Origin of the sequence: Streptomyces sp. NPDC051172 (assembly GCF_040682555.1) — a bacterium.
Lineage (GTDB): Bacteria > Actinomycetota > Actinomycetes > Streptomycetales > Streptomycetaceae > Streptomyces.
Genome location: NZ_JBFBBE010000057.1, coordinates 1 through 57,671, shown reverse-complemented (window position 1 = coordinate 57,671; position 57,671 = coordinate 1). Strand labels below are relative to the sequence as shown.

Annotated in this window: 48 protein-coding genes and 3 tRNA genes; 46 read left to right on the top strand and 5 right to left on the bottom strand. The window is 69.5% G+C overall.

The features are described 5' to 3' along the window. Positions 1-119 precede the first annotated feature (119 nt). The gene (locus AB0N07_RS29800; protein ID WP_016435177.1) at positions 120-314 is read left to right on the top strand and encodes a hypothetical protein; all 195 of its coding nucleotides are present in this window, start codon (positions 120-122) and stop codon (positions 312-314) included. Between the two features lie 148 nt (positions 315-462). Here the strand turns inward: AB0N07_RS29800 and AB0N07_RS29795 are convergent. After that, positions 463-533 (bottom strand) — tRNA-Gly (locus AB0N07_RS29795). 130 nt (positions 534-663) lie between these two features. On the opposite strand from AB0N07_RS29795, the gene AB0N07_RS29790 reads away from it, so the two are divergent. The 5 genes from AB0N07_RS29790 to clpX all read left to right on the top strand — a co-directional run bounded on the left by AB0N07_RS29790 (position 664) and on the right by clpX (position 5,525). Next, positions 664-740 (top strand) — tRNA-Pro (locus AB0N07_RS29790). 224 nt (positions 741-964) lie between these two features. Then, positions 965-2,362 carry a trigger factor gene (gene tig, locus AB0N07_RS29785; protein ID WP_365840261.1) on the top strand — a complete coding sequence of 466 codons (1,398 nt, stop codon included), beginning with the start codon at positions 965-967 and terminating at the stop codon, positions 2,360-2,362. A gap of 341 nt (positions 2,363-2,703) precedes the next feature. Further along, positions 2,704-3,309: an ATP-dependent Clp protease proteolytic subunit gene (locus tag AB0N07_RS29780; RefSeq protein WP_181922768.1), complete on the top strand. Its 606-nt coding sequence runs from the start codon at positions 2,704-2,706 to the stop codon at positions 3,307-3,309. A gap of 70 nt (positions 3,310-3,379) precedes the next feature. Continuing rightward, the gene (locus AB0N07_RS29775; RefSeq protein WP_099928871.1) at positions 3,380-4,060 is read left to right on the top strand and encodes an ATP-dependent Clp protease proteolytic subunit; all 681 of its coding nucleotides are present in this window, start codon (positions 3,380-3,382) and stop codon (positions 4,058-4,060) included. Between the two features lie 178 nt (positions 4,061-4,238). After that, positions 4,239-5,525 (top strand): ATP-dependent Clp protease ATP-binding subunit ClpX, encoded by a 1,287-nt coding sequence (gene clpX / locus AB0N07_RS29770; protein ID WP_351471003.1) that lies wholly within the window; start codon positions 4,239-4,241, stop codon positions 5,523-5,525. An 80-nt stretch (positions 5,526-5,605) separates the two neighbouring features. Here clpX and AB0N07_RS29765 read toward each other — a convergent pair whose 3' ends face one another. Continuing rightward, positions 5,606-6,577 (bottom strand): hypothetical protein, encoded by a 972-nt coding sequence (locus AB0N07_RS29765; protein WP_365840267.1) that lies wholly within the window; start codon positions 6,575-6,577, stop codon positions 5,606-5,608. A gap of 136 nt (positions 6,578-6,713) precedes the next feature. Between AB0N07_RS29765 and AB0N07_RS29760 the strand changes: the two genes are divergently transcribed. The 12 genes from AB0N07_RS29760 (at position 6,714) to AB0N07_RS29705 (ending at position 23,901) form a co-directional block, all read left to right on the top strand. After that, positions 6,714-9,338 (top strand): valine--tRNA ligase, encoded by a 2,625-nt coding sequence (locus AB0N07_RS29760; RefSeq protein WP_365840257.1) that lies wholly within the window; start codon positions 6,714-6,716, stop codon positions 9,336-9,338. Between the two features lie 195 nt (positions 9,339-9,533). Further along, the gene (locus AB0N07_RS29755; protein WP_365840255.1) at positions 9,534-11,018 is read left to right on the top strand and encodes a folylpolyglutamate synthase/dihydrofolate synthase family protein; all 1,485 of its coding nucleotides are present in this window, start codon (positions 9,534-9,536) and stop codon (positions 11,016-11,018) included. A 6-nt stretch (positions 11,019-11,024) separates the two neighbouring features. Further along, positions 11,025-11,393 carry a DUF4233 domain-containing protein gene (locus tag AB0N07_RS29750; RefSeq protein WP_365840253.1) on the top strand — a complete coding sequence of 123 codons (369 nt, stop codon included), beginning with the start codon at positions 11,025-11,027 and terminating at the stop codon, positions 11,391-11,393. A gap of 71 nt (positions 11,394-11,464) precedes the next feature. Next, entirely contained in the window at positions 11,465-11,878 is a 414-nt protein-coding gene (gene ndk, locus AB0N07_RS29745) for a nucleoside-diphosphate kinase (protein ID WP_030934323.1), read from the top strand. A 300-nt stretch (positions 11,879-12,178) separates the two neighbouring features. Further along, positions 12,179-13,198 carry a rod shape-determining protein gene (locus tag AB0N07_RS29740; protein WP_365840250.1) on the top strand — a complete coding sequence of 340 codons (1,020 nt, stop codon included), beginning with the start codon at positions 12,179-12,181 and terminating at the stop codon, positions 13,196-13,198. Positions 13,199-13,379: 181 nt separating this feature from the next. Further along, on the top strand, positions 13,380-14,333 hold the full coding sequence (gene mreC, locus AB0N07_RS29735) for a rod shape-determining protein MreC (RefSeq protein ID WP_365840248.1): 954 nt from the start codon (positions 13,380-13,382) through the stop codon (positions 14,331-14,333). Between the two features lie 19 nt (positions 14,334-14,352). Next, positions 14,353-15,033: a rod shape-determining protein MreD gene (gene mreD / locus AB0N07_RS29730; RefSeq protein ID WP_365840246.1), complete on the top strand. Its 681-nt coding sequence runs from the start codon at positions 14,353-14,355 to the stop codon at positions 15,031-15,033. A gap of 83 nt (positions 15,034-15,116) precedes the next feature. After that, positions 15,117-17,366: a penicillin-binding protein 2 gene (gene mrdA / locus AB0N07_RS29725; protein ID WP_365840244.1), complete on the top strand. Its 2,250-nt coding sequence runs from the start codon at positions 15,117-15,119 to the stop codon at positions 17,364-17,366. Then, on the top strand, positions 17,363-18,562 hold the full coding sequence (gene rodA, locus AB0N07_RS29720; RefSeq protein WP_365840242.1) for a rod shape-determining protein RodA: 1,200 nt from the start codon (positions 17,363-17,365) through the stop codon (positions 18,560-18,562). The genes mrdA and rodA overlap by 4 nt, the downstream gene beginning before the upstream one ends. A 63-nt stretch (positions 18,563-18,625) precedes the next feature. Beyond that, a complete protein-coding gene (locus AB0N07_RS29715) occupies positions 18,626-20,149 on the top strand; it encodes a CYTH and CHAD domain-containing protein (RefSeq protein ID WP_365840240.1) in 1,524 nt (507 codons plus the stop codon). Positions 20,150-20,242: 93 nt separating this feature from the next. Further along, entirely contained in the window at positions 20,243-22,222 is a 1,980-nt protein-coding gene (locus AB0N07_RS29710) for a TIGR03960 family B12-binding radical SAM protein (RefSeq protein ID WP_365840238.1), read from the top strand. A 311-nt stretch (positions 22,223-22,533) separates the two neighbouring features. Beyond that, entirely contained in the window at positions 22,534-23,901 is a 1,368-nt protein-coding gene (locus tag AB0N07_RS29705; RefSeq protein WP_365840236.1) for a GAF domain-containing SpoIIE family protein phosphatase, read from the top strand. 220 nt (positions 23,902-24,121) lie between these two features. On the opposite strand, the gene AB0N07_RS29700 is transcribed toward AB0N07_RS29705, so the two are convergent. Beyond that, complete coding sequence (locus tag AB0N07_RS29700; protein WP_365840234.1) at positions 24,122-25,363, bottom strand: hypothetical protein; 1,242 nt, start codon at positions 25,361-25,363, stop codon at positions 24,122-24,124. Between the two features lie 511 nt (positions 25,364-25,874). Here AB0N07_RS29700 and AB0N07_RS29695 point away from each other — a divergent pair. The 4 genes from AB0N07_RS29695 to AB0N07_RS29680 all read left to right on the top strand — a co-directional run bounded on the left by AB0N07_RS29695 (position 25,875) and on the right by AB0N07_RS29680 (position 28,466). Further along, complete coding sequence (locus AB0N07_RS29695; protein ID WP_365840232.1) at positions 25,875-26,558, top strand: TNT domain-containing protein; 684 nt, start codon at positions 25,875-25,877, stop codon at positions 26,556-26,558. 74 nt (positions 26,559-26,632) lie between these two features. Beyond that, positions 26,633-26,986, top strand: coding sequence for a hypothetical protein (locus AB0N07_RS29690; RefSeq protein WP_365840230.1), 354 nt, complete (start codon positions 26,633-26,635; stop codon positions 26,984-26,986). Between the two features lie 313 nt (positions 26,987-27,299). Continuing rightward, on the top strand, positions 27,300-27,656 hold the full coding sequence (locus tag AB0N07_RS29685) for a carboxymuconolactone decarboxylase (protein ID WP_365840228.1): 357 nt from the start codon (positions 27,300-27,302) through the stop codon (positions 27,654-27,656). Between the two features lie 36 nt (positions 27,657-27,692). Next, positions 27,693-28,466: a glycosyltransferase gene (locus AB0N07_RS29680; RefSeq protein WP_365840226.1), complete on the top strand. Its 774-nt coding sequence runs from the start codon at positions 27,693-27,695 to the stop codon at positions 28,464-28,466. Here AB0N07_RS29680 and AB0N07_RS29675 read toward each other — a convergent pair. Continuing rightward, positions 28,439-29,134: a DUF899 family protein gene (locus tag AB0N07_RS29675; protein ID WP_365840224.1), complete on the bottom strand. Its 696-nt coding sequence runs from the start codon at positions 29,132-29,134 to the stop codon at positions 28,439-28,441. The two genes, AB0N07_RS29680 and AB0N07_RS29675, sit on opposite strands and share 28 nt — an antisense overlap. Before the next feature lie 122 nt (positions 29,135-29,256). On the opposite strand from AB0N07_RS29675, the gene AB0N07_RS29670 reads away from it, so the two are divergent. From AB0N07_RS29670 to AB0N07_RS29600, 15 genes are all read left to right on the top strand, one after another. Continuing rightward, a complete protein-coding gene (locus AB0N07_RS29670) occupies positions 29,257-30,336 on the top strand; it encodes a hypothetical protein (RefSeq protein ID WP_365840222.1) in 1,080 nt (359 codons plus the stop codon). Between the two features lie 48 nt (positions 30,337-30,384). Continuing rightward, positions 30,385-31,146 carry a TIGR03936 family radical SAM-associated protein gene (locus AB0N07_RS29665; RefSeq protein WP_365840220.1) on the top strand — a complete coding sequence of 254 codons (762 nt, stop codon included), beginning with the start codon at positions 30,385-30,387 and terminating at the stop codon, positions 31,144-31,146. A 263-nt stretch (positions 31,147-31,409) separates the two neighbouring features. Continuing rightward, positions 31,410-35,258 carry an Rne/Rng family ribonuclease gene (locus AB0N07_RS29660; protein ID WP_365840218.1) on the top strand — a complete coding sequence of 1,283 codons (3,849 nt, stop codon included), beginning with the start codon at positions 31,410-31,412 and terminating at the stop codon, positions 35,256-35,258. Positions 35,259-35,493: 235 nt separating this feature from the next. Beyond that, complete coding sequence (gene rplU / locus AB0N07_RS29655) at positions 35,494-35,814, top strand: 50S ribosomal protein L21 (RefSeq protein WP_020269559.1); 321 nt, start codon at positions 35,494-35,496, stop codon at positions 35,812-35,814. A 14-nt stretch (positions 35,815-35,828) separates the two neighbouring features. Continuing rightward, positions 35,829-36,083 (top strand): 50S ribosomal protein L27, encoded by a 255-nt coding sequence (rpmA, locus tag AB0N07_RS29650; protein WP_037854440.1) that lies wholly within the window; start codon positions 35,829-35,831, stop codon positions 36,081-36,083. A gap of 130 nt (positions 36,084-36,213) precedes the next feature. Then, positions 36,214-37,656, top strand: a complete 1,443-nt coding sequence (obgE, locus tag AB0N07_RS29645; protein WP_365840215.1) for a GTPase ObgE — start codon at positions 36,214-36,216, stop codon at positions 37,654-37,656. A gap of 551 nt (positions 37,657-38,207) precedes the next feature. Then, positions 38,208-39,758 carry an alkaline phosphatase D family protein gene (locus tag AB0N07_RS29640; protein WP_365840213.1) on the top strand — a complete coding sequence of 517 codons (1,551 nt, stop codon included), beginning with the start codon at positions 38,208-38,210 and terminating at the stop codon, positions 39,756-39,758. A 441-nt stretch (positions 39,759-40,199) separates the two neighbouring features. After that, a complete protein-coding gene (locus AB0N07_RS29635; protein WP_365840211.1) occupies positions 40,200-41,696 on the top strand; it encodes a bifunctional cytidylyltransferase/SDR family oxidoreductase in 1,497 nt (498 codons plus the stop codon). 180 nt (positions 41,697-41,876) lie between these two features. Next, positions 41,877-43,985, top strand: coding sequence for a hypothetical protein (locus AB0N07_RS29630; protein WP_365840209.1), 2,109 nt, complete (start codon positions 41,877-41,879; stop codon positions 43,983-43,985). 231 nt (positions 43,986-44,216) lie between these two features. Beyond that, a complete protein-coding gene (locus tag AB0N07_RS29625; RefSeq protein WP_365840207.1) occupies positions 44,217-45,455 on the top strand; it encodes a glycosyltransferase family 2 protein in 1,239 nt (412 codons plus the stop codon). A gap of 361 nt (positions 45,456-45,816) precedes the next feature. After that, entirely contained in the window at positions 45,817-46,923 is a 1,107-nt protein-coding gene (proB, locus tag AB0N07_RS29620) for a glutamate 5-kinase (RefSeq protein ID WP_365840265.1), read from the top strand. 635 nt (positions 46,924-47,558) lie between these two features. Further along, entirely contained in the window at positions 47,559-48,011 is a 453-nt protein-coding gene (locus tag AB0N07_RS29615) for a hypothetical protein (protein WP_365840263.1), read from the top strand. Between the two features lie 148 nt (positions 48,012-48,159). Further along, positions 48,160-49,446, top strand: coding sequence for a glutamate-5-semialdehyde dehydrogenase (locus AB0N07_RS29610; RefSeq protein WP_365840205.1), 1,287 nt, complete (start codon positions 48,160-48,162; stop codon positions 49,444-49,446). 106 nt (positions 49,447-49,552) lie between these two features. Next, entirely contained in the window at positions 49,553-50,122 is a 570-nt protein-coding gene (locus AB0N07_RS29605) for a hypothetical protein (protein ID WP_365840203.1), read from the top strand. A 111-nt stretch (positions 50,123-50,233) separates the two neighbouring features. Continuing rightward, positions 50,234-51,307, top strand: a complete 1,074-nt coding sequence (locus AB0N07_RS29600) for a hypothetical protein (protein WP_365840201.1) — start codon at positions 50,234-50,236, stop codon at positions 51,305-51,307. 46 nt (positions 51,308-51,353) lie between these two features. Here the strand turns inward: AB0N07_RS29600 and AB0N07_RS29595 are convergent, their stop codons facing one another. Then, positions 51,354-52,451 carry a M48 family metallopeptidase gene (locus AB0N07_RS29595; protein WP_365840199.1) on the bottom strand — a complete coding sequence of 366 codons (1,098 nt, stop codon included), beginning with the start codon at positions 52,449-52,451 and terminating at the stop codon, positions 51,354-51,356. Positions 52,452-52,577: 126 nt separating this feature from the next. On the opposite strand from AB0N07_RS29595, the gene AB0N07_RS29590 reads away from it, so the two are divergent. The 9 genes from AB0N07_RS29590 to AB0N07_RS29550 all read left to right on the top strand — a co-directional run bounded on the left by AB0N07_RS29590 (position 52,578) and on the right by AB0N07_RS29550 (position 57,506). Further along, the gene (locus AB0N07_RS29590; RefSeq protein WP_344402465.1) at positions 52,578-52,739 is read left to right on the top strand and encodes a hypothetical protein; all 162 of its coding nucleotides are present in this window, start codon (positions 52,578-52,580) and stop codon (positions 52,737-52,739) included. Positions 52,740-52,847: 108 nt separating this feature from the next. Beyond that, positions 52,848-53,009 (top strand): hypothetical protein, encoded by a 162-nt coding sequence (locus AB0N07_RS29585; protein ID WP_232646258.1) that lies wholly within the window; start codon positions 52,848-52,850, stop codon positions 53,007-53,009. Positions 53,010-53,088: 79 nt separating this feature from the next. Beyond that, positions 53,089-53,775, top strand: a complete 687-nt coding sequence (gene nadD / locus AB0N07_RS29580; RefSeq protein ID WP_365840196.1) for a nicotinate-nucleotide adenylyltransferase — start codon at positions 53,089-53,091, stop codon at positions 53,773-53,775. Positions 53,776-53,791: 16 nt separating this feature from the next. Beyond that, on the top strand, positions 53,792-55,498 hold the full coding sequence (locus AB0N07_RS29575; protein ID WP_365840194.1) for a LytR C-terminal domain-containing protein: 1,707 nt from the start codon (positions 53,792-53,794) through the stop codon (positions 55,496-55,498). A 111-nt stretch (positions 55,499-55,609) separates the two neighbouring features. Further along, on the top strand, positions 55,610-56,053 hold the full coding sequence (gene rsfS / locus AB0N07_RS29570; RefSeq protein WP_365840192.1) for a ribosome silencing factor: 444 nt from the start codon (positions 55,610-55,612) through the stop codon (positions 56,051-56,053). Next, positions 56,053-56,724, top strand: a complete 672-nt coding sequence (locus tag AB0N07_RS29565; protein WP_365840190.1) for a histidine phosphatase family protein — start codon at positions 56,053-56,055, stop codon at positions 56,722-56,724. The genes rsfS and AB0N07_RS29565 overlap by 1 nt, the downstream gene beginning before the upstream one ends. A 91-nt stretch (positions 56,725-56,815) precedes the next feature. Continuing rightward, positions 56,816-56,888 (top strand) — tRNA-Ala (locus tag AB0N07_RS29560). Between the two features lie 207 nt (positions 56,889-57,095). Next, the gene (locus AB0N07_RS29555; RefSeq protein ID WP_107057459.1) at positions 57,096-57,269 is read left to right on the top strand and encodes a hypothetical protein; all 174 of its coding nucleotides are present in this window, start codon (positions 57,096-57,098) and stop codon (positions 57,267-57,269) included. Between the two features lie 3 nt (positions 57,270-57,272). Further along, a complete protein-coding gene (locus AB0N07_RS29550) occupies positions 57,273-57,506 on the top strand; it encodes a hypothetical protein (RefSeq protein ID WP_003976229.1) in 234 nt (77 codons plus the stop codon). Positions 57,507-57,671: the final 165 nt, after the last annotated feature.

Below are 57,671 nucleotides of genomic sequence, written 5' to 3'. Positions count from 1 at the left end.
GACGATGTCTCACCAGCCGCATACGGGGGCCCCGTTGGTGGCACGATGGTTCTGGCGGGGGTGCGCGGGGCTGGCATCCCCGGGCCGGGAGAGCGGACCGACCGAGGGTGTGATCAGTTGTGGCCATTTCACTGTCAGTGGTGCTGCTGTTGGCGATCATCCTGGTGGTGTTGATCAGGGGAGGCTCCATCAAGGCCGGCCCGGCGATCGTCGCGGTGCTCTTCGGCTTCTTCCTCGCATCGACCGGCATGGCCCCGTCGATCAACCGGTTCCTGAACTCGATAGCGGAGACCATCAACTCGATCAGCTTCTGATCCAGGCAGATGCTCCGCCCGCCGAGGACGCGGAGGCCGCTGCGCCGCGCCCGTGGACGATCACGCCCCACGCGCCGGACGTAGCGGCGCCCGAAACGATCAGGGCCGGGCCGGAGGAAGTCCTCCGGCCCGGCCCTGATGCGTGGAGAGCGGGCGACGGGAATCGAACCCGCGTAGCTAGTTTGGAAGACTAGGGCTCTACCATTGAGCTACGCCCGCACAGCGCGCGCCGCAGGTCAGGTGACCGCGGCACAGAAGGCATCGTAGCGGGTCCGGCCCCCTCGGCGCACACTCCGTAAATGCGGCGGCCGCGTTGCCAGCGGGCATGTACCCTACGTGTCGCACCTGACGGGGTGTGGCGCAGCTTGGTAGCGCGTCCGCTTTGGGAGCGGAAGGCCGTGGGTTCAAATCCCGCCACCCCGACCACCGACCGGTCAACACCGGTCACCCCGGGCGATCACCTCTCATGATCGCCTTTGGGGCGTTCAGCCGCTGCGGTTACTATGCAAGCTGCGTGCCCGTGTGTCTCATCCACAGGAATCCACTGGACCACCACTGGAGATCCTTCGGACGTCCTCCGGGCGGCGAAATCCGCCGGACCAGTCTGGCTCCGGCAGAAACCAAGAAGTCAGCCACAAGGAGACCGAACCGTGAAGAGCGCCGTGGAGACCCTGAACCCGACCCGGGTTCGGCTCACTGTCGAGGTGCCCTTCGAGGAGCTCAAGGACAGCCTCGACGCGGCGTACAAGAAGATCAACCAGCAGGTCACGGTGAAGGGCTTCCGGAAGGGCAAGATCCCGGCGCGCGTCATCGACCAGCGGTTCGGCCGCGGTGCGGTCCTGGAGGAGGCGGTCAACGACGCGCTTCCGAAGTTCTACACCGAGGCGGTCAACGAGGCCGAGCTGAACGTCCTCGGCCAGCCCGAGGTCGACATCACGGAGCTGAAGGACGGCGAGACGCTGAACTTCACCGCCGAGGTCGACGTCCGTCCCGCCCTCGAGATCCCGGACTACTCCGGCATCGAGGTCGAGGTCGACGCCGTCGAGGTCACCGACGAGGACGTCGACAAGTCGGTCGAGCAGCTCCGCGAGCGCTTCGCCTCGACCTCCCCGGTCGAGCGCGCCGCCGAGGACGGCGACGTCGTCACCATCGACCTGGAGGCCAAGGTCGAGGGCGAGGTCCTGGAGGACGGCGTCGCGAACGGCGTCTCCTACACCATCGGCTCCGGCGAGCTGCTCGACGGCATCGACGACGCCGTGAAGGGCCTGGAGGCCGGTGGCGAGGCCACCTTCACCTCCGAGCTCAAGGGCGGCTCCGCGGCCGGCAAGGAGGCCGAGGTCACCGTCAAGGTCACCCAGGTCGCCGCCCGCGAACTGCCCGAGCTGGACGACGAGTTCGCGCAGCTCGCCTCCGAGTTCGACACCCTGGAGGAGCTGAAGGCGGACAGCCGCAAGCGCCTCGAGAACATGAAGCAGTACGACCAGGCCACGCAGGCCCAGGAGCGCGTCCTGGAGAAGCTGCTCGAGCTGGTCGAGGTCCCGGTCCCCGAGAAGCTGCTCGAGGACGAGATCAACACCCGCAAGCACAACCTCGAGCACCACCAGCTCGGCCAGATGGGCCTCGACCTCGAGAAGTACCTCGAGATCCAGGGCAAGACGGTCGAGGAGTTCGAGGCCGAGACCGAGGAAGCCGCGGTCAAGGGCATCAAGACCCAGTTCGTCCTCGACGAGCTGGTCAAGCAGGAGAAGCTCAACGTCAACCAGGAGGAGCTCACCGAGCACCTCATGCGGCGTGCGGCCTCCTCCGGCATGTCCCCCGACCAGTTCGCCCAGGCCGTCGTCGAGGGCGGCCAGGTTCCGCTCCTGGTCGGCGAGGTCGCCCGCGGCAAGGCCCTCGCGGTGGTCGTCGAGGCCGCCACGGTCAAGGACACCAACGGCGAGGTCATCGACCTGGACGACGAGGACGAGGTCGAGGCGGCCGCCGAGGTCGCCGCGGAGGCCACGGAGGCCGACGCCACCGAGACCGCCGAGGAGAAGACCGAGGGCTGAACGCCCACGGCGCCTTGCAGTGCGTAGGACGGGCCCCGGGTCGCTTGACGACCCGGGGCCCGTTTGCCTCCCCAGGAGCGCGGGGCTGTGCCGGTGTGCGGCTCCGCCGCGTGGGCGCGACCAGCCGCAGACAACCGCACCCGCCCACGTACCAAAAGTGACCATGACGCTACGCCCCCGGCGAACACCCCCCTCCGCGGGATTCCCCGAAGGGACCCGCGCGTTAGGGTCCATGAATATGGGGGCAGGGAACTCGGCGATACCGCCGGAGGCCCCCGCAGGGAAACGTGAGACGGCCCGGCGCCGTCGTAAGACGAGCAGGTGGATACGTGACGAATCTGATGCCCTCAGCCGCCGGCGAGCCTTCCATCGGTGGTGGCCTCGGCGACCAGGTCTACAACCGGCTGCTCAACGAGCGGATCATCTTCCTCGGCCAGCCGGTCGACGACGACATTGCGAACAAGATCACTGCACAGCTGCTGCTCCTTGCCGCCGACCCGGACAAGGACATCTACCTGTACATCAACAGCCCGGGCGGCTCGATCACGGCCGGCATGGCGATCTACGACACCATGCAGTACATCAAGAACGACGTGGTGACGATCGCGATGGGCCTCGCCGCCTCGATGGGCCAGTTCCTGCTCAGCGCGGGCACCCCGGGCAAGCGCTTCGCGCTCCCGAACGCCGAGATCCTGATCCACCAGCCCTCCGCCGGCCTGGCGGGCTCGGCCTCCGACATCAAGATCCACGCCGAGCGGCTGCTGCACACCAAGAAGCGCATGGCCGAGCTCACGGCTCAGCACACCGGTCAGTCGTTCGAGGAGATCACCCGCGCCTCCGACCGCGACCGCTGGTTCGACGCCGATGAGGCCAAGGAGTACGGCCTCATCGACGACGTCATCACGACGGCCGCCAACATGCCGGGCGGCGGCGGTACCGGGGCCTGAGCCCCACCGCGGAGCCCCTGAGGCCCCGCACAGCCCCCAGCCGACCGCCTCAGCTCCTAGGAGACAGACAGTGAACGACTTCCCCGGCAGCGGCCTGTACGACCGCTCACGCGCCGAGTACACGGGCCCCACGGCGGAGTCCCGTTACGTCATCCCGCGCTTCGTCGAGCGCACCTCGCAGGGCATCCGCGAGTACGACCCGTACGCGAAGCTCTTCGAGGAGCGCGTGATCTTCCTGGGCGTCCAGATCGACGACGCCTCGGCCAACGACGTCATGGCGCAGCTGCTGTGCCTGGAGTCGATGGACCCCGACCGGGACATCTCGGTCTACATCAACAGCCCCGGCGGCTCCTTCACGGCGCTGACCGCGATCTACGACACGATGCAGTTCGTGAAGCCGGACATCCAGACGGTCTGCATGGGCCAGGCGGCCTCCGCCGCCGCCATCCTGCTGGCCGCCGGTACGCCCGGCAAGCGCATGGCGCTGCCGAACGCCCGCGTGCTGATCCACCAGCCCTACAGCGAGACGGGCCGCGGCCAGGTGTCCGACCTGGAGATCGCCGCGAACGAGATCCTGCGGATGCGTTCGCAGCTGGAGGAGATGCTCGCCAAGCACTCCACTACGCCGATCGAGAAGATCCGCGAGGACATCGAGCGCGACAAGATCCTCACGGCCGAGGAGGCGCTCTCGTACGGCCTGATCGACCAGATCATCTCCACCCGGAAGATGAACAACGCGGCCGTCCGCTAGTCGGAGGCTGTATCGTCTGCCGCCCCTTGGCACGGTAAGTGGGCTTTGACACGCTGCACGTCAAAGTGAACCGCGCCAAGGGGGGCCCGAACGGGGGGCCCGGCAAGGTACCGTCGGATTAAGGCAGCACCAGGAGCCGCTGGATTCAGGCGTCTCCCAGGCGAAGGGGAAGCACACCGTGGCACGCATCGGTGACGGCGGCGATCTGCTCAAGTGCTCGTTCTGCGGCAAGAGCCAGAAGCAGGTCAAGAAGCTCATCGCAGGGCCTGGTGTGTACATCTGCGACGAGTGCATCGACCTCTGCAACGAGATCATCGAGGAAGAGCTCGCCGAGACGAGCGAGGTGCGCTGGGAGGAACTTCCCAAGCCGCGCGAGATCTACGAGTTCCTCGAGGGCTATGTCGTCGGCCAGGAGCCGGCGAAGAAGGCCCTCTCGGTGGCGGTCTACAACCACTACAAGCGCGTCCAGGCCGGCGAGAACGGCGGCGCCAACGGCCGTGACGACGCGATCGAGCTGGCGAAGTCCAACATCCTGCTGCTCGGCCCCACGGGCTCCGGCAAGACCCTCCTGGCCCAGACCCTGGCCCGCATGCTGAACGTGCCGTTCGCCATCGCAGACGCCACGGCGCTGACGGAGGCCGGCTACGTCGGCGAGGACGTCGAGAACATCCTGCTCAAGCTGATCCAGGCGGCCGACTACGACGTCAAGAAGGCCGAGACCGGGATCATCTACATCGACGAGATCGACAAGGTCGCGAGGAAGAGTGAAAACCCTTCCATCACCCGCGACGTGTCGGGGGAGGGCGTCCAGCAGGCCCTGCTGAAGATCCTGGAGGGCACGACCGCCTCTGTGCCCCCGCAGGGCGGCCGCAAGCACCCCCACCAGGAGTTCATCCAGATCGACACGACGAACGTCCTGTTCATCGTGGGCGGCGCCTTCGCGGGCCTGGAGAAGATCATCGAGTCCCGGGCGGGCGCGAAGGGCATCGGCTTCGGCGCGACGATCCGCTCCAAGCGCGAGCTGGAGGCGAAGGACCAGTTCGAGGACGTCATGCCGGAGGACCTGGTCAAGTTCGGCATGATCCCCGAGTTCATCGGCCGCCTCCCGGTCATCACCTCGGTCCACAACCTGGACCGCGAGGCCCTGCTCCAGATCCTGGTCGAGCCGCGTAACGCCCTGGTGAAGCAGTACCAGCGACTGTTCGAACTCGACGGTGTGGAACTGGACTTCGAGCGCGAGGCCCTTGAGGCCATCGCCGACCAGGCCATCCTCCGCCAGACGGGCGCCCGCGGCCTGCGCGCCATCATGGAGGAAGTCCTCATGTCGGTCATGTACGAGGTCCCGTCCCGCAAGGACGTCGCCCGCGTGGTCGTCACGGCGGACGTCGTCCACTCGAACGTCAATCCGACCCTGATCCCGCGGGATGCGCGGGGCCGCGGGCCGGGCGAGCAGAAGACGGCGTAACCGCCGTAGCGCACACGGCGAAGGGGCCCCGGTCGACCGACCGGGGCCCCTTCGTGGCTTTCTGCCGGAGCTGTACGGCGTCAGGCCTTGACGCGTACGTCGTTGCGGAGCTTTGCCGCGAGGGAGGCCGCGTCGTCGATCGAGGCCCCGCCGCTGGAGAGGTCGGCCAGCGCGAAGGACGACACGACGGCCACGGTGCTGTGGTCACCCCAGATGCACATCGGCATCTTGATGGTCTTGGCGCTGCCGGCGCCCGTGCTCGACGCCCCGCCGTCGATCTCGATGAACTGGCATTTCATGACGCCGTTCGAGAAGCCGGAAGGCGTCACCGCCTGCGGGCTGCCGATCAGTTTGCCGTTGGTGCCGCTGCTGCTCTGGCCCTTGTCGGACTCCGACTTGACCTTGGCGAACATGGCATCGACGACGGCCTCGGGGTCGTTGATGGTGCCGTACACACCGCTGAAGGACAGGTTCTTCGCGCTGAGACCGGTGCCGCTCTTGTACCCGGCGCTGACGTCCTTGGGGTTCTGCACTCCCCACTTCTGGAAGTCGGCCTTGTCCTGGCTGGTCATCTGACCGGCGGAGTCGGCACTCTGGGACTTCGTGTACTCGCCGTTGATCACGGTCGCCGGCGCCGTGAGCGTGTGGGCCCCGTCATCCGCGACGCTGCCGGAACCGCCGCCGATCACGAAGTACACCCCGACCCCGATGGCCGCCACGACCGCCACCGCGCCGATGATCAGGGCCGCCTTCTTGCCGCCGCCGCCCGGCGCCGGCGGCTGCGGGACGGTGTAGGGCTGCTGGCCGTAAGGGTCCTGGCCGTAGGGGGGTTGCTGCGGGTAGCCGTAGCCGGGCTGCGGCGGGGGAGCCTGCTGGGGGTAGCCGTAACCCGGCTGGGGCTGGGGCTGGGGCGGAGGGGCCTGCTGGGGGTAGCCGTAGCCGGGCTGGGCCGGAGGGGCCTGCGGCGGCTGCTGGCCGTAGGGCCCCGGCTGGCCGTACGGTCCGGGCTGCTGAGGCTGCCCGCCGTACGGGCCCGGCTGGTTGTAGCTCATTACTGGGTTCCCCTCCAGATGCTTATATGTCTCCGACATCCTGGCGTAGACCGGGAGCGCGCGTCCCATCGGGGGGCGCACCATCACAGAACAAACGCGTTTCGGGACACGCCCGTGACACCCCTAAACTGACCCCGTGACCGAGAACGCTCAGCAGCAGCCACCAGCGCCCGACACCGAACTGCCGACCCAGTACGCGCCGGCCGACGTAGAGGGGCCGCTGTACGAGCGCTGGGTGGAGCGCGGTTACTTCGAGGCCGACGAGAAGAGCGACAAGCCGCCGTACACCATCGTCATCCCGCCGCCGAACGTCACCGGCAGCCTGCACCTCGGGCACGCCTTCGAGCACACCCTCATCGATGCGCTGACACGTCGTAAGCGCATGCAGGGCTTCGAGACGCTCTGGCAGCCCGGCATGGACCACGCCGGCATCGCCACCCAGAACGTCGTCGAGAGGGAGTTGGGCAAGGAGGGCAAGTCCCGCCACGACCTCGGCCGTGAGGCCTTCGTCGACCGCGTCTGGCAGTGGAAGGGCGAGTCCGGCGGGCAGATCTCCGGGCAGATGCGGCGCCTGGGCGACGGTGTCGCCTGGTCGCGCGAGCGGTTCACGATGGACGAGGGCCTGTCCCAGGCCGTCCAGACCATTTTCAAGCGCCTCTACGACGACGAGCTGATCTACCGCGCCGAGCGCATCATCAACTGGTGTCCCCGGTGTCTGACCGCGATCTCCGACATCGAGGTCGAGTACCAGGACGACGACGGCGAGCTGGTCTCCCTCAAGTACGGCGAGGGGGAGGAGACGCTGGTCGTCGCCACCACCCGCGCCGAGACCATGCTCGGTGACACGGCCGTCGCGGTGCATCCGGAGGACGAGCGGTACAAGCACCTCGTCGGCAAGCAGATCAAGCTGCCGCTGACCGACCGCACCATCCCGGTCGTCGCGGACGAGCACGTCGACCCGGAGTTCGGCACCGGCGCCGTCAAGGTCACCCCGGCCCACGACCCGAACGACTTCGAGATCGGGCAGCGCCACAACCTCCCGGCCATCACGGTCATGGACGAGCACGCCGTGATCACCGTCCACGGCCCCTTCCAGGGCCTGGACCGCTTCGAGGCCCGCTCGGCGATCGTCGCCGCGCTGCGCGCCGAGGGCCGGATCGTCGCCGAGAAGCGGCCCTACGTCCACTCCGTCGGCCACTGCTCGCGCTGCAAGACCACCATCGAGCCGCGGCTGTCCATGCAGTGGTGGGTCAAGGTCGGCCCGCTCGCCAAGGCCGCCGGTGACGCGGTCCGCGAGGGCAAGGTCAAGATCCACCCGCAGGAGATGGAGAAGCGGTACTTCGACTGGGTCGACAACCTCCACGACTGGTGCATCTCGCGGCAGTTGTGGTGGGGTCACCGCATTCCGGTCTGGTACGGCCCTCAGGGCGAAGTCGTCTGCGTCGGACCGGACGAGCAGCCGCCGAGCGGCGAAGGGTGGCGCCAGGACACCGACGTCCTCGACACCTGGTTCTCCTCCGGCCTGTGGCCCTTCTCCACCCTCGGCTGGCCCGAACAGACCGAGTCGCTCGCGAAGTTCTACCCGAACTCCGTCCTGGTCACCGGCTACGACATCCTCTTCTTCTGGGTCGCCCGGATGATGATGTTCGGCCTGTACGCGATGGACGGCACCCCGCCGTTCCACACCATCGCCCTGCACGGCATGGTCCGCGACCAGTTCGGCAAGAAGATGTCGAAGTCCTTCGGGAATGCCGTCAATCCCCTGGACTGGATGGACAAGTACGGCAGCGACGCCCTCCGGTTCACCCTCGCCCGCGGCGCCAACCCGGGCGTCGACGTCCCGATCGGCGAGGACTGGGTCCAGGGCTCCCGCAACTTCGCCAACAAGATCTGGAACGCCACCCGGTTCGCACTGATGAACGGCGCGACGGTTCAGGGCCCGCTGCCGGACGCCTCGAAGATGGCCGCGACCGACCGCTGGATCCTCTCCCGCCTCAACTCCGTCGTCGCCGAAGTCGACGCGCTCTACGAGGACTTCCAGTTCGCGAAGCTCTCCGACGCGCTGTTCCACTTCGCGTGGGACGAGGTCTTCGACTGGTACGTCGAGCTGTCCAAGACGACGTTCCAGGCGGGCGGCGAGGCGGCCGAGGTCAGCAAGCGGGTCCTCGGCGAAGTCCTCGACGTCACCCTCAAGCTCCTCCACCCGGTCGTCCCCTTCGTCACGGAGACGCTCTGGACCACCCTCACGGGCGGTGAGTCGGTCGTCGTCGCCGAGTGGCCGAAGGACAGTGGCTTCCGTGACGCGGGCGCCGAGAAGGAGATCGAGACTCTCCAGTCGGTCATCACCGAGGTCCGCCGCTTCCGTGCCGACCAGGGTCTGCAGCCGGGCCAGCGGGTTCCGGCCCGTCTGACCCTGGACGGCACGGCGCTGGCTCCGCACGAGGCGGCCATCCGCCAGCTGCTGCGTCTGCAGCCGGAGGGGGACTCCTTCACGGCCACGGCGACCCTGCCGGTCGGCGGCGCCGAGGTCGCCCTCGACCTGTCCGGCACGATCGACGTGGCGGCGGAGCGCAAGCGCCTCGCGAAGGACCTCGCGGCCGCCGAGAAGGAGAAGGCCCAGGCCACCGCCAAGCTCGGCAACGAGGCGTTCCTGGCCAAGGCACCGGACAACGTGGTGGACAAGATCCGCGGGCGCCTGGCGAAGGCGGAGGAGGACATCACGCGGATCCAGGCCCAGCTGGACCGGCTGCCGGAAGCGTGAGTCGTCTTGCCCAGCCGCAGGCCCCGGTGCTGATGAGCGCCGGGGCCTTCGCATGCCTATAGGGGCGCGGTGCTGTATCGATATGCGGCTCCGCCGCGTGGGCGCGACCAGCCACAACGCACCCGCACTCGCCGGACAAGACCTTGCCTCCAACTCCCTGGGCGCACTGTCAGTCGACCTCCGTAGACTGACCCCGTGAGTGAAAGCGACCCCTTCGACGACATCGTCGCCGCCGAGACAGACCGCGACCCCGACCTCGCGATCATTGAGGCCGGCAGCCGCACCCTGCGCACGCAGGGCGGCCCGCCGCAGGCCGATGTGCCCGCGCGGCCGGAAGACCCCGAGGTCGACAAGGCCCTGCGCGAGGTCGAGGCGGAGCTCGCCACCCGCTGGGGCGAGACCAAGCTCGAGCCCTCGGTCAGCCGTATCGCCGCGCTGATGGACGTCCTGGGCGAGCCGCAGCGCTCGTACCCCTCGATCCACATCACCGGCACCAACGGCAAGACCTCCACCGCCCGCATGATCGAGGCCCTCCTCGGCGCCTTCGAACTGCGCACCGGCCGCTACACCTCCCCGCACGTCCAGTCGATCACCGAGCGCATCAGCCTGGACGGTGCCCCGATCTCCGCCGAGCGCTTCGTCGAGACGTACGAGGACATCAAGCCGTACATCGAGATGGTCGACGCGCAGCAGGAGTACCGGCTGTCCTTCTTCGAGGTGCTGACGGGCATGGCGTACGCGGCCTTCGCGGACGCGCCCGTCGATGTCGCCGTGGTGGAAGTGGGGATGGGCGGCTCCTGGGACGCGACCAACGTCATCGACGGGGACGTCGCCGTCATCACCCCCATCGACCTCGACCACACCGACCGCCTCGGTGAGACGCCCGGAGCGATCGCCACCGAGAAGGCCGGCATCGTCAAGCAGGACGCGACGGTCATCCTGGCCCAACAGCCGGTGGACGCGGCCCAGGTGCTGCTGAAGAAGGCCGTCGAGGTCGACGCCACCGTGGCCCGCGAGGGCCTGGAGTTCGGGGTCGTGGCACGTCAGGTCGCGGTCGGCGGACAGTTGCTCACCCTGCGCGGCCTCGGCGGCGAGTACGGCGAGGTGTACCTCCCGCTCCACGGCCCCTACCAGGCGCACAACGCGGCCGTCGCGCTCGCCGCAGTGGAGGCGTTCTTCGGGGTCGGTTCGCAGCGGCCCGAGCCGCTCGACATCGACACCGTCCGTAAGGCTTTCGCGGCCGTCTCCTCGCCCGGGCGGCTCGAAGTCGTACGGCGCTCGCCCACCGTCGTCCTGGACGCCGCCCACAATCCGGCCGGCGCCCGCGCCACCGCCGAGGCGATCGGTGAGGCCTTCGACTTCAGCCGGCTGATCGGTGTGGTCGGTGCGAGCGGCGACAAGAACGTACGAGGAGTGCTGGAGGCCTTCGAGCCGATCTTCGCCGAGGTCGTCGTCACGCAGAACTCCAGCCACCGCGCGATGGACGCCGACGAGCTCGCCGCGATCGCCGTGGAGGTGTTCGGCGACGAGCGCGTCCAGGTCGAACCAAGACTGCCGGACGCCCTGGAGGCCGCGATCACGCTGGCCGAGGAGGAGGGCGAGTTCGCGGGCGGTGGCGTGCTCGTGACCGGATCCGTCATCACCGTCGGCGAGGCCCGGCTGCTGCTGGGAAGGGGCTGACCGCTCGTGCGTACGCTCTGTGCCTCGACCCTGATCGGCGAGTTCTTCGTGATCGGCTTCGCCGGACTCGTCGCCATGAAGGACCCCGGCCTCGCCACGTCGACGGTGTGGACGGTCAGCGGCATCGCGATGTTCCTGTGCGTCGCGCTGTGCGGTGTCGTGACGCGTCCGGGCGGCATCACCCTCGGCTGGGTCCTGCAGGCCGCCCTCGTCGCCTCCGGCTTCGTCGTCCCGACGATGTTCTTCCTGGGCGTGGTCTTCGCGGCCCTGTGGTGGGCCTCGGTGCACTACGGAAGAAAGATCGACGAGGCGAAGGCGCGGTTCGCCGCCGCGGAGACGGGCTCGACGGGCTCCTCCACACCTGACGCTGTGTAACAGGGGCCCGGACACGCCCTGTAATCTTCGAACACCCCCGCACCATCCTTGATCTTCCATAGGAGCCCGCAGTGACCCAGCGCACCCTCGTCCTGCTCAAGCCCGACGCGGTCCGCCGTGGCCTGACCGGCGAGATCATCAGCCGTATCGAGCGCAAGGCCGGCTGGCAGATCACCGCGCTGGAGCTGCGCACCCTGGACCAGGAGACCCTGGAGCAGCACTACGGCGAGCACAAGGGCAAGCCCTTCTACGAGCCGCTGGTGGAGTTCATGGCCTCCGGTCCGGTCGTCGCGCTGATCGTCGAGGGCGAGCGGGTCATCGAGGGGCTGCGCGCGCTGGCCGGCCCGACCGACCCGATCGCCGCCGCACCCGGCTCCATCCGCGGGGACTACGGCGTGATCGTCCGCGAGAACCTGATCCACGCCTCCGACTCCGAGGAGTCCGCCGAGCGCGAGGTGAAGATCTTTTTCCCCGGCCGCGGTTGAGCGACAAACCTATGAATTCTTGAGTGACCGTCAGGTCGCTCGCCCGTCTGACCTGGGGCGGCCGAGGGTTTCCGGCCGTCCTCCGGCATATGCGTGCCGATCGGGGGAACGAGTGCCCCCGATGGGCCGTCTCCAGAAGCGAGGCGACACTTCATCTGCTGACAATGGCGAAGACCCTCGCGCAGTGTTCGTGCAGGCGCGTCTACGATGGAAGCCTTCACGTCACAGCACCCACTTCGCCGACCTGAAAAGCCCTCAAAAGCTCCCAGGAAGGCCAGACGAATCCTGATGGGGAACTCAATGTCGTTCATCGGCCGTGACATGGCTGTCGACCTCGGGACCGCCAACACGCTGGTGTACGTCAGGGGACGCGGGATCGTACTCAACGAACCGTCCGTCGTCGCGATCAACACCAACACCGGTGGCATCCTCGCAGTCGGCGCCGAGGCGAAGAAGATGATCGGTCGGACCCCTGGCAACATCGTTGCCGTACGACCGCTGAAGGACGGCGTCATCGCCGACTTCGAGATCACCGAGCGGATGCTCCGCTACTTCATCCTGAAGATCCACAAGCGGCGGTATCTCGCGCGGCCGCGCGTCGTCGTGTGCGTGCCCTCCGGCATCACGGGCGTCGAGCGCCGCGCCGTGATCGAGGCGTCCTCGCAGGCCGGTGCTCGTCAGGTGCACATCATCGAGGAGCCCATGGCGGCGGCCATCGGCTCCGGCCTCCCGGTCCACGAGGCCACGGGCAACATGGTGGTGGACATCGGCGGCGGCACCACGGAGGTCGCGGTCATCTCGCTCGGCGGCATCGTCACCGCCCAGTCCATCCGTGTCGCGGGCGACGAACTGGACAACGCGATCATCCAGCACATCAAGAAGGAGTACTCCCTCCTTCTCGGTGAGCGCACGGCCGAGCAGATCAAGATCACCATCGGTTCGGCGTACGACCTCGACGACGACCAGCACACCGAGATCCGCGGCCGCGACCTCGTCTCCGGACTGCCCAAGACCGTCGTCATCTCCGCCGCCGAAGTGCGCAAGGCGATCGAGGAGCCGGTCAACGCCATCGTCGACGCCGTCAAGACGACCCTCGACAAGTGCCCGCCGGAGCTGTCCGGCGACATCATGGACCGGGGGATCGTGCTGACCGGCGGTGGGGCGATGCTGCGCGGCCTTGACGAAAGGCTTCGCCGCGAGACCGGCATGCCGATCCACATCGCCGAGGACCCGCTGGACAGCGTCGCGCTCGGCTCGGGCAAGTGCGTCGAGGAGTTCGAGGCGCTCCAGCAGGTGCTGGACGCCCAGCCGCGCAGATGACGGTAACTCTTCGATTCCGCCGTACGGGACGATCTCCTCTCGTACGGCGGATCGTTGATATAGAGGCAGTTGATATAGAGGCATAAGCTCGCCCATAAGCCTCTGCCCGACTGGAACTGCCCAGCTGAACTGAACACCTGAACCTCTGCACATTCCTATGAGGAAGGCACGGCCGCCGCACGTGAGGGACACACGAGAGAGCCGGCTGCTCCTGGTGCTGCTGATCGCCATCGCGTTCGCGCTGATCACGGTGGACATCCGCGGCGGGCAGGACTCACCGGTCGACGGTGCCCGCCAGCTCGCGGCCACCGTGTTCGGCCCGATCGAGGACGGCGTGTCCTCGGCGGTCGACCCGGTCGGCAACGCCGTCTCAGCGGTCCGTGACTCGGGCACCCGGCACGACCGGCTCGCCCGTCTGGAGACGGAGAACGCCACCCTCAAGGCGAAACTCGGCAGCGACGACCGCAACCGCAGCCGTCTCAAACAGCTCGACAAGATGCTGAAGGTCTCCGCCGAGGGCCAGTACGGCATCAAGGGCGCCCAGGTCATCGCCATAGGAGCGGCCCAGGGCTTCTCCTGGACGATCACCATCGACGTCGGCGCCAACGACGGCATCAAACGCGACATGACCGTGCTGAACGGTGACGGCCTGGTCGGCCGCGTCACCAACGTCGGCCCCGACGCCTCCACCGTCCTGCTCGCCAACGACCCGGACTTCACCGTCGGCACCCGCATGGAGGGCAGCGACGAGCTCGGCTTCGCCACCGGGCAGGGCGACCGCCCGCTGCGGGTGGAACTGCTCAACTCCAAGGCGGACGTGAAGAAGGGCGACCGCCTGGTCACCTTCGGCTCCGAGGCCGACAAGCCCTTCGTGCCGGGCGTCCCGGTCGGTGTGATCTCCCGCGTCGACCCGTCCGGCGGCAACCTGACCCGCACCCTCTACGTCACGCCGTTCGTCAGCTTCTCCAAGCTCGACATCGTCGGCGTCGTCGTGGAGACCCCGAAGAAGGACCCGCGCGACACGGTGCTCCCCGCCAAGCCCCAGCCGACGCCCACGCCGACGGTCACCGTCACGGTCACCCCGTCCGCGGATGCGTCTGCGAACGCGACCGCATCGCCCGGCCAGACCCCGTAGCAGTAGGAGCTGAATCCCCATGCGCGTCAACCGGATCCTGCTCTCCTCGGCCCTGGTCGTCGTAGCCCTGGTGGTCCAGGTGAGCGTCCTCGCCCGGCTCCATCTGCCGGGCGCGGTCCCCGACTTGCTGCTGCTCACCGTGCTGGGCCTGGCCCTGGTCTACGGCCATCTCGGCGGCGCCCTCGTCGGCTTCGGCGCGGGCCTGCTCGCCGACCTGGCCCCGCCCGCCGACCACGCCGCCGGCCGCTACGCCCTGGTGCTGTGCGTCATCGGCTACCTCGCCGGGCTGGCCAGACCGGAGAACGGGCGGCTGAAGTCGGCCACCGGCCCCATGCTCGTCGTGGTCGCCGCCGCCATCGGCTCGACCCTGCTGTACGCCGGTGTCGGCGCCCTCGTCGGCGACACCGCCGCCCGCCATGTCGGCCTCGTCGGCCTGATGTTCTCGGCGGCCCTGTACGACCTGCTGCTCGCCCCCTTCGTGGTGCCCGGGATCATGGCCCTGGCCCGGCGCGCGGACAACGACCCGCTCGCCGAGGCGAGCTCCCCTTCGAAGAAGGCCACCGACATCACCTCCGGCTGGATCTCCAACGGCACGGGCCTCAAGCTCGGCGGCCAGCGCGGCGGCCTCGGTGCCCTGAAGACCAGGGCCCGCATGCGCACCGCCCGCGTGGGCCGCATCAAGGGGGTCAAGCGGCTGTGAGCAGGCGGGAGTTGGCGGCGGGCGCCATTCACAGCTCCGTCGTATATGACACGTACACACACTGAGAGGGGGAGGCAGCCGCAGTGACCAATATTCCCGAGACCGGACGGACCCCAAGGGTCCAGATCCGGTTGGTCGTCATCCAGGTCCTCGTCCTCTCCCTGCTCGGTACCCTCGGCGGCCGGCTGTGGTACCTGCAGATCCGCGAGGGCGCCCAGTACCAGAAGGAGGCGTCCGGCAACCACGTCCAGCAGGTCGTCGACCCCGCCGTACGCGGCTCGATCCTGGACGCCCGCGGTGTGGCGCTCGCCGACAACGAGACCCGCCTCGTGGTCTCCGCCTCCCGCACCGACCTGCTGAAGATGAAGGACGACGGCAAGGCGGTCCTCACCAAGCTGGCCGGGGTCCTGGGCATGAAGCCCAAGGAGGTCATGCAGCGGGTGAGGCTGTGCGACGCCAAGACTCCCCAGCCCTGCTGGAACGGCTCGCCCTTCCAGCCGATCCCCATCACCGACGAGGCCACGCCCCGCCAGGCCATGCAGATCCGCGAGCGCTCCGAGGACTTCCCCGGCATCACCGCCGAGCCCGAGGCACTGCGCCGCTACCCCGGCCCCGGCAAGTCCAACACCGCGCAGGTTCTCGGCTATCTCTCGCCCGTCACCGACGAGGAGATCCAGAAGGCCAAGGACACCAACTCGCCGTATCTGCGCTCCGACCAGGTCGGCCGCTCCGGACTGGAACGCCAGTACGACAAGGAACTGCGCGGCAAGGCCGGCGTCACCCGCTACGAGGTCGACAACCTCGGCCGGGTCATCGGCAAGGCCAAGTCCGATGCCGCGCAGGCCGGTTCGAGCCTCGTCACCAGCATCGACTCCCGCGTCCAGCGGGTCGCCGAGTACGAGCTGGACAACGCCATGAAGATCGCCCGCACCCAGTACGACAAGGTCACGGGCGAGAAGTACAAGGCCGACTCGGGTGCCGTCGTCGTGATGGAGGCCAAGACCGGCCGTATCGTCGCCATGGCCTCCGCACCGACGTACGACCCGAACGTCTGGGTCGGCGGCATCTCCGCCAAGGACTACAAGCAGCTCACCGGCAAGGACTCCGACTACCCGCTGCTCAATCGGGCGATACAGGGTCAGTCCGCGCCGGGTTCGACCTTCAAGGTGGTCTCCACGGCCGCCGCGGTCCAGGCCGGCTACGCCTGGGACGGCGGCTACCCCTGCACCAGTTCGTACTCGGTGGGCGGCCAGGTCTTCAAGAACTTCGAGGGCGAGAGCTTCGGCCCCATCTCGCTGGGCCGGGCCCTGGAGGTCTCCTGCGACACCGTCTTCTACGGCCTCGCCGACCGCGAGTGGAAGAAGGACGGCGGGATCAACCCGAAGAAGGGCGAGCCCAAGGACTACTTCTACAAGACCGCCCACCAGTTCGGCCTTGGCCAGCAGACCGGCATCGACCTCCCGAACGAGGTCACCGGCCGGGTCCCCGACCGCCAGTGGAAGCAGGACTACTGGAAGGCCAACAAGGACGCCTGGTGCAAGAGCGGCAAGAAGGGCGGCACCTACGTCCAGCGGATCGAGTACGAGGGCTGCCTCGAGGGCTACAAGATGCGCGAGGGCGACTCGATCAACTACTCGATCGGCCAGGGTGACACCCTCCTCACCCCGATCCAGGAGGCCATGATCTACGGGGCCCTGGCCAACGGCGGCACCGAGCACGTCCCGACCATCGGCAAGGCGATCATCAGCGCCGACGGCAGGACGGTCAAGGAGATCAAGCCCAAGGTCCTGCGCAAGCTCCCGATCAGCGAGGCCACGCACGAGGGCATCGACAAGGCGCTCGCGGGCGTCATCACCGCCGGTACCGCCGCCTGGAAGTTCAAGGGCTGGCCGCAGGACAAGATCACGCTGCACGCCAAGACCGGTACCGCGGAGGTCTACGGCAAGCAGACCACCTCGTGGCTCGCCACGTACTCCAAGGACTACTCGGTCGTCATGACGATCGCCCAGGCCGGTACGGGTTCCGGCGCCTCCGGTGAGGCCGTCCGCAGCATCTACAGCGCCCTCTACGGCGTCCAGCCCGACGGCTCGATCGACAACAAGAAGGCACTGCTGCCCAGCCCGCAGAAGGGCCTGCCCAAGGTCAAGACGGACGGCACCATCGCCTCGCCGAAGGTCCCCAAGGACCCGGCCGAGGAACTCCACGCCAACGACAACGCCAGCCCCTCCCCGGGTGCCAGTCAGCCCGCGGCGACCACGCCCTCGCCCACGTCCACCAGCCGGACCACCCGCAGGCGGCCGCGCAGGCGGGGAAGCCGGAGGACGCTCACATGACCGGTGCAGGCAGCTTCTCCGTTCCCGGATACGGCCCGCGGCGCGCGGGCTGGACCCGGCTCTTCGCCCGTGACTCCGTGACCCGTCGGCTGGACTGGCCGATGCTGCTGGCGGCCCTCGCGCTCTCGGGGATCGGCTCGATGCTCGTCTACTCGGCCACCCGCAACCGCACCGAGATCAACCAGGGCGACCAGTACTACTTCCTCATCCGTCACATCATGAACACCGGCATCGGGTTCGCCCTGATGGCCGGCGTGCTCTGGCTCGGCCACCGCACCCTGCGCACCGTCGTCCCGATCCTGTACGGCGCCTCGGTGTTCCTGATCCTGCTGGTGCTCACCCCGCTCGGCGCCACCATCAACGGCAGCCGCAACTGGATCGTCTTCGGCGGCGGCTTCTCCCTGCAGCCCGCCGAGTTCGTGAAGATCACGATCATCCTCGGGATGGCGATGATGCTGGCGGCGCGGGTCGACGCGGGCGACAAGAAGTACCCCGACCACCGCACGGTCCTGCAGGCGCTGGGCCTGGCCGCCGTACCGATCCTGATCGTGCTGCTCATGCCCGACCTCGGCACGGTCCTGGTCCTGGTGACGATCATCCTGGGCGTGCTGCTCGCCTCCGGCGCCTCCAACCGCTGGGTCTTCGGCCTGATCACGGCCGGCGTCATCGGCTGCATCGCCATCTGGCAGCTGCACATCCTGGACGAGTACCAGATCAACCGCTTCGCGGCCTTCGCCAACCCCAGCCTCGACCCCGCGGGCGTCGGCTACAACACCAACCAGGCGCGCATCGCGATCGGTTCGGGCGGTCTGACCGGCGCGGGCCTCTTCCACGGCTCGCAGACCACCGGCCAGTTCGTGCCCGAGCAGCAGACCGACTTCGTCTTCACGGTCGCGGGGGAGGAGCTGGGCTTCGTCGGCGCGGGACTGATCATCTTCCTCCTCGGCGTGGTGCTGTGGCGCGCCTGCCGGATCGCCCGTGACTCGACGGAGTTGTACGGCACGATCGTCGCCGCCGGGATCGTCGCCTGGTTCGCCTTCCAGACCTTCGAGAACATCGGCATGACCCTCGGCATCATGCCGGTCACGGGCCTGCCGCTGCCCTTTGTGTCGTACGGCGGCTCGTCGATGTTCGCGGTGTGGATGGCGGTGGGGCTGCTGCAGTCGATCAGGGTGCAGAGGCCCATGTCCGCGTAGCCCTCCGGCTGCTGAAGGATGCGGCCCCTGTCGTCACGGCCCGGCAGCAACTAGATTCGGTTCATGGCGGACACAAAGCGGGAGATCGAGCGGAAGTACGAGTCCGACGACAGTGGCCTGCCCGACCTGCCCGACCTGACCGGCGTCGCCGGTGTCGACGCGGTCGTCGACAAGGGGGTCGCGCACCTGGACGCCACCTACTACGACACCTCCGACGAACGCCTCGCCGCGTCCGCGATCACCCTGCGCCGCCGCACCGGCGGCTCCGACGCGGGCTGGCACCTGAAGTTCCCGGTCGCCCCCGGTGTCCGCGACGAGATCCAGGCCCCGCTCTCCGACACCGTCCCGCGCAGCCTCGCCGGCCTGGTCCGCTCCCGGGTGCGTGACGCCGAGCTGCTGCCCGTGGTCCGGTTGCGCTCCGACCGTGACCTCCGCGACCTGGTCGACGCAGGGGGCCGGGTGCTCGCCGAGGTCAGTGTGGACGCCGTACGCGCCGAACGGCTCACCGGGGACGGCGGCTCGGCGCAGTGGACCGAGCTGGAGGTGGAGCTCGCCGACGGCGGTGACCCCGCCTTCCTCGACAAGGTCGACAAGAGGCTGCGCAAGGCGGGCGTACGACCCTCCGCATCGGCCTCCAAGCTGGCCCGGGCCCTCGCGGAGACCGCTCCGAAGAAGAGGCGCGGGAAGAACGGGAAGAAGCAGCAGGCCGAGCAGCCGGTGACGGCCGGCGACCACGTCCTCGCCTACGTCCGCGAGCAGCGCGACGCCATCGTCGAACTCGACCCTGCCGTACGGCAGGACGTGTTCGACTCCGTGCACCGCATGCGTGTCGCGACCCGCCGGATGCGCAGCGCCTTCCGCTCGTACGGCAAGGTCCTGGACCGCGGCGTCACCGATCCCATCGGCGGGGAACTGAAGTGGCTGGCCGGCGAGCTCGGCGTGGACCGGGACCGGGAGGTGCTGACCGAGCGCCTGGCGGCGGCCCTGGACGAGCTGCCCAGGACGCTGCTCACCGGCCCCGTCCGCACCCGGCTGCGCACCTGGATGAACGCCCGCCGCGGCGGATCGCGCCGCCGCCTCACCGGCGTCCTCGACTCCCAGCGCTATCTGGAACTGCTCGACGGCCTGGACGCGCTGGTCGCGGACCCGCCGCTGCTGAAGGCGGCCGCCGGAAAGCCGGAGAAGGTGATCGCCAAGGCCGTACGGAAGGACTTCGGAAAGCTGTCCGACCTGGTCGAGCAGGCCATCGCCCTGGAACCCGGCCACGAACGCGACCTCGCCCTGCACGAGGCCCGTAAGAAGGCCAAGCGGACGCGGTACGCGGCGGAGGCCGCCGCACCGGCCCTCGGCGGCCCGGCAACCGAGCTCTCCAGGTCGATGAAGTCCCTCCAGACCCTGTTGGGCGATCACCAGGACAGCTTCATGACCCGCCAGACCCTGCGCGAGCTGTCCGCCGTGGCCCATGCGGCCGGGGAGAGCTCGTTCACGTACGGAGTGCTCTACGGGCGCGAGGAGGCGCGGGCCACGGCCGTGGAGGTACAGCTGCCGGGGGTGTGGCAGGAGATCGAGGACGGGATGCAGGTCTGAGCGGTCGGGGCGGGCGCACGGTCGCGTTAGGCTAGATGGTCACCCCTGTCAGTTCAGGTCGTCCCATCAGCCCATCCCACGAAGGTTCGCGAGATGTCTGCCGAAGTCGCTGCGGCCGCCGAGTCTGTGTTCCCGCAGCTCGAAGCTCTGCTCCCGCATGTGCAGAAGCCGATCCAGTACGTCGGCGGAGAGCTCAACTCCACGGTCAAGCCGTGGGAGTCCTGTGACGTCCGCTGGGCGCTCATGTACCCGGACGCCTACGAGGTCGGCCTGCCCAACCAGGGCGTCATGATCCTCTACGAGGTCCTGAACGAGCAGGAGGGCGTCCTCGCCGAGCGCACCTACAGCGTGTGGCCGGACCTGGAGGCGCTGATGCGGGAGCACGCCGTCCCGCAGTTCACGGTGGACAGCCACCGACCGGTGAAGGCCTTCGACGTGTTCGGGCTGAGCTTCTCCACGGAGCTGGGCTACACCAACATGCTGACGGCCCTCGACCTGGCCGGGATCCCCCTGGAGTCCAAGGACAGGGGCCTGGACGACCCGATCGTCCTGGCCGGCGGCCATGCCGCCTTCAACCCCGAGCCGATCGCGGACTTCATCGACGCGGCGATCATCGGCGACGGCGAGCAGGCCGTGCTGGACATGACCAGGATCATCCGCGACTGGAAGGCGGAGGGCCGCCCCGGCGGCCGCGAGGAGGTCCTGTTCCGCCTCGCGAGGACGGGCTCGGTCTACATCCCCGCCTTCTACGACGTCGAGTACCTTCCCGACGGCCGTATCGCCCGTGTCGTACCGAACAAGTCGGGCGTCCCGTGGCGGGTCTCCAAGCACACGGTCATGGACCTCGACGAGTGGCCCTACCCCAAGCAGCCCCTGGTCCCGCTCGCCGAGACGGTCCACGAGCGCATGTCGGTGGAGATCTTCCGCGGCTGCACGCGCGGCTGCCGCTTCTGCCAGGCCGGCATGATCACGCGCCCGGTCCGCGAGCGCTCCATCACGGGCATCGGCGACATGGTGGAGAAGGGCCTGAAGGCGACGGGCTTCGAAGAGGTCGGCCTGCTCTCCCTGTCCTCCGCGGACCACAGCGAGATCGGCGACATCGCCAAGGGCCTCGCGGACCGGTACGAGGAGGACAAGATCGGTCTGTCGCTCCCGTCGACCCGGGTGGACGCCTTCAACGTCGACCTGGCGAACGAGCTGACGCGCAACGGCCGCCGCTCCGGCCTCACCTTCGCCCCCGAGGGCGGCTCGGAGCGCATGCGCAAGGTCATCAACAAGATGGTCTCGGAAGAGGACCTGATCAGGACGGTCTCCACCGCCTACGGCAACGGCTGGCGCCAGGTGAAGCTGTACTTCATGTGCGGCCTGCCGACGGAGACCGACGAGGACGTCCTGCAGATCGCCGACATGGCGATGAACGTGATCGCCGAGGGCCGCAAGGTCTCCGGCCAGAACGACATCCGTTGCACGGTCTCGATCGGCGGCTTCGTTCCCAAGCCCCACACCCCCTTCCAGTGGGCCCCGCAGCTCTCGGCGGAGGAGACGGACGCCCGCCTTGAAAAGCTCCGGGACAAGATCCGCGGCGACAAGAAGTACGGCCGCTCGATCGGCTTCCGCTACCACGACGGCAAGCCCGGCATCGTGGAGGGCCTCCTCTCCCGCGGCGACCGCCGCATCGGCCCCGTCATCCGCGCCGTCTACGAGGACGGCGGCCGCTTCGACGGCTGGCGCGAGCACTTCTCCTACGACCGCTGGATGAGCTGCGCCGACAAGGTGCTGCCCGCCTTCGGCGTGGACGTCGACTGGTACACGACGCGCGAGCGCACGTACGAGGAGGTCCTCCCCTGGGACCACCTCGACTCGGGCCTCGACAAGGACTGGCTCTGGGAGGACTGGCAGGACGCCCTCGACGAGACGGAGGTCGAGGACTGCCGGTGGACGCCGTGCTTCGACTGCGGGGTGTGCCCGCAGATGGACACGCACATCCAGATCGGCCCGACGGGCAAGAAGCTGCTGCCGCTGACGGTCAAAAACGCTGGTCAGACGCCCGCGTCGAGTGGGCACGAGCACTGACGTGGGCGAGGCACTCGATCGGGTGCCTGAGGCCTTGGCGGGGGTGAGCGAGGAGGAGGCGGCGGCTGCGCCGGCTGCTGCAGGTGTTCCGCATCCTCGCCCGTCCTTGCCGATGCCCATGTCCCGGACGCCGCTGCCGAGCCCGAGCGCTGGAACCGATTCGTGGATCTTCTCCGAGGCGGAGTGGGTCTGAGGCTGCTCCGGGCTCCAGGTCGGTAGGGGTCTACTGCTGGCGCCGGCGCTCGGGTGCGGTGTTCCGCTTTGGGTGAGAATGGTCGGTGAGGTGCATTGCGCACTGCCGGGCGGCCATCATGAGCGAGTCCAATCAACTACCCGATTTGCCGTCTGCGCCCAGACTGCGCTTGGGCGCAGAGCTGGAGCGGATCGCTGAGCAGCTCAGGGCACTGGCTCGGGCTCAGGACGAATTGCACGACCTGTACGAGGCCGTCCTGAGCCGGGAGGTGAAGCTGTCGGTTGTGCTGGAGTTGATTGTTTCCACCGCCATGCAATTGGTGGGTGCACGCTACGGAGCGCTCGGCGTTCTGGACGAGCAAGGCGACAGCCTGGCGCTGTTCCTCCCGGTGGGGCTGTCGGAGCAGGAGAGGGCCGGTCTGGCCGGTGTGGAGCTTCCTCGTGGACGTGGCCTGCTGGGGCATCTGATCGCTCACCCCGCGCCGCTGCGCGTCGACGGCATCTCCGGTCACCCGGATTCGGCGGGGTTTCCGCCCGGTCATCCGCCCATGCGTACCTTGCTGGGGGCCCCGATCACCATCCGCGGGAAGATCTACGGGGATCTGTATCTGTCCGAGCGGCGCGACGGACGCCCATTCGACGGCCGTGACGAAGGCCTGATCGTCGCCCTGGCCGGCGCTGCGGCCCTGGCCATCGATGATGCCCGCCTGTATGAGCAGACCCGGCGCGATGCCGAACGGTTCCAGCGCCTCCTGCTGCCATGCCTCCCCGACCACCTGGAGCCCTTCGATGCTGCTGCGGCCTACCGCACGGCCAGCACTCCCGACCACGTGGGTGGGGACTGGTACGACGCCCTGCTGGTGCCCGACGGAGCTTGCGCTGCCGTCATCGGCGACGTCGTCGGACACGATCTCCAGGCGGCCGCCGCCATGGCTCAGATCCGCAACATGCTGCGTGCCCTGCTCTATGAGCGCCGTACCTCGCCCGGCGTTGTCCTCGCACAGCTCGACCGCACTCTCCAGGCCATCACGGACAGTCCTGTGACCACCGCGTGCCTTGCCCGGATCGAACCCGCGCCGTCAGCCGGCTGGACGCTGCGCTGGAGTACGGCGGGGCACCCTCCGCCTTTGGTGATCAACCCCGATCGCCGGGCCTGTCACTTGCTCGCGGATCCTGACCTGCCCCTCGGCGTCGACAGCACTCCACGACGGCACAACCACGCCCATCCCCTTCCCGCCGATGCCACGGTCGTCTTCTTCACCGATGGGCTCGTCGAACACCGTGACCACTCGCTTGAGGCGGGCCTGCAACGGCTCGCCGCCATCGCCGCCGCTCATGCTGAACTGCCCGTGGCGGATCTCGTCCGCGTCCTGATCGAGGAACACCCCAGCGACGGACACGACGACATGGCAGTGCTCGCCCTCCGAGCTCCGAGCAGCCGGCCCTCGAGGCCCGGCAAGCAGATGCATCGCACGAAACAGAGCTAGCTCCTCAGCGTGGCTCGAAGGGCTCGACTCCCTTTGGACCGGAGCAGGTCGAGGTTTGCGGCTGAGCCTGGCCCCAGATGGACACTCGGATACAAATCGGCCCGACCGGCAAGAAGTTGCTGCCGCTGACGGTCAAGAAGCAACAAGGTTCCCCCCTTCGGCTGGAGAATCAACGGCGCAATCGTGCCGGGCCGAGGTTCCCGGCGGCGGTCCGAGGGGGTTAGGGGCATTTTGGTCTGCTGACCCCGTAGAGAACCCGCTTGCCATCGCCCGGGTACTCGGTGAGGGTCCACAGCTGCTCGGCCGAGCGGAGCCAGTAGAGGTCCTGCAGTCCCTGGCCGCCGGGCTGTGACACCGGCTTCGTGTTGCCGGTGGCGTTGGCGGCAACCAGGTAGCCGGTGCTGGGGCTGTGCCCTGTGTTGAAGTAGTAGCAGCTGCGTGAGAAGGCGCCCTGTACGTAGCGGACGGGCTGGAACCACGCCCTGAAGGGGTGGATGGTGCCCTGGAAGCTGGTCAGGGCGGTGTCGGTCCAGCGGACCACCTGACCGACGCTGTTCGTCCGGTACTCGCTGGTCATGAACTCCGGGGCGCGGCCAGGGGCGCGCTCCAGCGACATGGAGTCGTAACGGGTGGTGGTGGAGTTCGAATTGTCCCAGCGGCCGATCTCGGGCAGCAGGTAGTCGTACCCGCGCCCGCAGTACCTGCCGCTGCGCTCGTCGAGCCCGGTCTTACAGGTCTTGCTGGTGCTTCCCTTCGGGTTGTGTGCGAGCTGCAGCAGGTTCGTGGTGTCGAAGACGCGGAGCCCACCCGTGTTGGCGGTGACGAAGATGTAGTTCCGGTACCAGGCGATGCCGCCCGCGTGGAGGGCCACCTCGCTGTAGTCGGTGCCCGCCTCGTTCGGCACCACGAGCAACACGTGGATGTACTTGTTGTTGGCTGTTTTGAGGAAGCTCAGCCGGGTGCCCATTCCCGAACCTCCCGGAGGACCCTCGTGCCAGGAGAAGACGATGGCCCGCTGGTCCACAGGGACGTCTTCCGGCTCGGCGTCCTCGGTGCCGCTGATGCCCTGCGGGGTCCAGTCGGCATCCACGGCGTCGTCGTGGCGCAGGCAGTAGAACGCTTCCACGTCCACGCCCTGCAGGGCACCGCCGCTGCCGGTGGCCTGATTGCGGCAGCCTGTGTTGTCCTGCGTCTGGGCTGGGATGTTGGCCGCGTTCAGCATGGATGCCACCGTGACCTGGGCACCGTTCGGATTAACGGCCGCCCTCAGCTTCCGGGCCGAAACGCGCAGGTCTTCATCCCCCCACCGGAGCGCGAAGGCGCCCGGGGTGCCGGGCTGCATGGGCACAGGGGGCGGATTGGGGGCGGCGGCCAAGGCAGCCGGCACGGCCGCGGCGAGCATGCCGAGCACAGCCAGGAACAGCATTGTGCCGGTTACACGCCCGCGCCTGGGAATCTTCATGGTCTTCTCCGATGCGGGGAAACGAAGCGCGGAAGCCACCTCTGTCACGCTGACAGCCAGCGGCAGCGGCCAACCGGCAAACCCGTTGATTCCCTACTCCCCCCAGTGATGCCTCTTCGTGATCGGAAAATCACCCCGACAGATGCCGCGTCTGCCCGTGGCACTGCGTGAGGCCGGACTCGGACGAGAAGAGGACACGAGGCCGTCCGGTCCTCGACAGCAGCAGCGAACGAATCGAAATCGGCACTGGAGCAGCCTGACGGGGCAGCGGACCAGGAAATGCGGCCAACTGGGAGTCCCTGGCGGGCCGGGCCACCGGCTCCGGACTTCGGCCGTCCGAGGAATTGCGCTCATCGGATTGGGTGACTATCTGCGACGCCTCCGTCCCCCGCGCATATGCCGCGCGTGAACTGAGGCCTGTCAAACGACGAGGCGGGCAGCCCGTTCACCGAAACCGGCCACCTGCCCCCACGCGGCGCCTGGTTGGCGTCGGAAGAGAAGGGAACACCGAATGCGCGTACCGCGCGCCTTCGTGGGGAGCGCCCTCGCATCGCTCCTCCTGCTGATCGGCACCTCCCCGGCCACGGCCCACGCCGGCCACACCCGTGCCGGGACCGGAGCTACCTGCCCGTCCACGCACCGCGACCGCGGGCCCACCTCCGCACCGACGACGCAGTACATGCCCTACTACCGCAACGACTGGCGGCTGGGACCCAAGTACCTGCCCCAGAGCGGGGCTCTTGGCAAGATGCTGAAGGGCTATCAGCGCACGGACCACACCTCCGCCGCCCGGTTCCTCGCGTGCTATTGGGAGACGGACCCCGCAACGGGAAAGTCGGGCTGGTGGTACCCCGACAACCACGGCTTCGTGCTGAAGAACGGCCAGCCGGTAGAGCACCCCGTGACGCTCCGAAAGGGCCAGCTGGTGGACCTCTTCGGCAGCGGCTTCGGCAACTTCCTCGCCCCCGCAGGCACGCTGTACGCCAAACGCGCGATTCCGCCGAGCAACCTCGACCAGTACGTCGAGTACTGTGCGTACAGCTACCACCTCTACCGGGTGCTCCAGCCGTTCACCGTCGAGGCCGGCCCGGCCCGGCCCTGGTTCGGCCAGCCCGGACTGGGCCTTCAGTACTACACGACAGAGACGATCCCCACGCTCGCCGGTCAACACAAGCTGGTCGAGTTGCCCGCCTGAGGAAACCGTGCCCAGGGTGGCCTCGGTACCCATCGGGCCGGGCCACCTGTGGGACAGTCGGCGCAAGGGACCTGATGGACAGCGCAGAACTCGTTGAAAGACTCCGCGAGGCGTCCGTTCCCGAGGCGTTCTACGAGATCGCCGGTGTCCACGATGTGCCCATCCAGCTGGACGCCTACTACTTCCTGCGCCGTGAGGCGGATGCCTGGATCGTCGGCCTGCGCCAACGCTCCCAGGACAGCGTCATGCGACGCTTCGTCACCGAAGCCGAGGCTTGCACGTACCTCTACGACATGCTCACCCACCTGCCCGCTCCCTCCTCGGAGGCCGCGGAGCCACTGGAGAAGCTCCTCTCGAACGCCGAGGAGATCCAGCGCCAGGCATGGGAAGACTTCGATCAAAGCCGCGGAGCAGCTGACGACAGTTGAAGCCTGAGGCGTCCTCGCGGCAGGTACCGAAGCAGCGGGAGCGTCCACACGCCAACGCCAGCTGCCGCGGTGCCTTGCCAGGCGGTTGTGCATAGCCACCCGCCCGCAGATGGACACGCACATCCAGATCGGCCCGACGGGCAAGAAGCTGCTGCCGCTGACGGTGGTCAACAAGTAACCGGCCCGGGCCGGCTCGACGCGCGCCCCCGACTCGGGGTGCCTACGATTGAGTCGACCCGCCGGATTCGCAGGGGGGACCCCGCGCTTGCCGGGTGACGATTCGGCTCTCCTCGGCACCGAAAGGCGATTCACCATGGCCACTGAATCCAACACCCCCGTACTCGACACGATTGCCGCCATGACCCTCGACTCCGTCGAGCGCTGCCACATGGAGCCGCGATCGGTCATCCTCGCCCGCATCGCCGCACTCGTCGCCATGGACGCCCCGGCGATCTCCTACCTCGCGCACATCGACCCCGCGGTCAAGGCCGAATTCACGGTCGAACAGCTGCAGGACCTTCTCGTCGCGATCGCCCCCGTGGTGGGAACAGCGCGCGTCATGTCGGCTGCAAGCCACATCACCCAGGCGTTCGGCGTCGCGCTCGCGCTGGCCGACGCCGAAGCGGAGGCCATCGCCCAGCAGGAGGCGCGGAGCCGCAGCACCTCCTGACAACCGCTGACGGTCCAGTCCGTAGGGTGAGACTTCGTGAACGTCGTCTCCCTCGTCACCCCTGTACACAGCGGCGCCGTCGGTTTCCTCCCTGACGCCTACGCCTCACTGCTCCACCAGGAACTTCCTGACGGATGGTCATGGGAGTGGTGCGTGCAGGAGGACGGCGGCGGCGTCCGCGCACAGGCGTATCTGCCGGCCGACGATCCGCGGATCCGGATCTCGGCGTCCCGCGCCGGTGGGCCTCACGTGGCGCGGACCATGGCGTTCGCGCGCTCGACCGGTGCCTATGTGAAGACGCTGGACGCCGACGACCAGCTCACTCCCGGCACTCTCGCCCGGGACCTCGCCGTGCTGGAGGAGGACACCTCGGTCGGCTGGACCACGTCGCGGGTCGTCGATCTCCTCGAGGACGGCAGCACCGTCTCGTTCGAATCGAGCGACCCGCGACCGGGCCGGCTCCCCCGGGGAAGCGCGTTCGGCTTCTGGGCCGAGCACCACCGGCCGCAGGTCCACCCCGCCACCCTGTGCGTGAGGCGCTCCCTGCTGGCGCTGCTGGGCGGCTGGATGGCCCTGCCCGCCTCGGGCGACACCGGGCTGCTGCTCGGCCTGGACGCCCTGGCGGACGGATGGTTCATCGGCGAGACCGGCCTTGCCTACCGCAAGCACGGCGGCCAGATCACCGCCCACCCCGACCATCGCAGCGGAGCGGAATGGGAGGCCCGTATGTCCCTGATCCGTGAGCATGCGGAGGCGATCCGGGCCTGGGCCGGCAGCGGGGTTCAGCTGTCGCCGGAGCCCGGACCGTAGAGCGCGGCGATGTCCTTGGACGTCGCCCACCGGCTGTAGGTGGGGGACTGGGGCCAGCCCTCGGGTGAGTCCTGCCATTCCTCCTGGCGGCCGTACGGGAGGAGATCGATCAGCGCGAAGCTGTGACTGATCTGCTCGGTGCCGCGGCCGGCGGTGTGCCAGGTGCGATGGACGGTGTCGCCGTCGCGCAGGAAGACGTTGACCGCGAACCCGCCGCCGGGCGGTGCGCCGACGTCGGACCCGAAGGGGCTGTTGGCGGTCGAGTACCAGGTCATGCGGTTGCCGACGCGCCGCTTGTAGGCGAGTGCCTCCTCGATCGGACCCTGGGTGACAATGACGAATCGCGCGTCGTAGTTGTCCAGGAACTCCAGGCGGGTGTACTGCGAGGTGAACCCCGTACAGCCCGGGCACTGCCATTCCTGGCCGGCGGACCACATGTGGTTGTAGACGATCAGTTGCCTCCTGCCGTCGAAGACGTCCGCCAACCGGACGGGGCCGTCCTCGCCGTCGAGGGTGTAGTCGGGCATCTCCACCATCGGCAGCCGGCGCCGCTCGGCGGCGATGGCGTCGAGTTCCCGTGTCGCGGCCTTCTCCCGGGCCCGCAGTGTCGCGAGCCTGCGCTCCCATGTTGCGGCGTCGACGACGGGTGGCAGGGCGTGGTTGGTCATGGTCCCCTCACAGAGCTCGCGCGTGACTTGCGTTCGTACGGGGGTAGACCGCGTAGGGCTCCGGGACTCATCGGTGTTCCGACGAGGGATCCGCACCGGCGGCCCCCGGCGTCTGTGCGGGTATGGATCTGCAGAAGCCGCCCGCCGGACACCTCGAACAGCACCCCGCGCGGCAGCCGCCCGAAGGGTGCCTCGTCGTGGCGATCCGTCTTCCCGTGCGGATCGTCGTGCTCGTGCTGTTCGTGCCGGTGCGGATGGTGTGGGATGCGCTCGTCGTCACCGGCCGGTTCCTGGACGACACCGTGTTCCGGCCGGTGGGGCGGGCGCTGCTGTGGGTGGCGCGGGCGGTGTTCGTGTGGCCCTTCGTGGGGCTGTGGCGGTATGTCCTCGTGCCGCTGGGCAGGGCCCTGGGACGGCTCGGGAACGTGCTTCTCGTGGTGCCGCTGAAGTGGTTCCACCGGTATGTGCTGACCCCGCTCGGACAGGCCCTGGTGTGGCTGTACGCGCGCGTGCTGACGCCTGTCGGGCATGGCGTGATGCGGGTGCTCAGGGGGATCGGGGCGGTGCTCGCCCTGCTCGGGACCGGTGTGTTCACCGGCGTCGCATGGCTGGTGCGGAATCTCGTCGTCGTTCCCGCGGTGTGGGTGTACGCGCGCGTGCTCGCGCCGGTCGGCCGGGCGGTCGCGTGGCTGGCGGGCATGGTCGCCACCGGGGTCGGGATCGGGCTGTACTGGGTGGGCCGGGTGCTGTTCGTGCTGCCCGCGCTCGCCCTGTGGCGGTGGGTGCTGGTGCCCGTAGGGCGCATCCTCGCCGTCGTCGGGCGCGAGGTGGGGCAGGCGATCGGGCATGCCTGGCGGGTGGCCGGGAGGATCTCGCTCGCCGTGGGGCGGGCTCTGGCAACCCTCTTCCGGTGGATCTTCGTGGAGCCGGTGCGCTGGGTCCACCGGACCGTGCTCACCCCGGTCGGACATGTCGTACGGGATGCCGTGCTGCGGCCCGTCGCCGAGGCGGCGCGCAGTGTGGGGCGGGCCACCCGGCTCGTGCTCGCCTTGGCCCGGGAGTCCGCACGGCAGGCGCGCGCCGACTTCCGGCGGATGCTCTTCGGGGAGCCCCGGCGGAGGGAGGCCGTGGACCGTCGGGAACCTCCGGCCCGCGAGACACGTACTCTTGGTAGCAGTACGACCGCTCTCACGAAGGACTGAACGACACTGGGCAAGCGACAGCCCGAAGGCCCGCCGCCCGCACCCGCGGTGCAGCGCATCCGACTGCGCTACACCAAGCGCGGCCGCCTCCGGTTCACCAGCCACCGAGACTTCCAGCGCGCCTTCGAGCGTGCGCTGCGCCGCGCCGAGGTGCCCATGGCGTACTCGGCGGGGTTCACGCCGCATCCGAAGGTGTCGTACGCCAATGCCGCACCCACCGGCACGGGCAGTGAGGCGGAGTATCTGGAGATCGCCCTCACCGAGGCGCGGGACCCGGAGAAACTGAGGCTTCTGCTCGACGAGTCGCTGCCCGCCGGGCTCGACATCGTCGACGCGGTCGAGGCCCGGACCTCCGGACTCGCCGACCGGCTCACGGCTTCCGTGTGGGAGCTGCGGCTGGACGGCGTGGACCCGGCCGAGGCGGAGCGGGCCGTTTCGGCCTTCAACACCGCCGAGGCCGTCGAGGTCCAGCGCATGACCAAGAACGGCGTCCGGACTTTCGACGCACGCCCCGCGGTCGTACATCTTGAAACACATAGTGATCCGGCTGATAGGCCGACCGACCAGCCCTGTGCGATACTGCGGCTGGTTGTTCGGCACGTGACGCCTGCCGTACGACCCGACGACGTCCTGTCCGGTCTCCGCGCCGTGGCCGACCTGGCGCCGCCGGTCCCCGCAGCGGTGACCAGGCTGGCGCAGGGGCTGTTCGATGAAGAGACCGGCACGGTGACCGACCCGCTCGCGCCCGACCGCGAGGCAGCGACGGCCCCCATGGCCGATTCCGCTGCCGCCGCGAAGGCGTCGGCGTAAGGAAGGTCCCGCGAAGGACGGACGTCGAAGCGCCGCCCTCGTACTCGGGAGCCACCTGGGTCGGGCAGCGCACCGACACAGAAGACTTTCGCCAGGCCGTACGCAATAGGTGTACGGAACCGGCGAGACAGGACACAGAGAGCTCCCGTGCGGCGCCCGCGCCCCGGACGGCGGCACCGCGCATCGCGCGAGCCGCGGACGTCACCGGCGATCAACGCCGGGCCAGGCGCGGCGCCCGGGAGCCTGACGGGAGATATGCCCGCATGCTCGAACCGACCGAACCCACAGAGTCCTCAACGGGCTCCGAACTGAACACCCCCAGCGACACCTTGCCGCCGCGTCGTCGGCGCCGTGCCGCTTCACGCCCGGCGGGTCCCCCCGCCGCGGCCGCCTCCGAAACCCCGGAGGAGATCGTCGCGCCGGCCATACCGGCCGACGGCGACAGCGAGAAGAAGCCCGACGAGACCGAAGAGGTCGCCGAGGTCGAGGAGACCGAAGAGGTCGTCGAGGAGCCTGCGCCCGTCGCGCGTACGCGTCGTCGTGCGACCCGCCGGGCGTCCGCGCCTGCCGGGGCGCCCGCTGCCGCCGAGGCGGCCGAGACCGTGGTGCCCGCTGCCGCCCCGGTCGAGGAGCCGGCCGCCGCCGTTGCCGAGGTTCCTGCCGAAGCGGCCGCCGAGTCCGACGAGGACGCCGCGCCGCGCCGGACCCGTCGCCGTGCCACGCGCCGTGTCTCGACGCCCGGCGAGGCACCCGTGAGCGTCGAGGCGACCGCTGCCGAGGACGCCGAGGCGCCTGCCGTCGAGGCCGTCGAGGCCGTCGAGGCCGTCGAGGCCGTCGAGGCCGTCGAGGCCGCCGAGGCCGCCGAGGCCGTCGAGCCCGCCGAGGCCGCCGAGGCCGTCGAGCCCGCCGAGGACGCTGCCCCGCGTCGCACGCGTCGTCGTTCCACGCGCCGCGTGTCCACGCCGGTCGAGGAGACCGCCGGCGTCGAAGAGGCGCCCGCCGTCGAAGAGCCCGTCGCCGCACCGGCCGCCGCCGAGCAGGCCGAGGAGGACGGCGCGCCGCGGCGTACGCGTCGCCGCACCGCCCGTAAGGCCGCCACCGGGTTCGCCGAGCCCGCGCAGACCGCCGCTGCCGCCGAGAGCGTCGAGGACGAGGGTCCGCGGCGGCCGGCCCGGCCCTCCGTCGCCGTGTTCCAGGCGCCCGTGTTCACCGAGCCGCAGTTCCAGACGCCGCAGCGGGCCGCCGCCGAAGCGGCCGCCGAGGCCGAGACCGTCGAGCCGGAGGAGCTCCCCGAGGAGCAGGAGCAGGCCGGGGCGCGGCGCCGCCGCCGTCGCCGCGGTGCCGCCTTCGGCGAGGAGCCCGAGCCGCAGGTCGTCGAGACCACCGTCGAGGACGAGGCGGAGGAGGCCGAGGAGTCCGCCGAGGACGGCGCCGAGGGCGACGAGTCCGAGGACACCGGTTCGCGCCGTCGCCGTCGCCGTGGCGGCCGTCGCCGTCGTCGCGGCGACTCCGCCGAGTCCGCGGGCGACGACGAGTCCGAGGAGTCCGACGAGTTCGCCGCCGTGCAGGCCGCGCGGGCCGACGAGGACGCTGCGGACACCGCCGAGCAGGTCGAGGACGACGAGGACGACGAAGCCGGCGAGAGCGGCGGCTCCAGCTCCAGCAGCCGTCGGCGCCGTCGCCGTCGCCGTCGTGCCGGTGACACCTCCGTGGACACCGAGCCCGGCGAGGGCGACCCCGAGCGCACCGTCGTCAAGGTCCGCGAGCCCCGTCCCCCGCGGGAAAAGGGTGCCGAGCCGTCCGACGAGGTGCAGTCCATTAAGGGCTCCACGCGTCTCGAGGCCAAGAAGCAGCGCCGCCGCGAAGGCCGTGAGCAGGGCCGCCGTCGCGTCCCGATCATCACCGAGGCCGAGTTCCTGGCCCGCCGCGAGGCCGTCGAGCGTGTGATGGTCGTCCGGCAGAGCGGTGAGCGCACGCAGATCGGCGTCCTGGAGGACGGCGTGCTCGTCGAGCACTACGTCAACAAGGAGCAGTCGACCTCGTACGTCGGCAACGTCTACCTGGGCAAGGTCCAGAACGTGCTGCCGTCGATGGAGGCCGCCTTCATCGACATCGGCAAGGGGCGCAACGCCGTCCTGTACGCCGGTGAGGTCAACTTCGAGGCGCTCGGCATGGCCAACGGGCCGCGCCGCATCGAGTCCGCGCTGAAGTCCGGCCAGTCCGTGCTCGTGCAGGTCACCAAGGACCCGATCGGGCACAAGGGTGCGCGTCTGACCAGCCAGGTCTCCCTCCCGGGCCGCTACCTCGTGTACGTGCCCGAGGGCTCGATGACCGGCATCAGCCGCAAGCTGCCCGACACCGAGCGGGCCCGGCTGAAGACCATCCTCAAGAAGATCGTCCCCGAGGACGCGGGCGTCATCGTCCGTACGGCCGCCGAGGGCGCTTCGGAGGACGAGCTGCGCAGGGACGTCGAGCGGCTCCAGGCGCAGTGGGAGGACATCCAGAAGAAGTCGAAGAACGGCAACGCCCCGACGCTGCTGTACGGCGAGCCGGACATGACCGTCCGCGTCGTCCGCGACATCTTCAACGAGGACTTCACCAAGGTCGTCGTCAGCGGCGACGATGCGTGGGCGACCATCCACGGCTACGTCTCGCACGTCGCGCCCGACCTCGCCGACCGGCTGTCGAAGTGGACCAGTGAGGTCGACGTCTTCGCCACGTACCGGATCGACGAGCAGCTCGCCAAGGCCCTGGACCGCAAGGTTTGGCTGCCCAGCGGCGGTTCGCTGGTGATCGACCGGACCGAGGCGATGGTCGTCGTCGACGTCAACACCGGCAAGTTCACCGGCCAGGGCGGCAACCTGGAGGAGACGGTCACCAGGAACAACCTGGAGGCGGCCGAGGAGATCGTGCGCCAGCTGCGACTACGCGACCTCGGCGGCATCATCGTCATCGACTTCATCGACATGGTGCTGGAGTCCAACCGGGACCTGGTGCTGCGGCGCCTGCTGGAGTGCCTGGGCCGCGACCGTACGAAGCACCAGGTCGCCGAGGTCACCTCGCTGGGCCTGGTCCAGATGACCCGCAAGCGCGTCGGGCAGGGCCTGCTCGAGTCCTTCTCCGAGACCTGCGTCCACTGCAACGGCCGCGGTGTCATCGTGCACATGGAGCAGCCGACCTCCGCCGGTGGCGGCGGCAAGCGCAAGAAGCGCGGGCGCGGCGGCGACGTGCACGAGCACGAGGCCGTGGCGGCCGTCGAGGAGACCGAGGACGAGGTCGCTGCCGAGGTCGCGGTACCGGTCGCGCTGTCCGAGCCCGCCTTCGCTCCGGACGAGGAGCTGTACAGCAGCGTCGCCGAGGCGGAGGCCGCGGTCGGCCGTGGTCGTTCGCGGCGCCGGGCGAGCCGTCGGGCGTCCGCTCCGGCGGGTGCGCCCCGGCGTGAGGCACCGCGGTACGAGGAGGCCGAGGCGCCGACCGCTCAGGACGCGACGGTCGAGGCAGAGTTGGAGCGTCCGGTGCAGCCGGAGCCCGCCGCCGAGGCGCTGGCCGAGCCCGCGGCCGTCGAGGACGCCGTGGTTCCGGCCGAGGCCCCGGCCACGGACGAGGCGGCGCCCAAGGGGCGTACGCGCCGTCGTGCGACCCGCAAGGTGTCCGCGCCGGCCGGGTCACCCGCGGGGGCCGAGGCCACCGTGGTGACGGTCGCCGAGACCGCGCCGGTCGCGGAGGCCGCACCGGCGGCGGAGGCCGTCGCCGAGCCCGAGGCACCTGCCGAGAGCGCCGCTCCGGCCCGCCCGCGGCGCCGTGCCGTGCGCAAGGAGGCCGCGCCGACCGCGTCCGAGGAGACGGCCGTCGTGGTCGTCCCGTCGGGTGCGGAGGAGCCGGCTGCCGCGGAGGAGAGCGCCGAGGAGGCGGCTCCGGCCAAGAAGACGGCCGCCCGCAAGACGGCCAAGAAGGCCACCGCGAAGAAGGCCGCCACCAAGAAGACCGTGGCCGCCAAGAAGACGGCGGCGAAGAAGGTCACGGCCAAGAAGGCGGCGAAGACCGCCAAGACGGCCGCGGCCAAGTCGACGGCGAAGAAGACCTCGGTCTCGGCCGCCGCCGACGAGAGCTGAGCAGTGCGCCGTGCGGCCGGTCCCTGTGACCGGCCGCACGTGTGCGGGGCCCGGCCCGGTTTGACCCCTCCGGCCACGGCCCCGTAACCTTGACCGTCGGCGTGTCCTTGGATATGGGCGCGCCACATCCCCGTAAACCTCATTCCTCCAGGGCACTGGGTGCTCCGGAGAGGCTGCCCGTGCCGGGTGGCTGGACTGCGGGGGTGCCGTTCCCGAGCGAGAGAGTGAGATCCGCGTGTACGCCATCGTGCGCAGCGGTGGTCGCCAGCACAAGGTTGCTGTCGGCGACATCGTTGAGGTTGACAAGATTTCCACCGCCCAGGTTGGCGACACGGTCGAGCTCTCGACCCTGCTCGTTGTCGACGGCGACGCTGTGACCAGCGACCCGTGGGTGCTGGCCGGCATCAAGGTCCAGGCCGAGGTCGTGGACCACCACAAGGGCCAGAAGATCGACATTCTGCGCTACAAGAACAAGACCGGCTACCGCCGTCGTCAGGGCCACCGCCAGCAGTACACGGCGATCAAGGTCACTGAGATCCCCACGGCTGCGAAGTAAGGGACTGAGGAGAGATGGCACACAAGAAGGGCGCATCGTCCACCCGGAACGGTCGCGACTCGAATGCCCAGCGGCTCGGCGTGAAGCGCTTCGGCGGTCAGGTCGTCAACGCGGGTGAGATCATCGTCCGCCAGCGCGGCACCCACTTCCACCCCGGCGCGGGCGTCGGCCGTGGCGGCGACGACACGCTGTTCGCGCTGCAGCCGGGTGCGGTGGAGTTCGGTACCCACCGTGGCCGCAAGGTCGTGAACATCGTTCCGGTCGCCTGAGTCGGTTCCTGACCCAGGGCTGAAGCCCGAACGCTTCGCGAGGCGGACCTCACTTCCCCTGTGGGAAGGCGGGTCCGCCTTTCGCGTGTTGACATAGGTAACACCCGTACGTAACTGGAGGCACCCCACCATGACCACCTTCGTGGACCGCGTCGAACTGCATGTCGCCGCGGGTAACGGAGGTCACGGCTGTGCCTCCGTCCACCGTGAGAAGTTCAAGCCGCTCGGCGGACCCGACGGCGGCAACGGCGGGCGCGGCGGTGACGTCATCCTCACCGTCGACCAGTCCGTGACGACTCTTCTCGACTACCATCACTCGCCGCACCGCAAGGCCACCAACGGCAAGCCCGGCGAGGGCGGCAACCGCTCGGGCAAGGACGGCCAGGACCTCGTACTGCCCGTGCCGGACGGCACCGTCGTCCTCGACAAGGCCGGCAATGTGCTCGCCGACCTGGTCGGACACGGCACCTCGTACGTCGCCGCGCAGGGCGGCCGCGGCGGGCTCGGCAACGCGGCGCTCGCCTCGGCGCGCCGCAAGGCGCCCGGGTTCGCGCTGCTCGGTGTCCCCGGCGATCTGCAGGACATCGTCCTGGAGCTGAAGACGGTCGCGGACGTGGCGCTGGTGGGCTACCCGAGCGCCGGCAAGTCCTCGCTGATCTCGGTGCTGTCGGCCGCCAAGCCGAAGATCGCCGACTACCCGTTCACCACCCTCGTCCCCAACCTGGGTGTCGTGACGGCCGGTTCGACCGTGTACACCATCGCGGACGTGCCGGGGCTGATCCCGGGCGCCAGCCAGGGCAAGGGGCTGGGGCTCGAGTTCCTGCGGCACGTCGAGCGGTGCAGTGTGCTGGTGCATGTGCTGGACACGGCGACGCTGGAGTCCGAGCGGGACCCCGTCTCCGACCTCGATGTCATCGAGGAGGAGCTGAAGCAGTACGGCGGGCTCGACCGGCGGCCGCGGATCGTCGTACTGAACAAGATCGACGTACCGGACGGCAAGGACCTCGCCGAGATGGTGCGGCCGGATCTGGAGGCGCGCGGATACCGGGTCTTCGAGGTGTCGGCCGTGGCCCATCTCGGGCTGAAGGAGCTGTCGTTCGCGCTGGCCGACCTGGTGGCGAAGGCGCGCGCCGCGAAGCCGAAGGAGGAGGCGACGCGGATCGTCATCCGGCCCAAGGCCGTCGACGACGCCGGCTTCACGGTGACACGCGAGGACGACGGGCTGTTCCGGGTGCGGGGCGAGAAGCCCGAGCGCTGGGTGCGGCAGACCGACTTCAGCAACGACGAGGCCGTCGGGTATCTCGCGGACCGCCTCAACCGCCTCGGTGTGGAAGAGGAGTTGATGAAGGCGGGGGCCCGGTCGGGCGACGGTGTCGCCATCGGACCCGAGGAGAACGCCGTCGTCTTCGACTGGGAGCCGTCGGTGATGGCCGGGGCGGAGATGCTGGGCCGTCGTGGTGAGGACCACCGGTTCGAGGCGCCGAGGCCTGCGGCGCAGCGGCGTCGCGATCGGGAGGCCGAGCGGGACGAGGCCCTCCGGGAGTACGGCGGGTTCGAACCGTTCGGTGAGTAGGCGCGCGGCGGGTCGGTGACTGGGGGCTGCCGCCCCCAGGCCCGCTTTCGGCCTGAACGGCCTCGTACCCAAACGCCGGACGGGCTGGATCGGCACGGCGGGCGTCCCGGGCACCGCCGAGCGCGCCGACCGCTTCGGCGAGGCGGTCACCCTCCTCGACGGCGACCATGACAAGGGCCCGGATCCCGTCGTCGGTGCGCCCGGTGAGAACTCGAATGCGGGTTCGGTATGGGGATTCCGTTCCGCTGCCTCCGGGGTCACCGCCACCGGCTCTGTCTCCTTCGGTGCGCATGCCATCGGTACGGATCCCGAACTCGCCCGGCTCGAACTCGGCTTGAACATCGCTCACTGAACAGCCCCCTGCCCGGTGTCAATTGACGGCATGTAGGGCCCGTTGCGGCAAAATCACGTTGGCGTGTTGTTCCCGTGTCGCAACGGGCCTTCTGTTGTCTGCCTATTTGTCATGCACGCGAAGGCCTCCGTTCAGCGGGTGGACCGCCCGGCTGCGTGGGCTTTCACGTGTCCAGGCTTGCGAGACAGGGGAGTTCGCGATGACCGGAGCAATCTCGCCCGACCGACGCCGCTTTCTGACCGCCGGTGCCGCCGTCCTCGGCGCCGCCGCCTCGGCCCAGCTCTGGCTGCCGGGCACGGCCCGCGCGGCCGAAGCCTCCCTGCCCGACGGCGTGTTCAGCCTCGGCATCGCCTCCGGCGACCCGCTGCACGACGGCATCGTGCTGTGGACCCGGCTCGCCCCCGACCCCCTGAACGGCGGAGGCATGCCCGACACCGTGGTCCCGGTGGAGTGGGAGCTCGCGGAGGACGACCGGTTCAGAAAGCCCGTGCGCCGGGGTGTCGCCCAGGCCCGGCCCGAGTACGGGCACAGCGTTCACGTGGACGTACGGGGCCTTAGCCCGGACCGCTCGTACTGGTACCGCTTCCGCGCCGGTGGGCAGATCTCGCCCACCGGCCGCACCCGCACCGCCCCGCACCCGCACAGCAGGGGCGGCTCGCTGCGCGTGGCTCTCGCCTCCTGCCAGAACTGGCAGCACGGCTATTTCACCCCGTACGCCGACATGCTGGACCAGGACCCCGACCTCGTCCTCTTCGTCGGCGACTACATCTACGAGTCCACGCCGTCGGCGACGGCCGTGCGCAGGCACGAGGGCACGGGGGAGCCGTACACCCTGGAGCAGTACCGCAACCGGTACGCGCAGTACAAGACCGATCCCGACCTCGCGGCGGTGCACGCGTCCACGCCCTGGGTGGTCACCTTCGACGACCACGAGGTCGACAACGACTGGGCCGGGGAGGTCCCGCAGGACCCCGACAAGCAGCCGCACGACGCGTTCGTGGCCCGGCTGACCGCGGCCTTCCAGGCGTACTACGAGCACATGCCGGTCCGTGCCTCCGCGATCCCGAACGGCCCCCACATCCAGATGTACCGGCGGCTGGAGTTCGGCCGCCTGGTCCGCCTGAACGTCCTGGACACCCGGCAGTTCCGCAGCGACCAGGTGACCAGCCAGGCGGCCGCCGAGAACCCGTCGCTCACCATGCTCGGCGCCGAGCAGAAGAAGTGGCTCCTGGACGGGCTGCAGGACTCCCCGGCGCGCTGGAACCTGATCGCCTCGCAGATCATGATGGCCGAGACCGATCTGCAGATCGGCGAGGGCAAGCTCTGGTACTATGACGCCTGGGACGGCTACCAGGTGGAGCGCAATGCGCTGCTGGAGGACTTCGTCGACATCCGCAACCCGGTGGTGCTCAGCGGCGACCGCCACTTCACGATGATCAGCGACCTCAGGACCGACTACGACGACCAGGAGTCCGAGGTCGTCGGCGCCGAGTTCGTCGGGACATCCATCTCCAGCAACGGCGACCAGGACCAGGCCGCCTTCCACGCCGAGTGGGACCCGCGGATGCCGGACAACCCGCACTGGAAGCTGATCGACGCCCACCGTGGCTACCACCTCTTCGACATCGACCGCGACGGCATCGACGCACAGGTGAGGGTGGTGGACACGGTCCGCCGGCCGACCGCCACGCCGAGCACACTGGCGCGGCTGAGGGTGGAATCGGGCGAACCCGGCGTGCGGCTGGTCTGACCGTCCGCGCAACTGTCGCTGCGGAATCCGAATAGGGAATTCCGGGGCAATGGACTGCTTGACCGGCTGCATTCCGGGCTCGTTCATAACGGTGCGGTCATGCATATGAAGAACGCGTGCAGCCCGACGCCGCGGGACGTGAAGAGCTCGGGCCCACGCTGGGCTGTCGAGCCAGCCACCGGGACCGTCGCCGAGATGATTGACCGCGTCGCCCATACGGGCGTACGGGCCCTCGGCGATCCGGCGCTGCCGTGCGCCGTCCCTGTGCAGTTACTCACAGCAATTCCGGCGCAGCCGACGGAGGCGGTCCCACCGTCACCAGCAGTGCAAGGTGAATGACAGATGGCGCGCACATATGCAGCGAACAGCGCTCACCTTGCACAGCGGTAACCGCAAGTGGGACCATTTCCGGGTTCCCTGTCGCCCCAAGGTAGGTCCTCTGTGTCCCAGCACATAGCCAAGCCCCGTACCACCGCAGTGATCCTGGCCGGTGGTACCGGCCAGCGTGTGGGTCTTTCGATCCCCAAGCAGCTGCTGAAGATCGCCGGCAAGGCAGTCATCGAGCACACCCTGACCACCTTCGAGAAGGCCGACTCGATCGACGACGTCATCGTGCTGATGGCGCCGGGATACGTGCCCGACATCGAGAAGATCGTCGCCAAGGCCGGGTTCAAGAAGGTCAAGAAGATCATCGAGGGCGGCTCGACCCGGAACGAGACCACCGAGCGCGCCATCGAGGCCCTCGGCGAGGGCCTGGCCGAGGGCGAGGACCTCAACGTCCTGTTCCACGATGCCGTACGCCCGCTGCTCGCGCAGCGGGTGATCGACGACTGTGTGGTCGCCCTCGAGCGCTACCAGGCCGTCGACGTCGCCATCCCGTCCGCGGACACCATCATCGTCACGCGCACGCACGGCGAGGACGGCGAGTTCATCACCGAGATCCCGGACCGCTCCCGGCTGCGCCGCGGCCAGACCCCGCAGGCCTTCAAGCTGTCCACCATCCGCAGGGCGTACGCGGTCGCGGCCGGCGACCCCAACTTCCAGGCCACGGACGACTGCTCCGTCGTACTGAAGTACCTGCCGGACGTGCCGATCCACGTCGTCGCGGGCGACGAGTACAACATGAAGGTCACCCAGCCGGTCGACGTCTTCATCGCCGACAAGCTGTTCCAGCTCGCCTCCACGGCCGCGCCCGAGCAGGTGAGCGAGCAGGCCTACCGCGAGCTGCTCACCGGCAAGACCGTCGTGATCTTCGGCGGCTCGTACGGCATCGGCAAGGACATCGCCGAACTTGCCGAGTCCTACGGCTCCAAGGTGTACGCGCTCGGCCGCTCCACCACCGGTACGCACGTGGAGAACCCGGAGGAGGTCGACGACGCGCTGTCCAAGGCGTACGCGGAGACCGGCCGCATCGACTACGTCGTCAACACCGCGGGCGTGCTGCGCATCGGCAAGCTGGCCGAGACCGACAACGCGACCATCGAGGAAGCGCTGAAGGTCAACTACCTGGCCCCGGTGCAGATCGCTCGTTCCGCGTACAAGTACCTGGCGGAGACCAAGGGCCAGCTGCTGCTGTACACCTCCAGCAGCTACACCCGCGGCCGCGCCGAGTACAGCCTCTACTCCTCGACCAAGGCCGCCATGGTGAACCTCACCCAGGCCCTTTCCGACGAGTGGGCCGGCGACGGCATCCGGGTCAACTGCATCAACCCGGAGCGCACCGCGACGCCCATGCGCACCAAGGCCTTCGGCCAGGAGCCCGCGGGTTCCCTGCTCTCCTCCGAGGCCGTGGCCCGCACCTCGCTGGACGTGCTGCTGTCCGAGCTGACCGGCCATGTCATCGACGTCCGCCAGCAGGACCCGACGGCGGGCGCGGCGAAGGCCTCCGGCTTCGAGCAGGCGCTGGCCACGGTGCTGGACCGACAGGACGGCGTGTAATAATCGACGGGAATTAGTCTTCCGTTATTCAGGCCTCTGCTTTCCGGTGTTAATGCAATGCATTGACCGGGTGTTCGCAGGGGCCTGAATCCGTACACCCGACGAATTCCCATCGAATTGCCACAAATCCTGCGCACTTCAGAACAAAACCGGCACTCCCCCTCCCAGAGCAGGTTCTCCGTGATATCCACCGCTATTCGCGTCGCCCGGGTGGGCAGCGCGGCCGAACTGGCCGCGGCGGTCCTCATGATGCTGGGCTTCCCGGCGGTCATGGTGGCCGCGCTCGCCCCGAGCATCTACGCCTTCGCGGCAGCGGCCGCCGTGACGTACCTTGCGGACCACTATCTGCACCGCAAGGGCAGCTACCTCGTCAACCGGCTCAGCAAGGTCCGCGCCGGCCTCTCGATCCGCTTCCTGATCCGAGAGCTGCTGCTGATCCTGCTGCTGGCCCGGCTGTCCCTCGCGGACAACCTGATCTACTACGGCGCGGTCGCCTGCTTCATCGCCTTCTACGGTCTCCAGGCCCCGCACGGCGCCCTGGTCACCCTGATCCGGAACCGCCGCCGGATGCCGGTCGCGACGCGCAATGTCGACCTGGCCTCGCGTATCCGCATCCCGGACGCGCCGGCGCAGGGGCTGCTGGACCGCTCGGCCGAGAAGATGCTCCACCTCGACCTCGCGGCCGTCGCGGGCATCCTGGTCGCCGCGGAGATGAGGAAGTCCCTGCCCGGCTTCATCGGCATCGGCATCACCATCGGCCTGGGCACCCTGTACGTCCTCGCGCTGGTGCCGTACATCCGGGGCAAGAAGGTCCCGCCGAACGCCGAGAAGGTGCTGGCGGCCGTCGACGACTGGCTGCGGGAGTACAAGCCGGAGACGGTCCTGTACTTCTCGGGCTCCAAGGACTCCGCGTACCAGGTCAACATGTGGCTGGAGACGATGGAGCAGCTCGACTCCAAGCCGCTGGTCATCCTGCGCGAGCGGATCATCCTGGCCAACCTGGCGCCCACCACGGCCCCCGTCATCTGCGTGCCCGGCGGTGTGCACCTGATGAACATGGACCTCAGCAACGTGCGCGTGGCGCTGTACGCGGCGAACGTCGGCAAGAACATCCACCTGCTGCGTGTCCCCACCATGAAGCACGTCTTCATCGGCCACGGCGACAGCGACAAGCTCGCCAGCGTGAACCCGTTCAGCAAGGTGTACGACGAGGTGTGGACCGCGGGCCGCGCGGGCCGCGACCGCTATGCCATAGCCGATGTCGGTGTCCGCGACGAGGACATCGTGGAGGTCGGCCGCCCGCAGCTGGCACCGATCAAGACCTGGCAGGGCGGGCCCGAGAGCGCCCGCGACTCGGCCGCCGACGGACGCTGCCCCACGGTGCTGTACGCACCGACCTGGGAGGGATGGGACGGCGACCCGGGCAACACCTCGCTCGTTCTCGCCGGCGAGAACATCGTGAAGAAGCTGGTGAAGGCCGACCCGCCGGTCCGCGTCCTCTACAAGGCGCACCCGTTCACCGGCACCGTCAGCAAGGAGGCCGACGCCGCGCACCGGCGCGTCGTCGCGCTGGTCGAGAAGGCCGCCGCCGCGCGTGCCGGCGACTCCCGCTTCACCGCCGACGCGGCCGAGCTGACGAAGGCCAGGGCCGAACTGGCCCGGATCGAGGCCCGTCTCGCCGAGCTGTCCGGCGCCGCGAACGACCGGGGCGACGAGGCCGAGGCCACCCGTGACGGCGTGGTCGACCTCGCCAAGCACGCGGAGATCGCCCGGCTGCGGACCGAGTGGAACGACGCGTACTGGCGCTCCTTCCCCGTTTGGGAGCACCGCGTCATCGCGGGCGCCGAGCCGCGCCTGTACGACTGCTTCAACGTCTCCGACGCGATGGTCTCCGACATCTCCAGCGTGGTCTCCGACTTCATCGCGAGCGGCAAGCCGTACGCGGTCACGGACTCCGCCGGACTGGGCGCCGAGGAGTTCAAGCGGCAGAACACCGCCGTGCGCGCCGCGGTGATCCTCTCCAACAGCGCCAAGGAACTGGGCGCACTGCTGGACGCGGTCCGCGACCCGGCCGCCGACGCACTGGCGGAGGACCGCAAGGAGCTGAAGGAGTACCTGCTCGGCCCGGACGAGCCGACGTCCATCCAGCAGTTCAACACCGCGGTGGCGAACCTGGCGCTCAAGGCCGACAGCCGCAACCTCGGCCAGGAGTCCCGGGCCGCCGCGGCCGGTACCCCTGGCGCGGACGAGCTGTCGGACGCACTGTCGGCGCAGCCGCCCACCGCGTGAGAAGGCCGCCGCTCATGGTGTGAAACCAGTGAGAAGGGCCCGGTTTCCGAGAAGTGATTCTCGGAAACCGGGCCCTTCTCCGTATGTTCATGTGTCCGTACCTGTCCGTTCTCCATGTGAACTGAGTCACGAAAAGCCGCTCATAGGGCAACCGCTTGCCCGGACCGACCGTCTTTCCAGGTAGCGAATGAGGCGATACGGGGGAAATTTCCCGTTGACGAGGGGGAAACAGTGACCGTGGCGCAGCCTGATGTGAGCGTCGTCATCGGGGCGTACGAAGCGATGCCGTATCTGGTCGAATGCCTGGCGTCCGTCGAGGCACAGACCATCGATCCGGGGCGCATCGAGGTCATCGCGGTCGACGACGGCTCCACCGACGGGTCGGGGGAGTACCTGGAGGAGTTCGCGGCCCGCTCGGCGATGTCGGTCACGGTGATCCGGCAGGACAACTCCGGCGGCCCCAGCGGCCCGCGCAACGTCGGCCTGGACAAGGCCGCCGGTCGCTATGTCTTCTTCCTCGACGCCGACGACCGGCTCGGTCCCGAGGCCCTGGAGCGCATGGTCGCCATGGCCGACCGCAACGGCACGGATGTGGTCCTCGGCCGCGTGGAGGGCATCAACCGCAAGCCGCCGGGGTCGATGTGGGGCAAGACCCTCGACCGCACCGACGTCTACTCCTCCAACATCATGTTCACGCTGAGCGCGCAGAAGCTGTTCCGCCGTGAGCTCCTGGAGCGGCACGGCATGCGCTTCGACGAGTCCCTGTGGACCGGCGAGGACGCCCTGTTCACGATGGAGGCCTATCTGCGGGCGAACGGCGTCTCCGTGCTCGCCGACTACACCTGCTACTACCTGGTGGGCCGCGACGACGGCAAGCACGTCACGAAGAGCGGGGGCTACACCCTGCGCTTCGACTCCGCGCGTGCCCTCATGAACCTGATCGCCGAACTCGTCCCCGCCGGGGACAGGCGCGACATGCTCCTGGTCCGCCCCTTCCTGGTCACGCTGCTGCCGCAGTTCGGCCCGAAGTACCTCACGGACAGCGAGAAGGTACGGCGGCACAAGTTCGAACTGGCGAAGCCGCTGATGGAGGAGTACTGGAGCGAGGGCGTCGCCGGCCGCCTCAAGGTCGAGGAGCGGCTGCGACTGCACCTGGTCGCCGAGCAGCGGCCCGAACTCCTCGTCCCCGTCGTGCAGTTCGTGAAGGCGAAGAAGCAGGCGGCGCCCATCCTGGAGAAGAAGGGCCGGGAGGTCTATCTCGCCTACCCGCACTTCCGGGACGCGACGGCCGCCATACCCGACTCCGTCTACCTCGCCGCACCCCGCGAGGCCCGCGCCGTCGAGGGCTACCGCGAACACTCCGTCGGCTCGGTACTGAAGCGGGCGGTACGGAAGGCGCGCCGGGTGGTGAAGGCTCGGGCGGGCGCGGGCAGGACGCGCACCTCGGGCGGGACGGCCGCGGCGGCCTGAAGGAGCGCGCGGCACATCCCGCGGAGTGGGGAGCAGGCGTTGTTGCCTGCCGGACTGCAGCGCCCGTCGGATCGACCGCCGGGCTCTTCCCGGAGCGGAAGGAGCATGCGCCTGGTACGGCGGACTTCAGGGCGATCTTTCGGTGGCGCGGCGTTCACATCAGATGTGCCGGAGCTTTGATTTCGATACGCAACCGGTGCAACCTCTTGCCGCATGCAGCGCGTGAGCAAATGGTTACGTGGAGCCTGTCCGGGGACTGGACCGGCGCGCGGGGTGCGGTCCCCTTCGCGTAGATTGCCGGGCGGGGGAGCCTGAGCGTGCGAGGGGACGGAAGAACAAGGTGGCAGGGGCAAGGCAGGCCGTGAGCGAGGCCCGCAGGATCGTCGTCAAGGTGGGTTCCTCGTCGCTGACCACCGCGTCCGGCGGTCTGGACGCCGACCGGGTCGACGCGCTCGTCGACGTCCTCGCCAAGAGCCGCAGCGGCGGGGAGAGGGAGATCGTCCTGGTCTCCTCCGGCGCCATCGCCGCGGGGCTCGCCCCGCTGGGGCTGCGCCGCCGCCCCAAGGACCTCGCGCGTCAGCAGGCCGCCGCCAGCGTCGGCCAGGGCCTGCTGGTCGCCCGCTACACCGCCTCCTTCGCCCGCTACGGCGTCCGGGTCGGCCAGGTGCTGCTCACCTCCGACGACATGAGCCGCCGCGCCCATCACCGCAACGCCTCCCGCACCCTCGACAAGCTGCTCGCGATGGGCGCGTTCCCGATCGTCAACGAGAACGACACCGTCGCCACCGACGAGATCCGTTTCGGCGACAACGACCGGCTCGCCGCCCTCGTCGCCCATCTCGTCCACGCCGACCTGCTGGTGCTGCTGTCCGACGTCGACGGCGTGTACGACGGCGATCCGAGCAAGCCGGGCACCTCGCGGATAGCCGAGGTCCGGGGGCCGGAGGATCTCGCGCACGTCGAGATCGGCAGCACGGGCAAGGCCGGCGTCGGCACCGGCGGCATGGTCACCAAGGTCGAGGCGGCCCGTATCGCGGCAGCCGCGGGCATCCCCGTCGTCCTGACCAGCGCGATCCACGCCGCCGAGGCCCTGCACGGTGGTGACACCGGTACCTACTTCCACCCCGCCGGCAAGCGCTCCGCCGACCGGCTGCTGTGGCTGCAGCACGCCTCCACCCCGCAGGGCTCCCTCACGCTGGACGACGGAGCGGTACGGGCGGTCGTCGAGCGGCGCAAGTCCCTGCTGCCGGCCGGGATCGCCGCCGTGGAGGGCGAGTTCGTCGCCGGGGACCCGGTGGAGCTGCGGGACGCCGAAGGCCGCGCGGTGGCCCGAGGCCTCGTGAACTTCGACGCCAAGGAGCTCCCCCAGCTCCTCGGCCGCTCCACCCGAGAACTGGCCCGCGAACTGGGCCCGGCCTACGAACGCGAGGTCATCCACCGGGACGACCTGGTGCTCCTGCATCCCTGACGCCTGGCGGGCCGCACGGCAGCCCCTGGGGCCTGGCTGCTGCGTCTCTGGGGCCTGGCTGCCGGGTCTCTGTCGTGTGGAACGCGGGGCGAGGCCGCCGCGTCTGTGCAATCTGCCCCTAGGGCCGGCTGCCGCGTCTCTGGGGCGCATGATCCCCCGACCTGGCTGCCGGCTCTGTGGCGTGGCACCCGTGCCGGTGCTGCTGGGCTGTAGGACGGGTGGCCCGTGGGCCGGGTTGCTGTGTCTCCGGGGCCGGGCCCCGGGGTCGGTTGATGCGTCTCTGGGCGCTGGGGTGCGTGGTCCCTGGGCCTCGCTGCTGTGTCTCTAGGAGGCCTCCGGGCCCCCGTCCCTGCGTCTCGGGTCCCCGGCCCGGCTGGTGTGTCTCCTGCGGATGACCCCCGCCCCCGGCCGGTTCATCTCCCGCGGTCGCGCGGGGCCCCGGCCGCCGTATCTCTGGGCGCAAGCCCCGGGCCCAGCCGAAAACGGGGGGAACGCCCCGCAAATCGGCCCGTCCTGAGGTGGACGTTCCGCAAAACCGCCCCACGAGCCCTTGCGGCCTGCTCAACTTTGTCTCAGGGATACATTCCGCACGTCCGCCAGTCGATCACTGCGTGAAGGAGGCCGTCGTGAGACGAGTGCGCCCTGGGGCGGCGGCGTCCCGCGACGGCGCCCCCTCCCGCGCGGCCGGCGAGGAGCGCGCCCTGACCAGCGTCGCGGCCGGCGACCGGTACGAGGAGCCGGCCGACCTGCCGCGCCTGTGGCACGTCACCCTCAGCGTCTCCGGCGAGGAGGCCCCCCTGAAGGAGGTGCGGCGCGGCCTCGAACAGCTCGCCCACGACCACCCGTTTCTGCTGACCAGCCGGTATGCGGGCGACCACGCGGAGATCCGCTACTGGGAGGAGGCCCGCGACCTGCACGACGCGGCCGCCGTCGCCCTGCGACTGTGGGGCGAGCACCGCCAGACCGCCAAGCTGCCGCCCTGGGAGATCGTCGGCCTGGAGGTCATCGACCGCGAGACCTACCACCAGCGGATAGCGGAGGGCTACGGCCCGGCGCCCGCAACACCCGTCGGCGTGCACCCCTATTGATCCGACCACGGACCGCAACCATTGATTGAGGAACCCCCGCGGCGAGCTACCACGCCCGCGAGAGCCGTGCCGGTTTAGGTGCAAAAGGGGCGTCTCGGGGTTTGGAATGCTTGCTGGACGGGCCCGCCCGGCGCACTACCCTTCCCTCATGACCACGCTTTCGCCGTACGACTCCATGTCCCCGGTCAACCGGGCCGCCTACCGCGCCAAGGCCGCCGCCGCCGACCTCGCCCCGCTGCCGCGCGCGGTCAAGGACGACGCGCTGGCCGCCATCGCGGACGCCCTGGAGGTCCGTACGAGCGAGATCGTCGAGGCCAACGCCAAGGACATCGCCAAGGCCCGCGAGGCCGGCACCAGCGAGGCCATCATCGACCGGCTGACCCTCACGCCGGAGCGGGTGCGTGCCATCGCCTCCGACGTGCGTGACGTCGTCGCGCTGCCCGACCCGGTCGGCGAGGTCGTCCGCGGCTCGACGCTCCCGAACGGCATCGACCTGCGCCAGGTCCGCGTCCCGCTGGGCGTCGTCGGCATCATCTACGAGGCCCGCCCGAACGTCACGGTCGACGCCGCCGCCCTCTGCCTGAAGTCCGGCAACGCGGTCCTGCTGCGCGGCTCGGCCTCCGCCTACGAGTCGAACACCGCCCTCGTCCGGGTCATCAGGGACGCAGTCGGCGGCGCCGGGCTGCCCGCCGACGCCGTACAGCTCGTACCCGGCGAGGGCCGCGAGAGCGTGCGCGAGCTGATGCGCGCCCGGGGCCTGGTCGACGTCCTGATCCCGCGCGGCGGCGCCTCCCTGATCCAGACCGTCGTGACGGAGTCGATCGTCCCCGTCATCGAGACCGGCACCGGCAACTGCCACGTCTACGTCGACGCGAACGCCGACCTCGACATGGCGATCGACATCCTGATCAACTCCAAGGCCCAGCGGGTCAGCGTCTGCAACGCCGCCGAGACCCTCCTGGTCCACCAGGACATCGCCCCGGAGTTCCTGCCGCGCGCCCTGGACGCCCTCGCCGAGGCCGGTGTGACCGTGCACGCCGACCCGCGGGTGCTGGCGTACGCCAAGGACTCCAAGGCGACCGTCGTCGAGGCCACGCCGGAGGACTGGGACACCGAGTACCTCTCCTACGACATCGCCGCCGCCGTCGTCGACTCCCTGGACAAGGCCGTCGAGCACATCCGGCTGTGGACCTCCGGTCACACCGAGGCGATCGTGACGACCTCGCAGCAGGCCGCCCGCCGCTTCACCCAGCTCGTCGACTCCACCACCGTCGCCGTGAACGCCTCCACCCGCTTCACCGACGGCGGTCAGTTCGGCTTCGGCGCGGAGATCGGCATCTCCACGCAGAAGCTGCACGCCCGCGGCCCGATGGGGCTGCCGGAGCTGACCAGCACGAAGTACATCGTGACCGGCGACGGACACATCCGGCGCTGATACCGCGCCCTTCCGGGCGACTGTGCCGCACGAGAGGTGTCTCACAAGGCGGATGAATTTCCATACCGTCTGCCCAAATTGACCCCCCAGGTCTACTCTGGATCCCGTGCCGGAGGACGTGGGGGGCACGCCGTTCCCTGACGGCTGGGAGCCCGACGACGACCACGACCGCGGGGTGTCGGACGAAGAGTTCGCCTCCGTGGTCTTCGACGAGGCCTTCGTACGGGCGGCCGTGGTGCACGAGCCGACCGCCGTCGAGCGCCTCCTTGCCGCCGCCCAGGCGAGAGCGGAGGCCTCCGAGGCGGAAGCGCGCCGGGCCCACGGCAGGGGCGAGCGGTACGAGGAGGGATACGAACCCTCCGGTTTCGGCCATGATCGTGAGCTCGACGACCTGGACGACACCGACATCCTGGAAGGCCGCTACGGCGCCCCGGGGTCGTACGGAAAACAGGTCCGCTGGCACCGCCCGGTCGCCTGGATGCTCGCCCTGGTGATGGGCATAGGCATGGTCGCGCTGGCCTTCACCGCGGTCTACCGTGGCGCCTCCTCCGGCAGCCGGGACCAGGGGCCGCCGCCGCCCGCCTCGACCGGCCTGGAACAGGGCAGCGCGGCCCCGCCCTCCGCCTCCGCCGACAACTCTCAGCCAGCGCTCTCGGTCATCCCGCCGACCCCCTGAGCGGCAGCCGAGCGCCGCCTTCGCGCTCACTTTCGAACCTGGTGAGAACCTGTCAGAAGTTGTCGTGTACCAGGGCGTTTACCGGGGCTTCCGGAGACCTACCCTGAATATATGGGAGGGCCTGGAGACCCACCTGAGGGGACACCCGAGGGCGCCCCCGGCGGTGGAGGAGAGGACGAATACCGATCCGTCGTCTTCGACGAGTCGTTCGTCCGCGCTGCCCGCCTCCAGGAGTTCTCCGCGCGGGAACGCATGGCCGACCACGCGCCCGCCGTGCGCCGCCGTCCGCCGCTGCACAGAGGCCTGTCCCGGCAGGCGCTGATCCTGGTCCTGCTGATAGCGGTGGCCTTCGGCACCGCCATCTACATGGGTGTACGGCACCCCTACCAGAGCGCCACCGCCCGGCAGCCCGTCGAGCCCCTGCGGATGACCGTCATACCCCTCTCCCCACAGGGCAAGGTCCCGGGCGCGGCCGATCCCGAGTACCTGTACGCGCACAGCCCCGCCGCGCAGTTCCGCGTCGGCGCCGAGGGCATACCGCTGCCCGCCGTGCGGCGCACCGCGCACTTCTCGGACAGCCAGGTGGTGGCTGCGCTGACCACAGCCAAGGACTACCTGGTCCGCTCCTCACTCGACCCCGATGTGCTCAGCAGCCAGGACGTGCGCGCCGCGCGCATCCTGCTCGACGGCAGCCAACTCGACCAGTTCGACCAGAGTTTCGAGCACCCGACGGCTGACGGCCGCCACCAGCCCACCGGGTGGCTGGTTCGCTTCGACCAGACCCGCGCCCAGCTCGCCGACGGCAGGATCCGCGTCCAGGGCACGCTGCAGGCCACCGAGACCGACTCGGCCACCCTCGAGGTCACCGCGGACCACACCTTCGTCTACGCGCTGAAGCCGACCGGCGCCGACGCCAAGGCCCAGGCCTCCCTGTTCACCGTCCGGCGCGAGCTGCACTTCCGCTTCGACCGCGACGACCTGCGTCTGCACCAGGCCCAGCTTGTCGTCTCCTACGTCCAGGCCGGCCCGCTGTCCTGCGCCGAGGACTCGACGAACCATTTCCACCCGCTGCTGGCCGGACAGACGGCCAAGGCGGGCGGCCCGGCAGGCACCGACCCCTACGCCACGGGCGGCGCCACTGCTCTCTGCGGCTCCCTGGCCCCCGGCGCGCAGCCCCACGTGTGAGCGACCGGCGGGGCGCCGCCGTCCCCGCCGAGCTGGAACGGTCGGATCAGTCCTCGTGCCGCGGCGGCGTGTCCGTGGGCGGCTCGTCCTGTGAGGGAGCCGAGCCGGTGAAGCCGTCGAACCCGCGCCGCACCCGCCCGCCGATGCCTCCGGCCCCGCCGGCGATGTCGCTGACCAGCTTCATCAGCGGGTCCTTGGAGCTCTTCACATTGCTCGCGTAGCTCGCCGCGGACTCCCGGAACGAGTCCGAGACCGAGGTGTCCTTGTCCTCGGTGCGCCGCGGGTAGTGGCCGTCCATGATCCGCTGGTAGTCCCGGGACTCGGACCACTTCTTCAGTTCGGCCGCCCGGATGGTGGTGAACGGGTGCGAGCGCGGCAGCAGGTTCAGGATCTTCAGCACGGAGTCGCGCAGGTCGCCGCTCTCCTCGTACTCCTCGGCCTGCTTGAGGAACGCGTCCACGTTCATCTCGTGCAGATGGTTGCCGCCCGCGATCTTCATCAGGCCGCGCATCGAGGCATGCAGATCCTGCCCGGCGAGCAGTCCCGCCCGGTCCGCGGACAGCTCCGACTTGCGGAACCACTCGCGCAGCGCAGTCACGATCGCCATGATCGCGATGGTGCCCAGCGGGATCCAGGCGATCCGGACCGCCAGCTGGGTCAGGAACAGCAGGATCGTGCGGTACACCGCGTGCCCGGACAGGGCGTGGCCCACCTCGTGGCCGATGACCGCGCGCATCTCCTCCTCGTCGAGCAGCTCGACGAGCCCGGTGGTGACGACGATGATCGGCTGGTCCAGGCCGATGCACATGGCGTTCGGCTGCGGGTCCTGGTGGACGTACATCGGCGGGACCTTCTCCAGGTCCAGGATGTAACAGGCGTCCCGCAGCATGTCGTTGAGGTGCGCGAACTGCTGGTCCGAGACGCGCACCGAGTCGGACAGGAACAGCAGCCTGAGGCTGCGCTCGGGCAGCAGCCCGCTGAGGGCCTTGAACACCGTGTCGAAGCCGCTCAGCTTGCGCAGCGCCACCAGTGCGGAGCGGTCCGCGGGGTGCTCGTACGCACGGGAGGAGATCCCCGGGAAGCGCCTGCGCTGCCTGCTCGGTACGTTCTCGTGTCCGTTGTGCTCGTGGCCGTCGTCGGACATGTGCTCCCCCATGTGCGTGTAGTGGCCCTTTGCGGACCCTTGTGCGGCCCTTTGCGCCCCCGAAGCAAGCCCCAGCCTAGGCGGAGTTACCGTGGACGGGCACTACACCGAAGGAGTCCGTCAGTCATGGAGCACACCCCCGCAGCCGCCTGGCTCGCAGAGGCCGCGAGCGCCGCCCCACACCAAGGGCCGGGGAATCTGCTCCGGGTCGTACTGATCGTGATGATGGTGGGTTGTGCGCTGACCGGGTGGTTCCTGCTGCGGGGCTACAAGCAGAAGGACGACTGACGACCGCGCCGGGTTCCCCGACAGCGGAGTCGGGGTGATCGCCCGGGAGGCGCCCGCATACGATGGGCCGACATCTTTATCCCGCCCACACCGATAGGTCCTGTCGAGATGAGCTTCCACAGCACCGCCGCCCAGTTGGCCACCCTTGCCGCCGAGGGCGAGGGCGGCGGCAACCACGAGAGCCTCAGCCCCTACGTCACCGGTGGCAGCGCGCTGTTCATCCTGCTGCTCCTGCTGTGGATCACCACCCGTTTCAACCGCGACCGCTGAGGCAGCCGGTGCCCATACCGGGGCACTCCGGGCATCCTCGGGCCGGTGCCCTCAGGCCGGGCCGGTAGGGTCTGCACGCATGGGAGAGCAGGACATGCCTACCGGTCCGGCGAAGGACGCGACGATCGGCACGGAACCCCGCGCGACGAGCGGCCCCGGCAACGGGCCGTCGAACCCGGGCAAGCGCCGCCTCGGCGTCATGGGCGGAACGTTCGACCCGGTCCACCACGGGCACCTCGTGGCGGCCAGTGAGGTCGCCGCGCAGTTCCACCTGGACGAGGTGGTGTTCGTCCCGACCGGACAGCCGTGGCAGAAGACCCACCGCCATGTCTCCCCGGCCGAGGACCGCTATCTGATGACGGTCATCGCGACCGCCGAGAACCCGCAGTTCTCGGTGAGCCGTATCGACATCGACCGCGGCGGCCCCACCTACACGGTCGACACCCTGCGCGACCTGCGCGCGCTCAACCCCGACACGGACCTGTTCTTCATCACCGGCGCCGACGCCCTCGCCCAGCTGCTGACCTGGCGGGACACCGCGGAGCTGTTCTCCCTCGCGCACTTCATCGGGTGCACCCGGCCCGGCCACCACCTGACCGACCACGGTCTCCCGGAGGGCGGTGTCTCTCTCGTGGAGGTTCCCGCGCTGGCCATCTCCTCCACCGACTGCCGTGCGAGAGTCGCCAAGGGAGACCCCATCTGGTACATGGTGCCGGACGGAGTCGTGCGCTACATCGACAAGCGCGAGCTGTACCGCGGCGAGTGAGCCGAGAGGGGCACCGGTGAACGACCGATACGACGCGGGCTACGGCGGCGACCACGAGGACCAGTACGAACTCGTCGGCTACGACGAGTACGGCCGGCCCGTCTACCGGCAGACCGCACCGGGGCAGGCGGCCCCCCAGCAGCCGTACGACCCGTACGGGCAGCAGCAGGGCTACGGGTACGACCCGTACGCCACCGGCCGCCAGCAGCCGGTCCCGCAGCAGTACGACCCCTACGGCACCGGCCAGCAGCCACCTGTGCCCTCCTACGACCCCTACGGCACCGGTTCGCACCACAGCGGCGCGCCCGGGGCACCGTACGACCCCTACGGGCAGGCCGCGGCGAGCGGTCAGCAGCCCCGTGTCGTCGCCGAGCAGACCGCCTACATCCCGCAGCAGGCCGGCCCGGCGGAGCCCGCCCCGAGCGAGAAGGCCCCGCCCCGGCCCGACCGGGACCACCACACCGAGCAGTTCGCCTTCGTCGAGGACCCGGACGCCGAGTCCGAAGACGTCATCGACTGGCTGAACTTCACCGAGAACCGCACCGAGCGCCGCGAGGAGGCCAAGCGCCGCGCCCGCAGCCGCATGATCGCCCTCGTCGTCGTCCTGGCCCTGGTCGCGGTCGGCGGCGTCGGCTACCTCTGGTACGCCGGGAAGCTGCCGGGCCTGTCGTCGCCCGCCTCCAAGAAGGGCGGCACCACGACGGCCGCGGGGGCCCAGAACCGCGACGTGATCGTCGTCCACCTGCACAACACCAAGAAGGGCGGCACCTCCACGGCGCTGCTCGTCGACAACACCACCACCAAGCAGGGCACCACCGTCCTGCTGCCCAACTCCCTTGCCCTGACCGACGACGACGGCAACACCTCCACCCTCGCCAAGTCGGTCGAGGACGACGGCTCCTCCGGCACCCGCGACGCCCTCGACACGGCCCTCGGCACCAACATCGAGGGCACCTGGCGGCTGGACACCCCCTACCTGCAGAACCTCGTCGACCTCGTCGGCAACATCGACCTCGACACCAACGCCGACGTACCCGACCCGGACGCCACGAAGAAGGGCGGCGCGCCCCTCGTCCACCAGGGCAAGGACCAGACGCTCAGCGGCAAGATGGCCGTCGCCTACGCCACCTACCGCGCCTCCGGCGAGGCCCAGAACGCCCAGCTGGAGCGGTTCGGCCAGGTCATGCAGGCCACGCTGCGCAAGCTGTCCTCCGATCCGACGCAGGCGACCACCACCGTGCAGACGCTGGCGCAGATCCTGGACCCCTCCCTGACCGACAAGGACCTCGGCACCTTCCTCGCCAAGCTCGCCGACCTCGCCAAGGGCGGCGACTACAAGACCGCCCTGCTGCCCGTCCAGAACGACGGCACGCTGAGCGAGCAGGCGAGCGCCAGTGTGGTCAAGGACGTCCTCGGCGGCACCGCGAAGAGCCCCGACCAGGGCTCCGGGGTCCGGGTCTCCGTGCAGAACGCCAGCGGTGTGAAGGACAACACAAACAAGGCCCGCGTGGTCCTCCTCAACGGCGGCTTCACCTTCCTGGAGGGCGGCACCGCACCGGCCCCCTCGGCCACGTCAAAGGTCGTCTACACCGACGCCGCCGACAAGGAGAACGCCGCCGAGGTCGCGAAGACCCTGGGCCTGCCCGCCACCTCGGTCGGCAAGGGCCAGGCCACCGGCAACGCGAACGTCTCGGTGATCCTCGGCCGGGACTACAAGCCGTAGTCGTCCTGGCCGGCCGGAGCCGCCCCCACCTGATCCCTTAATCACGTGGGGTGCTGTCGGCGGTCCGTGAGACCCTTGGTGTCAAGTGACCGCCGACCGGAAAGCCACGTAGTGACCGCCACTGACCGCTCTCTCGAGCTCATCACCGCCGCCGCCCAGGCGGCCGCCGACAAGCTCGCGCACGACATCATCGCCTACGACGTCAGCGACGTCCTGTCGATCACGGACGCCTTCCTGCTGGCCTCCGCACCCAACGACCGCCAGGTCAAGTCGATCGTCGACGAGATCGAGGAGCGGCTCCAGAAGGAGCTCGGCGCCAAGCCGGTGCGCCGCGAGGGCGACCGCGAGGCCCGCTGGGTCCTGCTCGACTACGTCGACATCGTCGTCCACGTCCAGCACAGCGAGGAGCGTGTCTTCTACGCCCTGGAGCGGCTGTGGAAGGACTGCCCCGAGCTGGAGCTGCCCGCCGACGCGAAGGCCACCCGTGGCAAGGCCGAGGAGCACGCCAAGCTGCGGGCTGCCGAGGAGGCGGCCGACCTGGGCGGTGAGTGGTGATGAGCGCCACCGGTGAGGTGTCCGCGGGCCGGGCGGGTCGCGGCCGCCGCGTCATCCTGTGGCGCCACGGCCAGACCTCCTGGAACGTGGAGCGCCGCTTCCAGGGCAGCACGGACGTCGCACTCACCGAGGCGGGCCTCGCCCAGGCCCGCCGCGCCGCCCGGCTGCTCGTCTCCCTCAAGCCCGACGCGATCGTCGCCTCCGACCTCCAGCGCGCCGCGCACACCGCGGCCGAGCTGGCCGCGCTCACCGGCCTGGACGTCATTCACGACGAGGGCCTGCGCGAGACCTACGCGGGCGTCTGGCAGGGGCTGACGCACGAGGAGATCATCGAGCGGTACGGCGAGGAGTACGCCGCGTGGAAGCGCGGTGAGCCGGTCCGCCGCGGCGGCGGCGAACTGGAGACCGAGGTGGCCGAGCGCGCCGCCCCCGTGGTGCTGCGGCACGCCGAGAAGCTCCCCGACGACGGCACGCTCGTCGTGGTCAGCCACGGCGGGACGATCCGCACCACCATCGGACGCCTCCTGGGCCTGGAGGCCCGCCACTGGGAGAGCCTGGGCGGTCTGTCCAACTGCTGCTGGTCCGTCCTGGGCGAGGGCGCCCGCGGCTGGCGCCTGCTGGAGCACAACGCCGGCACGCTCCCGGAGCCGGTGCTCGGCGACGACGACTGACGCCCGGCGGTCCGCACACCCGGATTTCACTTTCCGGCAGGTCGCAGGCTAGAGTTCTACTCGTTCGCCCCGCCAAGCGGGGGCGGCACGAGGGGCTATAGCTCAGTTGGTAGAGCGCCTGCATGGCATGCAGGAGGTCAGGAGTTCAATTCTCCTTAGCTCCACAGATCGCTCGACGAAGATCCCGTCCCCGCAAGGGGCGGGATTTTTCGTGTTCCGGCAGCGGCTTGAGTCACTTCGGCCCTGCAGGCGTATACCTCTGCGAAGGCGCCGTGTCCGGACTGGTACTGAGGCGTCGCTGACCGTATTGGTCCGGCCGTGGCAGAATCAAACGGCCGGAAGGGAGCGCGGCCCGACGGGAGGGAGCAGTGATGCCTGCGAGCATCCTCGAGGAGGTCGGCCACCTCCTCGAAGCGGCGTCGACACGGGACACGGTCACCCGTCTGAGCTGCCCTTCCTGCGGTTCCGTCCATGTCGCCCAAGTCCTCGGTGACAACGGCGGAATCTCCTACGTGTGCACGGCCTGCGGCCACAGCTGGAGCTGATCGATGGGTGCACACAGGCGAAAGTGCGACTGGTGCGGCAGCGGTACGCCGATCGTCCGCGACATGGAGCCGGTCAACCCCGACTACCAGTACTGGTGCGAGGAATGCGCGCGGGCGCTGATCATAAAGGGCGACCCGATCGAGACGTACCGTGAGCTGGAGGGCGAGCCGATCTACGGCCGCCTGCTGGAGGAGCACTGCACGCTCAAGCGGTTCTACTCCTTCGTCACCGCTTGACGCCGTCGGCCCTGCCCGGGGCCGACGGAAACGATTTGGTGTTCCACCCGGTGGACCGTGTAATGTTGGCGTCGCCGCCGGGGGAAACCCCGGAGGACCAAGCAAGGGGCTATAGCTCAGTTGGTAGAGCGCCTGCATGGCATGCAGGAGGTCAGGAGTTCAATT

Excerpts from the sequence above, each read along its gene's own strand:
- AB0N07_RS29780 (WP_181922768.1), top strand. The coding sequence starts at position 2,704 with ATGCCCTCAGCCGCCGGCGAGCCTTCCATCGGTGGTGGCCTCGGCGAC.
- AB0N07_RS29765 (WP_365840267.1), bottom strand. The coding sequence starts at position 6,577 with ATGAGCTACAACCAGCCGGGCCCGTACGGCGGGCAGCCTCAGCAGCCC.
- AB0N07_RS29740 (WP_365840250.1), top strand. The coding sequence starts at position 12,179 with ATGTCGTTCATCGGCCGTGACATGGCTGTCGACCTCGGGACCGCCAAC.
- mreD (WP_365840246.1), top strand. The coding sequence starts at position 14,353 with ATGCGCGTCAACCGGATCCTGCTCTCCTCGGCCCTGGTCGTCGTAGCC.
- rodA (WP_365840242.1), top strand. The coding sequence starts at position 17,363 with ATGACCGGTGCAGGCAGCTTCTCCGTTCCCGGATACGGCCCGCGGCGC.
- AB0N07_RS29715 (WP_365840240.1), top strand. The coding sequence starts at position 18,626 with ATGGCGGACACAAAGCGGGAGATCGAGCGGAAGTACGAGTCCGACGAC.
- AB0N07_RS29710 (WP_365840238.1), top strand. The coding sequence starts at position 20,243 with ATGTCTGCCGAAGTCGCTGCGGCCGCCGAGTCTGTGTTCCCGCAGCTC.
- AB0N07_RS29705 (WP_365840236.1), top strand. The coding sequence starts at position 22,534 with ATGAGCGAGTCCAATCAACTACCCGATTTGCCGTCTGCGCCCAGACTG.
- AB0N07_RS29700 (WP_365840234.1), bottom strand. The coding sequence starts at position 25,363 with ATGAAGATTCCCAGGCGCGGGCGTGTAACCGGCACAATGCTGTTCCTG.
- AB0N07_RS29695 (WP_365840232.1), top strand. The coding sequence starts at position 25,875 with ATGCGCGTACCGCGCGCCTTCGTGGGGAGCGCCCTCGCATCGCTCCTC.
- AB0N07_RS29690 (WP_365840230.1), top strand. The coding sequence starts at position 26,633 with ATGGACAGCGCAGAACTCGTTGAAAGACTCCGCGAGGCGTCCGTTCCC.
- AB0N07_RS29685 (WP_365840228.1), top strand. The coding sequence starts at position 27,300 with ATGGCCACTGAATCCAACACCCCCGTACTCGACACGATTGCCGCCATG.
- AB0N07_RS29675 (WP_365840224.1), bottom strand. The coding sequence starts at position 29,134 with ATGACCAACCACGCCCTGCCACCCGTCGTCGACGCCGCAACATGGGAG.
- AB0N07_RS29670 (WP_365840222.1), top strand. The coding sequence starts at position 29,257 with ATGGATCTGCAGAAGCCGCCCGCCGGACACCTCGAACAGCACCCCGCG.
- AB0N07_RS29660 (WP_365840218.1), top strand. The coding sequence starts at position 31,410 with ATGCTCGAACCGACCGAACCCACAGAGTCCTCAACGGGCTCCGAACTG.
- rpmA (WP_037854440.1), top strand. The coding sequence starts at position 35,829 with ATGGCACACAAGAAGGGCGCATCGTCCACCCGGAACGGTCGCGACTCG.
- obgE (WP_365840215.1), top strand. The coding sequence starts at position 36,214 with ATGACCACCTTCGTGGACCGCGTCGAACTGCATGTCGCCGCGGGTAAC.
- AB0N07_RS29640 (WP_365840213.1), top strand. The coding sequence starts at position 38,208 with ATGACCGGAGCAATCTCGCCCGACCGACGCCGCTTTCTGACCGCCGGT.
- AB0N07_RS29610 (WP_365840205.1), top strand. The coding sequence starts at position 48,160 with ATGACCACGCTTTCGCCGTACGACTCCATGTCCCCGGTCAACCGGGCC.
- AB0N07_RS29600 (WP_365840201.1), top strand. The coding sequence starts at position 50,234 with ATGGGAGGGCCTGGAGACCCACCTGAGGGGACACCCGAGGGCGCCCCC.
- AB0N07_RS29595 (WP_365840199.1), bottom strand. The coding sequence starts at position 52,451 with ATGTCCGACGACGGCCACGAGCACAACGGACACGAGAACGTACCGAGC.
- AB0N07_RS29590 (WP_344402465.1), top strand. The coding sequence starts at position 52,578 with ATGGAGCACACCCCCGCAGCCGCCTGGCTCGCAGAGGCCGCGAGCGCC.
- AB0N07_RS29585 (WP_232646258.1), top strand. The coding sequence starts at position 52,848 with ATGAGCTTCCACAGCACCGCCGCCCAGTTGGCCACCCTTGCCGCCGAG.
- nadD (WP_365840196.1), top strand. The coding sequence starts at position 53,089 with ATGGGAGAGCAGGACATGCCTACCGGTCCGGCGAAGGACGCGACGATC.
- AB0N07_RS29565 (WP_365840190.1), top strand. The coding sequence starts at position 56,053 with ATGAGCGCCACCGGTGAGGTGTCCGCGGGCCGGGCGGGTCGCGGCCGC.
- AB0N07_RS29555 (WP_107057459.1), top strand. The coding sequence starts at position 57,096 with ATGCCTGCGAGCATCCTCGAGGAGGTCGGCCACCTCCTCGAAGCGGCG.
- AB0N07_RS29550 (WP_003976229.1), top strand. The coding sequence starts at position 57,273 with ATGGGTGCACACAGGCGAAAGTGCGACTGGTGCGGCAGCGGTACGCCG.